This is a genomic window from Evansella clarkii, assembly GCF_002019695.1.
GTDB lineage: Bacteria > Bacillota > Bacilli > Bacillales > Salisediminibacteriaceae > Evansella > Evansella clarkii.
Genome location: NZ_MTIV01000022.1, coordinates 165,155 through 222,825, shown reverse-complemented (window position 1 = coordinate 222,825; position 57,671 = coordinate 165,155). Strand labels below are relative to the sequence as shown.

The following is a 57,671-nucleotide window of genomic DNA, read 5'->3' as shown; positions in this document are numbered from 1 at the left end:
GTTTGAAGCAACAGGTATTTACTCAAAACCACTGGAAAAGTTCCTGGCGACTAAAGGCCATACATACTGCCGTATGAATCCATTGGAAGCGAATTTACAAATGGCTAAGATGCGTCGTCATAAAACAGATATTAGCGATGCCCACGAGCTTGCGAAAACACACTTTAGTATGGCTCGCGAAGCGACATACCAACAAGATGACTACTTTGAACAAATGCGGGCGATTACACGTTACTATGATGAAATTGATGAAGAGATGATCCTCTTACGCAGTAGAATGCATGCGATTTTACATCTATCATTTCCGGAATTGGAACAGCTCATTACACCAAGTTCCGCGTTATTTTTAAATCTCGTACAGCTCTATCCCCATTCGGCACAATTACGAGCACTTTCAAAAACGATTATTAAAAACCGTTTGAAAGAGAACACCCGAAAGAATTTATCTTTAAAACGCGCAGAGGAGAAAGCCATTGTATTATTGAAAGCTGCCGAAAATTCGTATCCAGCTATTGATCCGTCGGACATTCGTTGTGATCAAGCAAGGGATTATGCTCGACGTATTGCGGATTTGATGGAGAAAAAGGTTCAGCTCGTCAAACAAATGGTAACTATCTCAGAAGGGAGAAAAGAATATAAGGTCTTGCGTTCATTTCCAGGAATCGGAGATTCAACAGCGTGTCGACTGATTGGCGAACTAGGGGATATCCGCCGTTTTAAAAACGCCAAACAGTTAAACGCTTACGCGGGCATTGATATCATGCGCTATCAATCCGGTAATATGCAATATCGTGATCGAATAAATAAAAGAGGTAATAAGAAGCTGCGGAAAATTTTATTTTTTATGATTTGTTCAATGCTTATGGCAAAAGGAAAACCTAATCACTTCGTGGACTATTATTACAAATTAAAAAAGCAACCTCAGAGTAAGCCTCATAAGGTCGCTGTTGTGGCGTGTATGAATAAGTTCCTGAAAGTGACGTTTCAACTTATCACACACGGCATATTGTACGATTATGAGTCCGCACTACCAGCTCAAAGATCGTAACGAAGTTTGATTCAACTATAGCACATTGACCTTTCGAAAAACAGGAAAGCGTAAGGTCTTTTTGTGATACAAAAACTTGGGTGTAGGAGGACGGGGTCCCCCTTCCTCCTACACCCAAAAATGAAATGTAAAAGAAATTAACAAAAATGCGTTGACTAAAGGTAAGAAAAGAGAGGGTGTCTTCACACCTTCTTTTTTTTTGTGGCACAAATGTTCCGTACAACAGGAAGGAACTTCAATTATTTCCTATATATTCCAGTAAATTTATGCTATAATTGGTCTTAGTTATCTGTGAAAACATTGACAGCACAGTGTTATAAACAAATTTTAATTGGAAGAGGGAGGGGGAATTCACATATGGCTAGACATGACATGAAGGGTCTGAAAAATAACAAAGAGACCAAGGAGAAGGATGATGGGTTGAACGAGCCGGAAAAGTCATCGTTTAACAAACGGTTCGAAGGACTGAGAGATAAGTTGAAACTCGGTTCCCATCATAAAATGGAGCGATTCACGGCAATGCTCGGAGTGACCCTGTCGTTCCTACTTATGTTTTCAATCTTTTCTTTTGCGAACCACCGGACCGATGTGGCCCAGAGCGTGTCTGCACAAGCCGTTTACACCAAGGACTTTAACTTTTCGTTGTCCAATGAAAGGGTGCACGTAGAAGGGGTGTTTGGAAATGAAGACAAAACGGATGTGATGATTCTTTTACGCATGCAGAACCCGAGAAATATGAGCATGAATGCGAACAATTATGAGTTGTTTATTACGGGGGCGAGAAGTTCGCTATCGTATGAACCGGATGTAACGTTTTCTTTATTTGGCTCCACCGGGTACGGCATCATCCGTTTCCAGGACGAAGGATCGATCCCGCAAGAAGTGGTCGATATTACGATCCGCTCAAATACGGAACTGTCAGCACAGACAGGTTCTGGTTCTTCCGGAGATAGCGACTCAACAGATGGTTCCTTCGCGGAATATGACCAGGGAAAATTGTTTGTCAATCCCGGCGCGGAAGACGTAGAGACACTTGATTGGCTGAAAACCGGGGAGGAAGATCCGATTACACTATATACGGCATTGATTGCTGAGCCGCTGGATGAAGAAATTCGTGAAAATATCGCTAAAGAGACCGAGGGGCTCGCACAATTACTTAACCGTGGGCAGGAATATACGAACCGCCTGATTGCCGGTGGTTATGAACCTCCGGAAACGCCGTGGTTCGTCGGTGGAGATTACATCGATGACGAAGGTGTATTTGTAGCCGCTCAGAACGTGGCTGGTGCGCACGTCCTTGATTATTCGACTACATCCATTCGGGATGGTTACATCAACCAGGTTATGAGTGATTTGTCATCCTTTGACACCTATATGAAGGAAGCCGCAGAAGACACGAAGGACAGGGATGGCAGGTCCGAGCAGGTGGATCGCGTTCAAACACTGAATCATGAGGATGGCTCCGTGCTGGATTTAACAACAGTGTCAACCGGTTCAAGCCCGTCTGCTCAGGTAGCTGCGAAGGATTCCGTGGAGTCTTTACAAGCGACATGGCGCACGTATCTCAATACCAAGTCGAAATTACAGCGGGATCTGATGCGTCAATTACTCGTTCTGGATGCCGATATCCAGTCTCAGGCGTCCTCATATTCCATTCAATCGGATGAAGACGCTGTGATATTCTATTAATCTTGCGAAGCAGGGTCCCTTCCACTATTAGCTGTGACGGGACCCTTTTGTCTTTCTTTCATGTAGATTTCAAGATTCAAAGTTTCACTACTTCATACATTCCAGTTTCACAGGTAAATGCAAAGGAGGAATGCAATATGATTGATGGGAAAAACGGCAATAATATACCGCCGCTAGAAGGGGTAGACCTTGGCCGCAGGCGTTCTACAAGGGGATCGAAACCAGATGTTTCGCCCGATACCCCGTCGGGAGATTCGGGTGGAGCCGGCGGGGATAGCGGTTCGAAATCCCGCCTGGCGGACGGGGTGAGAAGCGGGCCAGGATCGTCGAATTCATCACCACCAAATGGTTCACAAAAAACATCTGGAAAAGATGCTTCCGATGATGGGGTCGCCCCATCATCCGGATTGTCGGATGCCAGCAATAAAGAAAACAAAAATGCCGGAAACAGTACGGACGGCAAAGATAGTAAAGGTAACAGCAAGGATAAGGAAAATAACGGGAAAAGTAAGGATAGCGGAAGTAAAGAGAATAAAGACGATAAAGAGAACAAAGGTGATAGTAAAAATAAAGATGATAAAGACGATAACGGGAAAAAGGATGATGCAGACAACAAAGATAAAGGGGATTCCGGAAAGGATTCCAAGGAGGCTGGCGGAGATTCACAAGGAAGTTCCAAAAAACTGGGGGATCAGGCGAAAGATGCTTCTTCCAATGCTACGGGAATAGATTATAGTGACAAAGGGTTGAAAGATCAACTTGAACACCAGGCGGCGGATGCTGCGATGGATGCAACTCCAGGGCTCAATGCATTCAACAGTGCCCGCAGAGCATTAAAAGATTTCAACAAAGCTAAAAAGAACGCGGGTAGAGATAAAGAGGACATCACAGACAAAGCAGAACAAGCGATGGACAAGGGTGTCGACGCGGGAATCAAGGGGACAAAAATAATTGCGGGTGCCAGTATTGCCAGTGGTGCAGCTAAGCTCGGACTAATGGGTATGCTTGCGATACAAGCACTTAAAATGATTAAAGGGGTTGCGCTTGCCGTCCTTGGGAAAATCGCCGGGCTCTTTAGTTCGATATTTGGAGCCGTCGGTTCTCTCTTTTCAGGTCTTCTTGGCGTGGGGTTAGGTATCGGACAAGGCATAGCCATAGGTGCCGCGATGATGTTCATTATCGGCTTTGGTACAGTTATGTACGGAATCAACCAGGAGTTGAAGAAAATTGACGAGGCTATGGCTGACTGCCAACCAGAATGGACGGCCGTATCGGAAGCATCTCAAGAATATCTCGAATCGGGGGATATTGACGCCATCAGGGAGGATAACGCCGTGAAACTCTGGTCGGTGTATTCAGAGCTTGGCGGTTCGAAAGAGCAGACGGCAGCGGTACTCGGAAACTTGAAATACGAGAGTTCCCTCGACCCGACAGCTGTCGAGACGATTACGAATGAGGAGTTCATCATTGGGGAGCGCAAGCAGGCCGCTATCCAAAACGATTTCAAGATTTCAGCGATAAATTCGTCCTACGCTGCCGATTTTCCAGCGATTGAGTATGCTGGAATTGGGCTTGCGCAGTGGACGAACGGCCGGAACCGCCTCCTCATTGAATATGCGGAAGATCACGATGTTAACTGGTACGAATTTGATACACAAGTACGCTTTATGTTAGATGGGGATGAGTCGTACCGCCAGAATCAATTAACAGACTTCTTAACTGATGATGGCGGGACCGTGGATAGTGAAACAGAACGATTTATGAACTCCTGGATCGGCCTTTCATCACCGAACGCGTCTCTTAGTAACCGCCAGGGTAGTGCCATCGATTTCCTGTTTGTATTAGAGCGCGCAACAGCAGATACAGACTATGCGGAGAGTATTCTAAGCGGGATAAACGTCAACCGCTCTCAAGGTAATAATGCCGCAGCGGCATACCATCAAGATGATGGGTGTGGCGATCCAATCTTAGCTCACTACCGAAACCAGGCCGCAGATGGAACGGGAGAGGTACCATCTGATCTTACACTCGTTCCGTGGTCAAGGGAAACTCTGCCGTCTTCGTTAGAGGAGTTCGCAAAGAATCCGGAAGATGCAGGGCTTGCATGGGGGAATGAGTCCGGATGGGCGAACGGTATTATTGCCGATCAATGTGCGGCGCTTGCTCACAGTTATTTCATGCAGCTGTATCCCGATTGGAATAAAAACGGCCGGGGTACTACACGACCATTTGGAGACGGGGGAGTCCTCGCCGAGTTATGGGCTAATCATTACGGGGAACAAACGGTGAGTTATCCGACAGCCGGCGCGGTATTTAGTGATGCGACGACCAGTGTATATGGTCACGCCGGAATCGTTCAGCATGTATTTGCCAATGGAGATATTTTGATAAATGAGCAGAATATCCGCGGTGTTTCCGGTAGAAATGGCGGTATGAGCTATTCCTGGAGCTGGCGTGTCATAACGAAAGATCGCTATGAGGACAACAACTGGGAGTTCTTCAAACCAATAGATGCTGAACCGCGTTGGGTGCAGGAAAGACTTTAATAAAAACTTGTCAAAACGCTGAGCGTACAGTATAATGGACATAGCGGAAGAGAAAGGTGTCGCTTCTGGTGACACCTTCTTTTTTTTTTGCTCACCACTGGAAAATATAGGCATTTTTGTAATTAATAACAATAAATGGACAGGAGGCCAATTGATGCTTTTAAAATGTCTGCATATATTAAAGACGTATTGGATTGCCGTTATCCTGGGAATAGCGGTGGTCATCATGTTATCGTTCATACCAGGTCATAAGGAAGATATTGCGGAATTAGAAGCGGCTATTGAGAGAACGAAGGAGCTGATTGCGGATTCGGAAAAGATCAGCTCGGATCTCGAAAAAGAATTCGATGCAGATGAATTCATGGAGGAAATGGAACAACGCACCGTTTCTGCCACACAGATCGGTAAAGAGATGGTCAAAGTCGATGATGTATTAACCGCCTTTTATAAGACGCATGAATCACTTCCTGAAGACGAAGACGAAAGGGATGCGCTTTTTGCAGAGCTGGAGGAAGCTCAAGCGAAAAATACGGAGCTTACCGGTGCCGGGGAGGCTGACCACATCAAGACATGGCAATTGAATCCGGAATGGTCACTTGAACTGGAGTCGGTTATTACGTACCAGGATACGGAGCGTTTTCCTGTCGTGTTTAAGATGAAAACAAAGGATGGAAAACTTGCTGGTTTAGTACATGCTATTTATAACGTGAGCGACCACAGATTGAGTAGCATTAACCGCCATTACACAATAGACGGGTTGCGGGACGAAGCCGATGTGGGGGGAATATAGATATGATTGAATACATGAAAAATAACCGCTCGCTTTTGATTTCGGTGGTTGGAGGAGCCGTTATGTTTGTCCTGGTTGGATTTTCTCTGTGGAGTCAGATTTCAGAAAAAAAAGAACTGGAAGAAAAACAGGCTTCCTTAGCAAACGAACTACATGCCGTAGAGATGAATATCGCAGAACGGCAGGCGGATCTTGATGTGGAGAAAAAATCCACGATCAAAAAGGCGACAGGCCTTGATCCCGACCTGATACAAATAGATACCGAAGCAGCCAAAGCCTATTTCGAACCGGCATTTAACTGGAAATCCGGAAGCGATTACGATGAGGCCAGAAAACGGTATATAGAATCACTCGGAGAGGATAATTTGTTCACAGAAACATACCTGCCACCTGATACGAAGGTAGAGACAGAAGACGATCTAATCTCTTATATTGATTTTAAAAATATTAAAGCATCAATGGGTGACATATTTGTCGTACCGATGACTGCAGAGGGTGATCGTATTCGTTATGTGGCTTTTGTCCACTATTTTATGCACCAGACAAATAATGACCTGGTAAACACGGAGGCGCTTGAAAGAAGCCAGGCGATTATTGAGTTTACAGCAGCGGGTAGTGAAGGTGAGCGCTGGGTCACAGAAGTAACCGCTCGGGCAGGGTTTCATTCAAACTCGGAGTAAAACAATTACGTGTTACGTAATAGAAGTATGCAATCACATGACTATTAACTATTAAAGGAGTTGGATAATATATGATGACGGCAAAGAAAGTACAAACCCTTAAACCCGCTGAAACTACAGCTCTACCAAAACCAAAGAAGCACCTTCTAACACGAATGTTCGGTGCGCTCCTCTTATTGGTGAGCGGGTCGATGTTCATGCAGGGAATTCCACTCATGTTCGTATTTATCGCTGCGTATTTGGGTATTCCGGCGGATGCCACGGTCGGGGGGATAGATACTATGGTGTGGCTTCTTACCAGTGTCACGATGATGGTGCTTGCTATATATGTATTTATTGTTTGGATAAAATTCATTTGGGGTCGGTTTATCACGAACCCGAAGCCGTTATTTTCGCTATTCAAGAACAAAGAGAAACACGCTCATTGATGTAGTCAATGGCGTGTTTTTTTTCGTCCATTTATTCTGCTAGTCCTACCTTTTCACTTAATTCCTTTAATAGCAATTCCTTTCCTTTTGGGCTTAATACGAGATTCCCGTTTAGAAATGATTCGTTCTCATCGCTAATTTCTCCTGTCACACTGCATTCCATGTTTGCTTTATATTTTTTTAAGATGATCTTTTCATCTTCTACAAAGATTTCTAACGCGTCTTTGATTTTAATATCTAGTACAGTACGCAACTCTTTTGGAATAACGATCCTTCCTAAATCATCGACTTTTCGTATGATCCCTGTACTTTTCATGACAACCTCTCCTTTTTATATCTTAATTTTTTTCCATTTATGGAATTACTTTGCATAATTTCCTTGCATAAAGTTTAACACCACTTAGAAATCCCCTCAAACAATAAACCTTTTGTCTTGCCAGTGATTGCGCCCGATTCCCTTAATTCCATCTTATTCGTTATCGCATTTTTAGCTTGTTTGTCCGTCGTTATTTTGCACGATTGTTTAACAACAGACGATCATTGTTACATGAAACCGCTTGTCGCTCAAGGGATTTCACGTATAATGGACTTATAAGATAAATTAACAAAAAATGGTAATTTAAAGGAGATGGATGCGAAATGGCTACATTCAAAAAAGGGCAAAGCTTTAAAGGACAGCGCGTACATGTGAGCGGAGTTTTCGATCAAAAGGGTCCAGGGATGACAGGAAAAAACGTGGCATTCAGTATTTCGAATGACACACGCGAACCGGAGGATGTTATCACGAACCCAATGCTTGTGTACGATAAGTATACAGATAAAGAAGGAAAAGAAAAGGACACCTATACGGCGAGCTATTCAGCGAAGCAGTGGGAGGCTATCGAACAGGCCGCAAACAAGGACGGCGATGCGATGGTGGTGGAAGCGGACTTGTTCCCAAACACCCGAGGCAAAGGGTTGATCGTGAATACGAATTCCCTTAAAACGCCGGAGAATGCGTTCGATATGACCAAACACCGTGAAAACACGGTTGCAGTCCGTGATGCGAAGAAAGCAGCTCGCCAGGAACAGCAAGCTCAACCTGAAGCGGCTCTTGAAGCCTGATAGAAAGTGATTACCCATACGAAAAGGTGCTGATGATTCAGCACCTTTTTTTGATTGTATATGTGACTGTGTACCGTCTTTAAAGATAATTAGATCAAAGTAAAACCCCTAATACTTTAAAGCATTAGGGGTAATTAAAACGATTTAAAATTCGTAGTCGCTTTCTTTCTCAATAATTATGGAATATTCCTCTAAATCATTTGATTTAAGGTTTAATTCTACAAAATTTCTAACATCAGTTCTATCTTCTTCTTCCCCAATTACAAAATACAGTGTTGCGTCCTCTGTTTGAACCATATGAGCTTCAACATCATATTGTTCCCTAGTGGTCTCTAAAATTTCAAGTAATGGGTCATTTTCATCTTGTTGATTTGCAAAGGAGATAGAGAAAACCAAAGCCGAAGAGAGTAAGAGAAAAGCAAATAGTGAGAACAGCAATTTTTTCATGGAAATCACCCCTTGAATAAAGCATACCACACAATTAGAAAATATTTCAAGAAACCAAAAAGTTAGAAAATTTTAAAAATAGTTGAACTAGATAACAATTTATATTAGGATGTAATAGAATAACAAATATAGAATAATAAGGAAAAGGAGAGGTAGTTAGTATGAAAATCAAATTTTGGGTAACTGGTTTTGTTATGCTTTTAGGGTTAGGTTTCTTATTTACACCAGGAATGGCTAATGCGGAAGAGAATGGAACAATATCTATTGAAGAGGCAGCAACCATGATCGAATTTTATGATGAAAATGGGGAGCGTTATTACCCTTATACAGATGAAGAATTAATAGCTTTTCAAAAGAGGGATTATTCAGATATTAGTTACGCCACTGACAGTTTAAATGATAGTGTTATCGCATCGAGTTTACGTACTTATCCTTTTACAAGAATGTGGTTTACTAACAATATGTACCTTAAAAGCGGAGATTATTTTTACAATCCGAGGACCTTGGTATTAAATACGGATTTACAGGCAGCTAATGATATAAGGGTAAATCTCAGAGTCGGTGTTGGTGGTAGGACAACGCATAGCATATATGTTCCTGGCGGATGGTATGGGGGGTTAAGTATTCCTTTGCAGTCCGGTTGTAATTGTATGCGCTCCGTTCAACTAGTAAATATGGGTAGTGGTGCCGCCGATTTTAGAAGTGGAACCTTATATTATGAACGTCCATAATCAAAGTGTATCTAGCAATCCCCCCTATACGAAAAGATGCTGATGTTTCAGCATCTTTTTTTGTGCCTGTGAACGTGTACCGTGTAACAAAATTCTTTTAAATGGCTACCAGTACAGTTGTTTTATCTCAATTTCACTTGTACTCTTTGAAACAGGCGTGCTATAATAAAGGAAGAATTTTCCATTTTGAGAGAATCAGAGAATTATAGAAACCGAGAAGGGATGATAGCGCTATGAAGACCTACCCGTATAACCGGGCGAGTACTGAAGGGCGACGACTGTTCCGATTGTTGGATGCACAGTTCAACAAAGGAAAGCTCGATGCTTCAAACCCACCCAAATCATTTCAATCTTACGAGGTCCCGGCTGTGACGCAGTGCCGTGTAAACAAGATCGGCTTTCTGTTTTCAAGCAATCTGTCCGGTTTAAAACGCCCGCAAATCAGCGTAGAAGCCGATGTGGAAATGGCGTGGGGTGAATTTGCCGAGGGGATATCCACTCTTGATTTCACGCATGACGATCAAGAGCTCCCACTTTCGTATGTGCAGCCATTAGAAGATGAGACGGTCAAGTTGCTTATTGATGCTGGTCTGTACAGGGAGGAGCGGTTCGAGGAGCTGATGAATAAACTCATGTCCGGCGAGGTTTTCGATGCCGAAGCGGACATGAACCTGACATACCTGAATGTGGCGGATGCTCATTCCCAACAAAATATACCAGTACTCCTGGCGGACCCAGTTACAGTTGTTCATGAAGGACATGATCCGTCGGAGCAGACAAACATAGCGAATCTGGTAAGACGTTCGGCCCGTCTTGCGATTGAACTGCAAAAAGAAGGTGTAAGAACAGAGGAGCTGGTACACACACCGGAACCGGAACAGGATCGGGAAGTGTTTCTGACGGAAACGTTCCGTGATGTGATTGCCCAAAAAGAAGAGGAAGAACAAAAGAAGGCGGTCGATGAGTCGTTTACTGCTTCTTCTGAGCTTTTGGATGAAGAGATCGATGTGACCGACGAGCTAAAAGGAAGTCTTACGTTTGATTACACGAACGAAGATGATCGCATTCGTGATTTAAAAGAACGCGATCACTACGATTCAGAGTATGATGGTGACCCTGAACCTGAACCTGAACCTGAATTGGATAAGGCATCCGGAAACGATCCTCTCCATATGAAGGGAAAACAAAAATCTTCTGCTAAAACAAAAGAGGCATCGAAGGTATTGGATGCAGATATTTTCGATAAGGATTTGGGTGACTTCACCCATGAATCAGAGGATGACGGTCCAGAACTATAAGGCATGCGTGAGCGATAAGGGTTTAGCCCCTTATCGCTTTTCTGTAAAAAGGAGTGAGCGGTATGGGGTTAAAGCAGGACATCGTAGTCAAGAGCGAATATACCAACAATGCCCGGAGTGCTCCAGGCAGGGGATCTCGCGGGGCGTCACCGGGTCAGTATGTTATGCGTTACATGGCGAGAGAAGACGCTACGGAAGTATTGGCTCCGGTAAAACTGGACGTAGGTTCAAGCGGATATGACAGTGCGGGATTTATGCGTTATATGGCGAGGAGCGAAGCCACAGAGCAATTAAAGTCCAAACAGGATGAGGATCTGCAGGAGGCGGATGCGTACGGGTCCCCGCTGGTACTTAAACATAAGTTTAGGAAACTGGATAAACAGTCTGGCCGTGCCTTCGGGACCCGTGGAATCAGTTTGTCACACCAACAGCTGGAAGACGCGTCCAAGGAGATTCAGCAGGCATTTGATGCCGGACATTCCGTACAGAAAATCGTTGTTAGCTTCACCGAAGATTACCTGCGAGAAACAGGTGTATTAGACCCGGCATTTAAACATAAAGGTCGTGGATCGTATAAAGGTCACATCGATCAATTAAAGCTGCGCCAGGCAATCACGGACGGGGTGAATCGCATGACGAAAACGGGTCGTTTTTCTGATCCCGAATGGGTCGGAACCATTCAGCTCGATACGAGCCATGTTCATGCACATCTTGCCCTTGTCGATAAAGAATTCTCGGCCTCCCGTATGAGGGATGACGGAGCGGACAGAGGTAAAATCAATGAGCGTGAGAAGACGATGTTTCGTAAAGGGGTTCATTTTAGCCTGGAGGATATGAAATCATTGAAATCATTCCATAGGCAGACATCTTTGGAAAGACAGAATGTCGTGGCCTTCGTTAAAGATTATGCGTACAGCACATTGAGTGAAAACACCCCCATGCAGCTGCTCGTTGCTGCTCTACCGAAAGAGCGCCGATATTGGCGGTATGGGACAAATCGTACGTCCATGAAGCATCCGAACATGATTGCCAAAGGGATCGTGGAGCGTGTATTTGAAACAGAACCGGAACAAAGCGGGTTTAGAGAAGCTATGCAAGCGGTACATACCTATGCCGATGAATCCGCAGCTAAAAATAAGCTCACCAGAGAAGAACGCCAGGTATTAGTATCCGAAGGACGAGAACGCATTGTGGAGCGGAGTGTGAACGGGCTGTATACCTCACTCAAAAGGTTCGACCCGGCGTCACTCCGTGTGCGGACAACCATGACTGACATCCAGTCGAGCTCCGATGAGGAGCTGGCGAATGCACTAAAGGCAAAATCATCTGAGAAAGGTGGTTTTGATCCTGCTGCGTTCACCCTGCGTGTGCGCGGGTACAGTAAGCGCCAGGAAGTTCATATAAAAAGCGCCCGGGATCATTACGAAATGGCTACGGAATACGATGCAGCAAAAGAGCAAGGATTGGTAGATGATACCGCTCATGTGATGCGTCTCTACTATGAAGAAGAACAGCGGTACCACATGGGGCTCACCGACAAGTATCGTAAGTTTTTAGCTTTCCACTATCCGAAAGATCGTGAAAGTGTAAACGCCATGCACCCCCTGTACCAAGACCTGGTGACTCGATTCCAGACGATTCAAAGCGATGAAGCCGAGACGGGGCTCACGCTTTATGAGGACAGGAAGGCATACATGCAGGATCTCCGCGCATACACCTTTGAGTGTTTCGATAAAGGGGTCGCTTCCCTGAAAGAATGGGATGCCATCACGGATTACAATACGGAGGCAGGAACTATCGACACCCGATTTGTCCTGCCGGTACGTCCGAAAACCCGGGAGGAAAACTTAAACGATGTACATTTCATTCAGGTTAAGGCACTGGATGTCCATCATTTGGGCCTTGATTATTACAATCACCCTGATGCGAGAATCGATGCAGCCAATGCCCGCCGGTTTGCCGATGCGTGGCAGGGGCGCAAGCAACGGGCCGACGCTGCCCGAATGTATGTCAAAGCCACCGGTCAGGAATTTCCGACGCTGGACCGTTCGGAAGCGGATATTGACTCGATGGAATCTGTCGTAGAGAAAGCAGTAGAAGAAGGACTAATTCATACTGTCACCATTGATGATCTGACATATCTGGATGAAGGGGATCGTCGTCAGCTTTATACCATACCTCTCGATCGTTCGGTCGATGTGACAAAGCAGGTCAGAACGACGCTCGAACATATTGAAACCGTCCAGCAGATGGATGAGGAAGAAGAACTGGAGTAAACACCACGTTCTGCATTTATCGTTAAAAATAATTAAAATAAAATACCATTAATGTAAAATTATGGTATAATAAAAGCGGAATATCGTTGAGTGGTGAGCGTTTTAGAGAAAACCTCCGCCGTTGTTTCACACCAATTGAAAAGAGAAAGGATGACATGCCGTATGTCCAAACATTTTGCCATGCTGAATGCTGCGCGACGACTGGAAAACCATTTATCCCGGGAAAATTATAATTTGAATAGGATGGCTGAGAATGAGCGAATTTCACTTTCACTGTTTAAAAAGAAAGTAGATCACCATAATGAATTAGTTGACGCCTTGAATGACTTGTTTGCAAGTCTTGCTGACAGCCCTTCCTCCAAGCTGTTTAATCGTTACGTCATACACGACCCGGAAACGGAGCTGCTTACGATCGAGGAGGAGCCGGAAGTATCCTTTATACCTGAAGTGACGGAAGACGAAGAAGAAACTGTAACGGATGAACAGCCGCCATTCGATGAACGTGTCACGACTATAGCTGAACCTGAACCTGAATCAAAAGAAGCGGACGATCCGGATGAGCCGGTATGGCAATCCGAAGGGTACGATTCGTACGAGGCGTGGCTCGCGGATAAAGATACGGAATCTGTTCAGTACTCTGATGATTTATCATTGAGCGTGAACGATGTGATGTCGAGATACCGCGCCGAGCAGGCCCTGAGTGAGTACAGTGAGACATCTGAACGGGATATTGCTTCGTACCTTCCAGAAGAAGAAGTTCCTGCAAATGTACTCCCACATGAGGGGGAGCAGACATACGAGGAAGACGAAGATCAAAACGAAGCCGCTGACGGGGAGTTTTCCGCAACGAACTATAATTACCTGGATCACACGGTGGATAATGTTCGGGTGGATAATGATCCGACACAGATTGCCGGAGTAGAGACAGCTGTGGAACGATACGGAGAGAATGCCCGCCAAGGGACGGACATTGATGTGTCTACCTTCCTTTATCAATCAGAGCCGGCTGTCGTCGATGATTTAATTCGCGACGATATCGAACAGCTTCACGCTCCACAGGAAGCCGAAACCGTGAATGAAGGATAGGGTTTTCAACATGACACATAACTAGCGAAGGGTTTTGATAGCCATGGGTTTTTCGAACAAAAAAGAACCATCCATCCACATCGATGAAAACCCCACACAAATAGCCGATGTCAAAACAGTAGTGGAGCGGGAAGGGGCACTCTCCCAACGCGGAACAGATATTGACGTGACTGATTTTCTGTACCGGTCGGGGACATCGATTGAAGTTAGTGACCTGGGAGATATTGATGACATCTCCAGTCTGATTGACAAGGAAATCGAGCGGGTGTCATTGAATGAGATTCATAAAGTAAGTAAAGTCACAGAAACAGAGAAGGAGGATGTTGACGATGAGTAGTGCAACAATGGAGCGACCGAAACCCCATACAGAATCAGAGACAAAGATAAAAACGTGGACATTCGATAAAGATAAATATCCGTATTTGGCAGAGTACGCCGTATTCATGCCACCGCCAAGCCGTCCGGTTATCGGCAGAGATCGGGAAATGCGCCGACTGCTCGCTTCCCTGAACAGGGCAGAATTATCGAACGCCTTTCTATTAGGAGATGCCGGTTCTGGTAAGACGATGCTCGTACAAGGAACGTCTGAGAAGGATACGGGGCGCATTTATGTCGAGGTGGATCTTGCGAAGATGGCGGCCAGTGAAAACGGAGAGGATGGCGCCGTACAGATGGCTTCCCGCGTGAAAGCTCTCTTTGATGATGCACTCCAATTTAAGCAGGATATGCAGATGATTCAGGAAGAAGAAGCGGCAACGAAAGGGAACGGTCGCCAAAAACAACAAGTAAAAGCCCCGGAACTGGTGATGTTTATCGATGAGTTCCATTTACTCGTCCAGTTGTCTTCGGCGGCAGCGCAGGCGATCAAGCCGATTCTCGCGGAGAGTGGACGCCGCGGGATTAAGATCATTGCAGCTACCACATTTGCCGAGTTTCATGAATTCGTAGAGAAAGATCAGGCGCTCATGCAGCGTCTTCAGCGTATTAACATTCGGGAGCCTGAAAAAGCAACGGTTGTATCAATCCTAAAATCGATTGCAAAATCTCACGGCGTCCTTAATGACGTCTATGACCATCAACTGTTTGATTTGATTTACGAATACAGTAACCGTTATGTGCCGGCAGACTCTCAGCCGCGTAAAAGCATACTCATGCTCGATTCCATGATCGGCTGGTATCGCACATACCCACAAGAATACAAGATGGATCGGCATTTGCTTGCCGAAGTGATCTTTGACAGTACAGGCGTGCAAGTCACCTTTGAAATCGACGGGCGGTACATCGAGCGCAAGATGAACGAGCGGGTATTCTCCCAGACGTTCGCCATGAAAACCCTGGAGCAGCGCTTACAGATTGCCGTGGCGGATTTACATGATAAATCCCGTCCCATATCGAGCTTTTTATTCACAGGCCCGACAGGTACTGGTAAAACGGAAACGGTGAAAGGGTTGGCTGCGCTGTTATTCGGAGATGAGCGGGCGATGATCCGCTTTGATATGTCTGAATACGCATTGGAATCTTCCCTCGACCGCTTCCGGGAAGAACTGACGATGAAAGTGTGGAACAAATCCCACAGCATCCTGCTGTTTGACGAGATTGAAAAAGCGAACCCTGCGATCACACGATTATTATTACAGGTGCTGGATGACGGTCGTCTATCTAATGCCCAGGGGCGTGAGGTGAGCTTCCTGAACACGTACATCGTTCTGACAACGAATGCCGGTTCCGAGGTTTATGAGAATATCGCCCACTATTCCCAGGACGAGGAAGGAGCGAATGGGCTGGCGGAATACCAGAAAGTTATCCGCCGATCGTTGATTAATAGCGATTCCTTTGCTCCGGAGATCATTAACCGGATGAACGCCATCATTCCGTTTCAGCCGCTTGGGGTTAAAACCTATGAGAAAATCATCTTTAACAAGTTGTTACGTTTACAACAGGATGTGTACCAGATTCACGGGGTGCAGGTGATGATCCATCCGGACGTGGTGGTTTATCTGGTTCATGAGAACAATGATGTCGACACAAACACTGGTGGCGCCCGTGGTCTTGTGGCCCGTATGGACACGGAGGTTCTCTCCCCGCTTTCTCGGTATATTAATAAATATCCGGAAGTAAAACATGTCGGGATTCACGTCAATGGAGAAATGGCGTGCAGGAATAAAGACATCCGTAAATCCGACGCGTACATCGAAGTGGGAACAGTGGATAAAAAACGGGCCCGCAGATCGAAATAAACGAAATACTATTACGTAATACGTAATTAAAAATATATTACGTAAATATATAGAAAAGAAATGGGACGGCGCTTTAATTGCCGTCCTATTTTACTGGTTAAACAACTTTGAAAAATTGTTAAAAATGCTGTCCGTACAGCGAAATAAATATTGTATATGGAAAATTTATGTGATAGAATGATCTTAGGTTAAAAAATGGAAAATATTGGATAACAAAGCCCACAGCTTATCACTTTAGCTTTAATAGGTAGAGGAAAGGGAGGATTCCATTCATGGGATTTTTAAGCAAAATTACCGGTGGTAAATCAAAAGAAAACAAGCAGTCAGAGGTGAAACCTAAGAAGAGAGGGAAAGAGAAAAAATCCCTGTTCGGCGGTAAGAAAAAAGAAGTAACACTGTTAGAACGTATGCAGCTCGAAGAGTCGGTCGCAGCGGCTTCCTTGGATGTCGTCCAGGAATTAGCAGAGTTCGGTGATTCAGCGGTAAGAGAACTGGATGAGGGACTCCTAATTGTCGCTGTCACTAACGAAATGCTCGAAGAAGCGGGGCTGGACCCGGCCGGTGAGGAATTTGGCTCTTTCGCCCAGGCGTTACGCTCAGAAACAATCGAGTCGATTGCGCTTGCGGATGATTTAGCTGCAGGTGTGATTGGGATTATCCCATCACAGGAGACATTAGTTTCATTAGATGAATTTGATTTTGCGCATGATATGGCTTTTCGATGGGCACTCGTTCCGTTTGATCTGAGCGATGACGACAGACTGACAGTCCTGGATTCAGACATACACATCGAGCGCTTAGTCGAAATTGCGAATAATCAAAACATCCAGCTCAGCATTAAGAATGGTGAGGTCATCGAAACAGAGGGAGACGGTTATCAGGCGTCACACGTTCCGGTTGAAGCGGACGGTGTAGAAGACGACGGGTTTGACCACGGGTTCGATGAAGAAGAATCATTTGATGATGAGGAGCTTGATGCCGGCGGGGTAGAGGAGCCGGACGAATTGGAAGACGCAGACGGCCCGGATGCTGAATTTGATGACGCACCGGACGAGGCGTTCGATGAAGATTTTGACAATAATTTTGAAGATCCTTCTTATGAGGAAGAAGCGTTTGAAGATAACGGCGTGGATGAGGAGCTTGCATCCGATCCTGAGTTTGAAGACATGGATGATGATATGGACCTCGAATACGAAGAAGAAGAAGGTCTCACTGCTGAAGAGTCTAAAGAAGCGATCTCCCGGGTAGTTTCTCACGGGTTTAATAACACGGAATTGGATCTTAGCATTGACATGACGAAATTTGATGATTATTTCAATTCTGTGTCTATCGCTCAATTCGATACAACGCGTGCGGATGACAGCGAACTGCAAAACGTTCTGTCAAAACTGCGCCAGGATGCAAATGTGGAGCTGGAGCGATTTCATCAGGATAACGTCCAGTCGCTCCGAAACAAGTTCACAACGAGCATGCGGAACATTCACAATAAGCTGGTAGAGTCACTTGACCACAAAGACGAAAATACTACCTATGGTCGTCGCCATCATGAAATAGAAGCGAATTACGAAGACGCGATGGATGATCTGGATCGTCAGGTTGCCGGGGAAATCCAACAAATCAATACCCAGTACAACGAAGCCCGTGAAGAATATGCGGAAAATGCGAAGCGAGAAGCGATGGCTACTTATGACAGCCGTTACCGTGATGAGCGCAACCGTAAGATCGAAAACGTTAAGGATAATGTCCAGTCTGAACTGAAAACAAACCGTGACACAGAGCTTGGCGAATTATACAGCGATCGACGCACCGTGGCTCAGCGCCTGTTTGATAAGGCAATGACAGCTCTCTTACAGCATTTGCAGGAAGAGTACCAGACTATTTCACAAAAAGAATTGCAAATGTATGATGCGTTCCGTAAAAGTATGGATGTGTATCTGCGTAAACACTTCGCTGACGAAGTACTGAGAGCGAAAGCCGAAGCGGAAAAGCTGAAACAATCCCACGAAGCAGAACGTGTGCGTAGGGATTACGAGCAGATGCTTCTAACGAAAGCGCGCCAGATCGAAGAAACGGATAAACAGTCCAGGGAAGCGATCCGTCAGCTGGAAGATAACCATAAAGAGCAAATCAATCACGTCCAAAAAGATTATGAGCGTCGTATCGAGCGTGAACAACGAGAGAATCAGAATCTCCGCGAAATGCTCCAGGATGCGAATGCAAGTAACAGTAAGATTGGTGAGCAGAAAGATAAGGAGGTGGAACATCGCATGAATATGTATAAAGATGCTCTTGAAGCGAAAGAAAAAGAACTTGAGTATGCCAACGAACGTGCGAACAAAGCCCAAAAGCCAATGCGTTTCGTACTTGGAGCGGTAGCCACGGTAACACTTGCGTTCGGTATTATTGCCGGATTCCTGTTCGGCGCCAATACCGTACAGCTGGCACCAGGCGAAGCACAGTCGGTCCCACAAGAAGACGTGGTTTCATTCCTTGATGAATCATCAGCAGAAATCGTGAAGGTATTCGACGTAGATATCGCCGCCTAGCGGTAAAACCACCAGATAAAGAGATGGAATCTCCTTTAAAAAGGGATTTTCCGTCTCTTTTATTTTGGTAAAATATTCCAGTATTCCAGGAAGTGTGCTATAATAAAATTAATTCAAAACGTTGTGCATTCAGCGTTTTTAATATAACTTTAAATGATAATTAAAGAGAAAGGGTGGTTCGGTGGGTTTATTGAAAAAGAAAGCGAAGAACTGGGAGATGCTCAAGAACCAGGACTATAAAGAGCGGGTGAAAAACCGGGAAGTTCACTCCAATCAGATGATGGAACGCGGAGAGCGCGGTGAGGTGGATAAACCGATCAAAGAACGGATAGTCGCCGTGTTCATTGCAGCTATATTCGCCTTTTTAGGTTTTTTACTTGGCGCTTTTGTCACCATCGTCTTAGGTTTTTTCCAGTTCGTATCGAACTCAGAAGGTTCGTCGTTCCTGGAATTTGACATGAGCCAAATTGAAGTGACTTCCGGATGGCAGATTTACGCCTGGACAGGCTTCGTATTCCTGATGGCGTGGCTGATCGCCAATGAAAGAATGATGGCGAGCTGGCGTTCGAAAAACAGTATGGTTGATTCCACAGATATCAACACATACGAAAACGACCAGCACATCATGCTCCCGGAAGAAATGCAGCGCATGTATGATTGGTTCCCGGATACCGGAGCTCATTCCAGTGTGCAGGTGTCCAGTATGCTTTCTCACATGATGCTTGATAAAAAGGGCTTAAAACGGGTGGATGTGACCGAGCGGCACAAAAAAGATGTGAAAGAGAATGGCGAGGTTGTTACCTACAAAGGCGAGGTCGTCTATAACGATAAAGGGGAGGCTGTTCGCTCGAAAAAGCCTTTAATCGATGAAAAGTTCGGTCAGGAATTGTTCACAGCAAGTGGGATTCCCGTCAGTGAAAAAGACATTCGTACCCCGATTGATGTACGGGGAATCGAGTATAATCCGGTCGATGATACAGGGAATCGCAAAGACCGTGACAAACTCCCGTATGACACCGTTGCCGAGTTAATTAATAAAGATTGGGAGTTTCCAGAATACGAAGTGCAACGACCGGCGGGGGCGTATCTCGTAGATACCGCACCGGTTAACACCATGGTGTTGGCTATTACCAGAGCCGGGAAAGGCCAGACTGTGATTGAGCCTACCCTAGACATGTGGACGCGCGAAAAGCGTAAAAACAACATGGTAGTCAATGACCCAAAGGGGGAGTTGCTCGTTAAGTTTTTTGTTCCCGCCACGATCCGGGGGTACGAAATCGTGCAGTTCAACCTGATTAATCCATTAAATACAGATATTTATAATCGTGCGACACGTTCGATAGTGAAAAGCTATCGCCATGATTTAGTAGCATAAATTATGAGAACTGATGATACGAAGCAAGGAATGACGGAGTAACGCCCTGAAACTTGCTCACTGATACTCCGAATAGCATACGTCTTAAATCCAAAGATGTATGTTATAAGCTCGGTGAAGTCGGCTGAATATCGCTAAGTCTTGTTCACAAGATATGTGAATAGATAGGTCGGGTGTCCAAAAGCGTAATATGGTGAGAATGACATAGATGTCTGACGAACTTTCGAATGTACGGACCTAGAATGATGAACGACGTGAAAACGTCGGGCGCGGAATCGCGTGTTACTGTGGGTGAGTAAGATTGGTTGTTATGAAAGCCCATATACTGTTACAGGCAGTATCAAGGTGACAGGTTCAGAGAAAGCACCTAAGTTACGTCTAAATGGATAGTATCATTGGAACGTGTGAAGCCCTTAACGTCAAGGTGGGAACCGTTTGAGATGTTGTTGCGAAATTCATAACGTGACTTAATAAGGGTGGCAGTAGAGGTGTAGTACCAGTGAAGCAGTGATAATAAGCTGTGGAGGGAAGACCTCAAGTCAGAATGTATTGTTTATATTAGGTGAAATCATGCTAATTCGATTAAGAACATTAGATGTATCAAATTCCTACTAGGAAGGGGATGCAGATAGCATGAGTGATAAATTAAGAGATTTCGAAATGTATGAGATGCAAGAAACATTTGATACGCTATATGCGAACAGTAAAAACGGTGATAACTTCAAAAAGTTATATCCTATTATAAAGTCCCGTAACAATATACTGTTAGCGTATCGAAGAATTAGGAATAACAGCGGGCGAGATACAGTGGGTGTTGATGGTAAAAACATTAACGAACTCAATGAGCTGACTGACGATGAATTAGTCGAAATGGTTCAAGGGAAATTAGCGAAATATCAACCACAGGCTGTGCGTAGGGTCTATATACCAAAAGGTAATGGTAAATTAAGACCGCTAGGTATACCGACCATTAGTGATAGATTGGTGCAACAATGTATTATGCAAGTATTGTCACCCATATATGAAGCCAAATTCTATGAGCATAGTTATGGTTTCAGAGATAATCGCAATGCAAGTCACGCATTATCGAGGTTGGTATCATTGATAAACGTGGGTAAACAATACTTCTGTGTGAGCATTGACATTAAAGGATTTTTCGATAATGTGAACCATGATAAATTAAAACGCCAACTGTGGTCAAGTGGTATTAGGGATAAACAAGTTCTATCCCTTATCTCTAAAATGCTAGATGCTCCTGTTGAGGGTGAAGGGGTACAAAATAAAGGTGTTCCGCAAGGTGGTATCTTATCACCACTACTAGCAAACATCTATTTGGATGAACTAGATAAATGGGTCGCTAGTCAATGGGTGGACTTCCCTTCAAGTTATAAATCAACAGTTAATTTCTTGAACTTGAAAGCGCGAAATACAAACCTAAAGAGTGGTTACATTGTGAGATACGCTGATGATTTTAAAATCATGTGTCGAACATACGACCACGCAATAAGGTTTTATCACGCAATATGTGATTTCCTAAAACATCGTCTAAAGTTAGATGTAAGTGAAGAAAAGTGCAGCGTCGTAGACATGCGTGAGAAAAGTGTAGAATTCTTAGGTTTCAAGATTAAAGTGATACCAAAAGGTGGTACACGATACGGATATGTCGCTAAGACTGACATATCTGATGGTGCGATAACAAGAATCAAAAAGGAAAGTCGTGACATCATAAAGCGTATTAGATACAGTTCGGATTCACCCGAAAGTGCTATACATTATAACTCGTATGTGCAAGGTGTTAAGTCGTATTATCAGTACGCGACGAATGTTGCGAGCAACCTTTCAAGTATATTAATCTATCGAACAATCAAAAGCAGACTGTCCGATAGAGGTGAATGGGGGACATATCAAACATTAGACGCGGATTATAAAAAGCGAAACGTAGGCATGAAGCCTAATACGCAGATATTGAAAATTACCGACACTCCTTTGGAAACACTATATGCAATTCGCACAAAGAAACCGATGAACTTTTCACAGGGTATCAACTTATATACTAAAAGCGGTAGGGAATTACTGAATAAGAAAAGTAAAACCGAAGCGATACCAAGTGCGTATATCACTTATATTCACAGAAATAGAAGTCGTTCTAACAATAGAGTGGATTTCCGAGATAATCGGATTTCTAAATACGTAGCACAGCGTGGTAAATGTGGCGTGTTGGGTGTTCGATTCCACCCCGCAGAAATGGACTGCCATCACAGAATACAACGCATTGATGGTGGTACAGATGAATTTAAGAACTTAGTATGGGTGTCACATGACATACACATACTTATACACGCTACGGATTCAACGACAATTAACGCATATAAATTGAAGTTGAATATGACTAAGAAACAAATAGATACATTGAACAAACTTCGAAATCTAGTTAGTAATTCACCAATAATGTAAACAATGTGTTTTGATGGAACGCCGTGTGAGGGGAAACTCTCACGCACGGTGTGGGTCGGGGGAAAAGTTGGAGATAACATCAAAGACTTACCTATCGACATCGTTAGGATTTGCGGCGGAGTCCGCACGTGAAGGGGATTTCACTAAAGCCGCTTCGTATATCGAAAACATCGGGGATATCTTCTTCCCGAAAGAAGGTGCTGATGATCCCATGTGGCCTAACGCCGCGAACAACGCCTTTAAGCGTTCCGCTTTCGGCTTGATTGATTTCTATCTGGAAGAAGAAAAACGCGTGCGTAAGCAGGCGGAGATCGATGGGAAACCGGAGAAGGTACTCATGCAGGAACTGGATGACATGTGGGGGAAAGTCACGCTGTATAATGCCTACCAGTTATTCGTTGTCCTGTCGGCCAAGAAATCGACCGATCCGTCTGTCATCAAAATCGACGAAGATGAAAACGTGAAAGAAAAAGACTTTCTGACACTGTTCTTTGATGCTACGGCGAAGCTGCCACAAAATGAAATGAGAAAGCTCGTTCAAAACACGGATAATGCATTACGGGCTATGGCTGGCTCGGATAAAACAATTGCGTCGTGCGAGTTGTTGTCTATTGAAAAGATAGGCTACCAAGCGGCTTGATTTGCTTGGTAAACTGTATAATCGAAGCGCAGAATGATAGGGTAACGTCTTGAAATGCGCTCTCTAATCTCCGACGTGCATACATGGCGGAAACGTAGTATGTGCGAAGCTCGGTGAAGTCGGCTTTTTTATAAGTCGGGAGTCTATAAAATAGCTATGGTTAGAATGTTTGTTAAATCAAACTGACGAACCTGCGAATGAACGACTATTGGAATTGTGGGGTAGTAATGTGGCGTAAATGAACTCCCATAGTATATTACAGGTATACTTGTGGTTTTAATAGTCAAAGTGGGAACCTACGGCTATATATGTACAGATAGATTATACGGAACAGCGAAAGGTACTCACCGTTTAGGAATCTGACGAAGAATGATAAGCAGATGAATGGGTGCTGAAAAGTAGTGGTCGAAGCGTTGATAATCCTTGTAATGAGGGTGGGAGCAATGGCCACAAGTCAAAATAGCAAACTGTTCAGATAAACAAGGGTTAAAACCTTTGTTTATAATGCAAAACGTTGGGCTGTCAGTGTTTTCATGTTATAATTAATGTATAACATGAAAACATAGCAGGTGGTAAAATGGCGATTAAGTTGTCAACAGATGAATGGATTAAGCGCGCGAAAGCAAATCATGGTGAGAGATATGATTATAGTTTAGTTGATTATAAAAATAGAGATTCTAAAGTAAAAATCATTTGTGCGGTTCATGGTGTTTTTGAACAAATTGCAGGAAACCACACCAAAGGTAAAGGTTGCCCGAAATGCGCACCTAATGCACGAATGACACTGTCATCGTTTATTAAAAAAGCAAATGAGAAACATAATAATAAATATGATTATAGTGAAACAAAGTTTACCAGAAATCGCGACAAAGTGATTATTAAATGTGGAGAGCATGGAGCGTTTGAACAAGAAGCTAATTCACACATTCAAGGTTCTGGTTGTCCAGAATGTGCCAATGCCATACGCTCTATTGCTGTAACTAATCACCCAACGAGGGTGGATGGTATTAAAAAGACGGTACGTGAGCGATATGGTGTGGATAATGTTATGTACGTAGATGCGTTTAAAGATAAATTGGTAAATACGGTGCGTGACCGATATGGCGTTGATAACTATACGCAGACGGATGAATACCGAGATAAATATAAAACATCAATGTTAGCGAAATACGGTGTGAGTCATTATAGTCAAACAGATGAATTTAGGGATAAAAATGAAATAACTTTATTAAAACGATACGGTGTACCGAATTATGCACAATCGGAAGAATACCAAAGTCGTTTGCCCGAAATTTTGAAGAAAAGTGAGATCACACAACTAAAGAAATACGGTGCGAAACATTATTCCCAGAGTGAGAGTTTTCGTGAGGCATTACCTGTAATGATAGAGCGAAATAATGAAACAAAACGGAAGAATAACACATTTAATACGTCGAAGCCCGAAGAATTCATGTATCAATCGCTATATAATACTTTTGGAGCAGATGTCGTTAGACAATATAAAGACAGTCGCTATCCATTCATGTGTGACTTTTATATTAAAAGTCGTGATTTATTTATTGAGTTAAATGCCGCATGGACACACGGTAAACATTGGTATGGTTCAGATGGGATGATGGACGAGGATTTAGTGGAATCTTGGCAAAATAAGAATTCTCCTTATTACGATAATGCCATTCAAACATGGACAGTTCGTGATGTGCGCAAACGCGAAATGGCTAGAGATAATAAATTGAACTATGTCGTGTTTTGGGATGCAGATTTGCTTGATTTTTATATGTGGGTGGATGAAGGAATGCCCGATGCTAAAGACTATGATAAAGAGTATTCCTGGATAATAGATTGATAATGTGTCCAACTTACAACGTAAAGGTGGCGGTGCTACGAAATGATGCAAGCATTTGAAGCAGATTCGGTTGAACTAGGTGCTATGTGGAAGTTGTCATAAGGTTATCGCTACCAGCCATTAGCGTTAGTTTTTATGAGCGGTCTATTTCAAAATAATAAATCTGAACAGTTTGCTATTTTGATGGAACGCCGTGTGCGATGAAAGTCGCATGCACGGTGTGGAGTGGGGGAAAAGATGGAGATCGCATCAAAATCTTACCTATCACTATTGTATATGGCATCGCCTTATTGATTAGGGCTTTTATGTGGAGACACATAATCGAAACCCCTCTAATTGCTGGGAAACCCTAAAGCTGTTTCAACCACAACGTAATCGGTGACGATAAGCGTGACGGTTTGAAAATGAAACAGATACCACAATGGGTAATCAGCAGGCAAGTTATCTTATTCTATAAGATAAAGGCTTCAACGACTAATAAGTCCTATGTATGATAGGCGTACTCCACAAGCGATTGGTGGGGGAAACGGGGGGACACTCTCTGAGTGTTTGATATAGTCTATTCTTGTGTGAAAGCACAAGCGGCTTGATTTTTAAGCGGTATAGAGTGTAGCGACTCTGTATGAATGCAAAAGTGACAGCCATGTCATTCTTTACAGACCCAACAATATCTACATTAACATCCGGGAAACCGTCACAGAATTTCGATGCGAAAGGCCTGTCGTTCCCACGAAGGATCGGGGTGAGATTTGCGTCCGAGTATCTTGAGAAATATAAATTGGTCGGTTTGCAGTCTGTCTGGACCGCTTATGAAGACCCGGCATTTGAAAATCAGCTCGATAAAAAAACATTCGGCCACACACAAACGATTGACCGGGAAGGATGGGCCCGCTACTTCTTTGATGGGAAGTTCAAAAAGCGTAAGAGTTATATCAAGCTGCAGATCAAGAATCCGAAGACAGGATTGCTCGTCAAGACGTTTTATTTTGAATTGGAGCTTACCTTTAAAACAGACCTGTCCGGACGCCGGTACGTGAAAGACCCTGTGCTCAACAAGAAAATCATAAAAGACGGGGCGCTCCGGGAGCTTCGGTTTAACAAAAAGAAGAACAAGTTCGAGTACCGCGACACGGTCGTAAAGCGCCGGTATTACGACTTACTTGATGAAAACAGGAAACAAGAAATCGTCGAGATTCCGGCGTTCAGCCAGAAGACTGTGAAGTATACGGAACGTCCGAAAGCAATATTTTTTATCACGCCACCTCACCTTATGAGTTATGCGAAATTGATCTTGATTTTAATTAAACAGATGGTAGATGTGAATTTCGAGAGCTCGTATCTCACAAAAGAAAACCAGAAACCGCTGTATAAAACAAGGTATATGCTGGACGAAGTGGGCAATTTGCAGTCGGAAGGAAACGGCATACCTGCATTGCAGACGATGCTGAGTATAGGCCTTGGCCAGGAACAGCAATTTACGCTTATTCTCCAAACTTTACAGCAGCTCAGAGAAGACGTTGTCGTCGCCTGACAATATCTCTGCGTATCCGTAATGGGTGCGTACCATTACATCAGTTAAATACCTTGAACGACCTAAAGAGCCCGCACGCCACAACGTAGCTTGAAAAGGCAAGCGTGAAGGAGCGAGAGCAGAAAGAAGTTAAGAGTGCGATCATCGCATGGCGGGATGGCGAAAGGATGAAACAAAAGCCGTCAGATACGGTTCCTAATCGCTGACAACAAGGGTCTGTTTGGTTACGAATCTCCGCAGTCACACATACGTGTGATGGAGAACGTTCATCGACTAGGGGATGGTGTCCCCGTAGGGGTGTAAGCGAATGACACCTCGAAAAATAGATGGTCTGCCTTTACGGGCAGATTGACATATAGTCAGGTCACGCCTTGTAATGAGGGTGCTATGAATTGACATAGAGTTTAGGGTTGCGCCTAAATAAAACATCCGATGTTTACGGCGAATCAGTAGATAAGATAATCCAAGGTAACACCGAGAATATCGTGTTCTTAAAGTCCACGGATGATTCCATGATCGACACCCTGGTGAAAATGTCAGGTACCACGCACGAAGCGCGTGTGGATCAGAAGACCGTCACGCGTGACAATGAACGGCTTTGGTATAAAAACGAAGGAAAAATCAGCTATACGATGGCGACAAAAGAGCGCCCGGTTATCCAGTTCAATGACTTCATGTTTATTGAGCAGCGTAATTCCATCGTGATTAAAGCAGGTGTAAGCCCGATTTGGAATCGTAATGAAACAGCATATCCGATGAGTTGGAGATTATTTCAGAATCAAATTAATCTGCCAGGTAAGAAATTTAGCTTGCAGACGATTCCGACAAACTCCAGCGCGAAGGATTTCGACGTACGTAAAAACCAGCCGGACTTCTTTAATATGCTGGAGCGCCGTCTGGAACAGGCGAAGATGGCAGGTATGATGAAACAGGCGTACCTGGATGCGTATGAGCTTTCAGAGACGGATCTAATCCGTCTTGACCAAAACGTTGTCGCAGATGATATTATGCATGCAATAAACTCACAGATGTACAATATCAAACACCGCCCGGCCGGGGAAAACCTCGCGGAAGATATGGAAGGCGTACCGGACATGGATGAATTCGGCAATATCCTGGATGCTGCCGAGGAAAACACCGAGGTGGTTCAGGAAGCGGCAAAAGCACAGAGCCAGCAGGAGACGCATCAGCAAAAACGGTATGCGGGTGGTCTTATCAGCCGGGAGGACTTAGTTGCGATTGGCGGACAGGTGAACCGTCAGCTCGATAAGGTCTTGGCTGAGGCATATGCCGAATCACAGAAATACTTCGAAGACGCCCCGGGGTTCCGTGTCAATGACAACGGAGAGCTCACCAGCGATACCGGTGTGATGTACGTGCGGACAAGTAAGGGCGCTGACCGGGAAGACATCCAGTCACTGGAAAACGCCGAGATGGACGCCGAGACGCGCGTGTACGGCGAAGGAGACACCAATGAAGTATTCTATGAAGTCACGGATGAATTCATCAAGTTTCTGGCGGAGTTGGAATCGTGGCGGGACCTTGCCGGTGGCCGATTTGAACAGGGAGCGAAACGGGCGTATCAGCTGAAAATGCAAAACTAACACACAAAAGAAAATATACAAGGGGTAAAACTGCTGTTTTGTTTCAGGAATATGCTGGAATGTTTAACAAATCACCCCACCAAAGAGGCTTCGGCCTCTTTTTTCTATGGTATAATTAAGCTATGTAAATTGTTTTTAAAACGATATGAAAACGCTGTGTACAGAGCAAAATGAAAGGGGTTTTGACGACATGTTGGGGACAATAGAAAAACAGACGACGGATACCCGATACCAGGACATCGCTGAGTATGCCACGATGGTTATGCTCTCACAGACGATGGGTGATTTGAAAAAGCAAGGAATAAGAGTAACACCTTCTCTCATGCAGGAATTCCGTGACAAATGGGAACGCGATGGGCAGCCGATGGACTTTGCCACAATGAAGGCCAAGCCGAGCGATTTCGTTCGATTGCTTCGTTCTACCGGGGCGACCTCGTTCGGGAAGCTGGATGAATACGAGTCTTTAGATAAAGGGGTCGCAGAAATGTGGGCGCTCTCCCGGAGCGAATACGATAAACATGCGCAAGAAGGAAATTACCTGCATGTTGTCACTGATCCGGTCATCCGGGATAACATCTTAAATCAGGCCGACGAACCAATGCGAAAAGCGTTTTTCGTCCATAAAGAAAAGTCGGCGCGTGAGTTAAATCCTGGAGATGCGGTGACTTTTCATGATCGTACGGATGCGGATTTCACGTTCAAATCTACGGTTGCTGCAGCAGGTGTAGCAGGTGTAGCACAAAACGAGCGGGCAGGGTTCAACCAGGCAGCTGTTTCCACTCCGGCTGGGGCGAATGGGCCAGAAAATCAGAATGAGCCTGCGGAATCCGAAGATGCCGTTATTATATCCAACGAACAGCTGCTCGGCTGGAACGGAGGTAAATACGATGGGAAGGAATATCGAGGTCTTTCTCATGTGATGGGTGCTTACCTCACAAAAGCCGACGCGGAGGCTGTAGCGAAAAATATCGGGGAAGATCAGCTTTTCGATTACGAACTTGCAGAAAACAGCGTCGAGCTGCTCAAGCATATGCGCTCAAACGGCTATGACTTCAACGTTCGTGAAAACGGGAATCCAAATCAGATCGAAGTTCGCATGAATGCCGGGGAGAACATTAATGTCCGCGTTTTCGATTCCGAGGCTAACGGTAGCTACATCGGTCGTGTATACGATGCGTATAATGCGTATTACTTTAACGTAATGGGTTCTAAATCCGTAAAAGAAAATACGAAGTTCGAAGCTAGTGACTCCATTGCGCTCTTGGATTACGTGACAGGAAACAAGACAGGAAAAGTCGTGAAATCCGTCAGCCGTGAATCCAGCCGTGTTCAGCTGGATGGGGTGGATCGTCAGAAATCCCTCCAGGTACAGCCTATAAAAGGCCGTTATCGCTCTCTTGTTTTTGCCGGCGAAGCAGAAGCAAAAGAGTACATCGAAACAGCGATCGGGGATGCTCAGGCGGTTGTAACGGACCAATTCAAGGCCGAAGAACTGCAAGCCTTAATCGACTCAGGACTGGATAACGAAGACGTGCTGATTACCGGTCCGGAATTCCAGGCGGAGCTGGAGAAGTTATATTCCAATGATGATATTATCCGTGAAGCGCAAGAGCGTGCTGCACAAATGGCCATTCACAGCGAGGATGGCGGAATGGGTTACCTGAATACCGTACAGAATTCCATCACAGGGGATTACGAGAGAGGGTTCAATCCGGCATTTGTTATCGATCATATGCAGCAAACCGGTAGAGGTAACGAACGGGATGCGATGATGGCGGCTCTAAAAACCGTCAAATATGATCTGGACAAAATCAAAGGAAATGACTTTGCAGTCAATGCCATGAGAGAACGCCTGATTGCATTTGATCCGAAAACGGCAAAGTCTATCGACGAGATAGAACATCCAATGCTGAAGCAGGCTCTAACAACTGTGCAGGACACGCTGAAATCCGGCGGGTTTGTCGGGGAAGATGGGTTCGGCTCCAATCCGGACGTAAAAATCGATGAGAACGGCGTTATTCGCTGGGAAGGAAACCGCCGAACTGGTTCCAAGAAAAAAGACCAGATGTGGCAAAAAGTAAACGGAGAAATCGGACAGGTTATGGTACCGGATGAAAACGGAATTATCGCCACGCAGTTCCAGGGTGGTAACAACTACGGGATCGTTCCGGGATATACTGGCTACTTCTCGTTTGAAGGGGATTACGACGATCGTATGAATCGTTTTCGTGCCAAAGGGTTTGAACAGCACTTAACGGAGCAGCTGCGTGCGAAAGTGACGCACCAGATGACTCGCCCGCTCGACCCTGCGATCGGTACAATACCGACAGTGCTTGATGCGAGCGGTATTAATGGTCTGTATCACGGGGATGTATACGGCAAGCGTATTGAATTGGATTTCATGGAAACAAACCAGTTAGATACTGCTACAAAAAGTGCGATACTACAGACACTTTCCAACCGTGTGCGTTTCGATAACCAGTTCTCTGATTATGCGACAACCAGTGCGGAAACAGCAGCAAACCGGGAGTATGGCAACCAAGATGACACATCCGCATTCAGCTACTGGAAAGTGGCCGGAGAGACGAATATGCGGGTGCTGGATAAAGATATTGAGAACTATGCGGACACAACCATGACAGGGACCGGTAAGACACAAGGGTTGATCTGGTACTTAACAGATGGCGCCGAGGTCCACAAAGACGGAAGCGTGACCCCATCTAAGGGGATTTTACAGGAAGACGGAACGTACGCACCGGATAAAACGGCGCTTCAAAAACTTCCGTACTTTGATAAAAAGTCATTCAACGCGTGGGATCGTAACCAAATGTCATCTAACCAGTTGATGACCGCTCTAAAAGTCGATGAAAACGTCAATACAGCACTGATGGCATTTGGCGGCTGGACATTCGATGACAGCTACGCCGTTTCAAAAGAATTTGCTGAGCGTAACAAAGTCTTTGGCCACAAACCAAACGAAGAATCCATGGCTGTACTGGACAGCACGATTAAGAAGCTGGCGGTCGACCCAGACCAAGACCCGGCAATGCTCTTAAAAGGTAGTGGAATGTTGTGGTCCCGGGAACTATTGGACAAAGGTGTTGATTTATATAACGCGTGGACAGGTGTGACAGACAGTAGCAGCCGTGCAAGAGCGGGCGAAGCCATGGAGTCGTTCCTGGAAGAACACGGTCGCTTCCGCCCGCTGCAGCGTGGAGATAAGCTCTCTGACTTCGGTGGTAACAAAGGAACAATCGGGATTGTCATTGACCGTGACATGGACCCTGCTGAAGCGAAAAAGCAGGGGCTTGATAAAGAAGTACGCTTCATGAAAGCGAATCCTGAGCTTGATGTGGTGAGTGCGCCGTATTCCATGCTCTCCCGCCACAATGCCGGAGTGGTAAAAGAGCTCATGGACGGTGAAGTGAAAGACCTTGTCGATCCGGATACCGGGGAGACATTCGAAGGAGCCATGGGTCAGCTGAACATCATCGTCACTGATATGAAAGTGGATGACAAGACCCACGCGTATACCCGAGAGGACGTTCTTGAAGGAAAAGGTCGTAAAGCAAGCGGTCAGCTTGCCTGGGCGCTGCAATCTAAGCAAGCGAACGGCATCCTGGATGAAATTTATGGCCGAAACGATTCTGCTTGGAGTACGTACCGTGAATACCTGATCGCAACTGGTCTGGATATGAAAGCGGATGGCACCATCATGAATGAGTATACCCCTCATGCCGATGAGGAGAGACACCACTTTACGTATGATCCGGACGTGGACTCTGGTGAGTTTTTAGATCAAATTAAAGACCAGGGCGGCTTCCTGGACGTGCCATTTGAAGTAGAGTTTAAAAATGGTAGAACAACCAATGAAATTCCGGTTTTATCGGCGTCACTTCGCCAGAACGTAGAATTGGTGGACGGCTCCATGAGACGATCGGATTTCACGAACCATTACGCGAACATCTACGATGCCGTCTATGACTATACAACAGCCGACACGGACGAAGCCAAGGAGAAAGCGCAGGCGAAAGCGCAAGACCATTTCGATAAGATCCAGTCCACCATCATTGATCGGCAATTTGACGGCGGCCATAACGGTAAACACAGCTTTATCCGTGACAAGATCATGGGGAAACGTATGAATCATTCTGCTACAGGAGTAGCGGTTGTAGACCCGAGACTGAACATCGGGGAAGCGGGGATGAATCAGGACATGATGGATGCGCTGGATGCTAAAGAAGGCGACGTTGTCATGGCGTTCCGTGATCCGGTATGGCGAGATGGGGCGATCCGTGCTATGACAGTCGTGAAAGACGATTCGGTTCACGGGATTGCAATTAACCCGATTGCGGATAAGTCACACGATATGGATTTCGATGGAGACACCATGGGTATCATGAAGTTCGATTCGAAAGCAGCCAATAAAGACCTGGTCGAGAAATTCTCTCACTGGGCGAACATGATCGATAAAGGTTCAGGAAAAGACGAGCTGTACTTCCAGACAGGAATGGACTTAGCGAGTGCCGAAGCGAGAGCGGAGAAGCTCGGGGATGACAGCCCGAAAAAGCTGTATGAAAAAGCCGAGAAGAACGCAAAGAGCTCGAATCCAAAACTCTTAAAGCAGTCTCAGCGTGATTTAAACGCATACAGCCACAAGCTGTTCCGAGAGCACGGTTTTGGCGGAGATTTCGTTTCGTTCAAAAATGACGAGGCGGTATTCAATTCATTTAAGCAAATGGTGGATAACGGGGCGAAAGGTAGTCCGAAAAAGCTAGACGACTACAAAGAGTATCATACAGGCAAGAAGACCGAGCATGACGCCCGGGAAATTCAGTACGCCACAGGCGTTAAGTCCGATGATACTGGTCTTGCAGGAGCGTTCAGCCAGAAGCTCGTCTCGACGATGCGTAACCAGGATATCACAGCGGCACTGGAATCGATGTATCCGCTCACGCAGGGTACGCTCCAGATTAAGCACGACGCGGATCATGCTCGTACAGTGAATGAAATCCTAACGGATGATATGAACAAAACGTTCCGCGGGAAAGACGTGAATAACCCGAAGCGCTCGCTCACACCGCATACGTTCAAAACACAGCTCTCCGACATCATGGAGAACAAGATGCGGGTCGATGTCAATGAGAAATTCATTGATTCGGTAACCGAGACGCTGACCCATAACGGGCAGATCCTCCCGCTGAAAGATGCGATGGCGATCAAAGGATCTCCGATGGACCGCGTGGCCTACGGGGGCGGTTATGATGAACTTACGAAACTCGCGATTAACGGGGAGTCTCTTCTGGAAGGGGAGCAGAACAAACGATTTGCTCCGTTTACCATGCGCCAAGCGACAGAGCAGACCAAGCTCGCGAAGAAAGATACGCAGCGTATCATAGAACCTGTAAAAGCGTCACCTGAGAAAACAGAAGGTCTGGCCCAACCAGTTCCAGCCTCTGTAGAAGAAGATGCGGGGATCGCTCTTTAATCCAACTAAAAAGAAGGTGGGGGGACCGACCTTCTTTTTTTTACCTAACCACTGGTAAAATTATACATTAAAGGAAATGAGACGGATTTCAAAACCAGTAAAACAAATAGAAAAAGTTATCAAAAAAATTGGCAAATTGCTGTGTATGTAAGTGTTTGTTCGTGATATACTGAATGGGAGGTGTTTTTTTCGACTCTTCCCATTTGGCACACGAACAATAGCTTATTTCTTTAATATACCTCATACTAAAGGAGTGGCGTGTCTTATGGTGAAGATGATGCGAAAAGAACAAATTGAACAGTTGTCAGCGGAAGGTCGTATTAAAAACAGTTACGAGTCTATGTATTACCGGGCACAGTCAGGCGATCCTGAATCCGACGGAATCCTAAAAGATGAGATCCAGCATTCGTTCCGGCGCAGAGGAGTCATCCTCGCGGACAATCCGGATCATACCGTCCTTCGTGATATTATGCTGGACGCATACAAACAATCGACGAAAGAACTGGGCGGGGAAAGCCTTTCTCCGGATAGGGAGAAAAACCTTGTTCGCAATTTCGATGCGTTTACCGCCAATCATCCTTCGTTTTATACAAAAACGTTTGATTCGTTTGAAAGTAAGTATGAAGGGGAAACGGTCGATTTTCACGCCGATTATGACCGTATGGTACAGGACAATGATGGAGTGAATCCACTTCAGACAGAGCCTACCGAGGCAGACCTGAATGTGATGCAGCGTGACCTCTTAAAGCAATTCAGTCGGGAAGGGGAAATGAAAGCCGCTGGATTGTCCTACGCAGGACACGCACCGGTGACAACGCCTACTCGCCGCTCGTATCAGCAAGTGAAGCAAGAAGAATTGGCAGCGCAAGAAATGAAAGGTAACAACTACGACAAGTCCTATGATACGTACATCCGAGGTCGAGGTCAGTCGTATCAAAAGACAACTGCCGGGGATGATTACGGGTTCGATGAGCGGGATGTCGAACTGGAAGACGATGGTCCGGAACTATGATATAGCTGAAAGGAGGGTGGTGCACATGAGTGCAGAAGAGAGAGAGAACACCCAAAAGAGTGATGAAAAACCATTCGTAGATGATGGCGGCCATGTGCGCAATCAAAATTACATCGAAGAACGGGCCTCAGAGCGCTCAGGTATTCATAAAGATACGATCAAGGTCGCGTTCGATGCCATGTGGGACAGCATATGTGAGGAACTTGAAAACGGGAATGAGGTAAAAATGCACGGGAAGGGTAGTTGGTACTTATCAAGGAGATCCCCCCGTGTCGGCAGAAACCCCGTTACCGGAGAGGAATACGACGTGCCGGAGCGAGAAGCGATGGCGTTTCGAACAAGTCCTGCGTATGCAAAACGGCTGCGCGAGCGTCGTAAGGAAATAGCCAAACAGCGAATGAATAGAGAAGCACCATCTGAATAAACAAACTCATGGCACCGCTCCTTTTTAAAAGGGGCGGTGTTTTTCGTTTAGGTCTGGAACTTAAAATGTAAGGGTCTGAAATGTTCTACCTCGTACGTTTCGAGAGGTATAAGGCGAAGGAGGGGTATTTCGCTCCTCCTACCCTATAACATATATGGTTTTATTTTGCATTATTTGCATAAACGACATTTATATAGAAACATTTAACATTTGTGAGAATATGGTATTTATTTGTATTCTATACCATTTATTGCTAAATTAATTTGAAATTTACAGGAAAATCATATTTTCATTTTTTTTCCTTTTAATATAGTCTAAGATTGCAAGTTTAGTAATCTTAATTTTTAATATTTTCTCACAAAATGGTGGTGATGCTCAGACAAGCGGTTGTCATGTTGTATGCATTTAAAAAGATTGATAGCAAAAAATTGAATATTTGGGAGGTTTATTGATGAAGAAACTAATACCTTTTGTTCTTTTAGTCTTACTTTCTGCTATATTTACCAATCAGACTTTAGCTTCAGATGCAGATACGTTAATAATTCCAATGGACCATGTGGATGGGGAGATCATTCAGAATGACGCTGCTGACAATACATACTCCCTAAGTCAATTTGTCATTCAAGAGGAGAACGGGGAAGTTAATGGTGATGGATTAATTTCTATCAATGGTCAAAACTTTGATCTGGCCTTTGCTGGTGAAATCTATCCGATTGATAACGGGCACTATGCTGAAAATTTAGTTGTAGGTGACATTGACTCTGACGATTTTAACGTATTACAGTTCAGAGTAGAGAATATGGATAATACTACTCTCTCATTTGTGTTAGAACATAAAGATAATGGGGAGTGGATTAGTTTTGAACAAGAAATTGATGAAAATACGTTTGAGAGATTATATCAATCCTCAGTGAATTTTATAGAGGTAGAAGGGTATGACCATTTTGAACTAGCTGATAAGATTATCCCGTTGCTAAACATTAATAATAAATCTCAATTCAAAGATGAAGTTGAGATTACTAATGAAACGACTTCACCAGAGACAATCATTGACGATGAAGGTAATAATGTAGTTAAGGAGCCTGAGTTCTCTATATACGGGACTAACCCTTCCGAGAGTGATAATTGGGAAGATATTAATATAAGGTATGATCGTTTAGACCAACTGTTTCGTGACCTAAAAGAGTCTCCAACGAATAGCATCAACTTGGAAGAGAAGAACTTTTACGGTGGAATTTACGTGGAGGATCTTTTTAAAGGAGAAGGATGGAAGCGGTGGCGAGCTCAGTCTGGTACAAGCTATGATTATTATGCCTATAGTAGTGAGCAAGGATATAATACACTAACACAACTATCGATGATAATTCCAACAGGTTACCATACTGGTATTGATGGTGAAGGTATTTATCACCAACACGCTGTCTACGAAGTCCTCCATGGTGCATTGGTTGAATATAACGAGTTAACAAAAGATTTAAGTGTTGTGTACTATAACGGAGGTATAAGTTTTGAAAACTTTGAAATAGGAATATCTCAATTTAGTCATACGAGCAGGAATGTCTTTATATCAAGTATATTGGATGGGCAAGATTTAGAGCAGACAAATCAGCCGATAAGATACTTTGTTTCTCGCCTTCCACACGGGGAAAGAGTAATAGATTTATGGGAAGCACTTACACCATACGAGGTAAAAGAATTAAGAACTGAATCCTTTTTTGGTCCCAATTATGATGACCAAATAGACTATAATGGAACTGTAGTAAGAGCTGTATCCGGAAACCTGGGAAACAATATCCTAAGAGCAGAAAACGCACATGCTAAATTAACAGGTATTGCTCATATACCTACAGGTAATCTATTTTTCAGACCTAGCAATTACTATAAAACGGATGTAAGAACAAACTTATTTGTTCCAGAATAAAAGAGTAACATTGTATGAAACTCTTTTATAAAGATGTACCTGAGTTATAATAAACTCAGGTGCATTCTGAAAGATAAGGTGGTTAGTATGAATAAAAATCTTGTAATAACATTAAGCATTTTACTATTAATCAGCACGGTGTTTAATTACCAATATCTGCGAACATATCAGGAAGAAAAAAGACACTTTGAGATTTTTAGCGACAGATTTGTCCAACAATTACATAAAACGATCACACGTACTCAGGGCTTCATTCATAATGATCCAGTTGGTGAAGAATTCGTAAATGCTCTCATGAATCTAAAGTCGGACCTCGATGCTTTGGATAATCTTCTGGCAGAGACTTCTATGTATATCAAAGATGTTTCAGGTGGTTCATCCTATTTTTTTAGAGTGTCACATATACTGAGTAACGGGCTTATTGATCCTGATATTAACCCATTTTACGAAGAGCTTGAACTAACCCCCTCTGAGAAAGAATTCCTAAGTGAATTTTTGAAGATGATGGAAGATACCCACGATCTGCTGGCAGACCCAGATAACCCCTCTTCCTTTAATCCTGAGCTTAATCATTACAACTTCAACAACATTATTAATGAAAATATATATAATTATTTAGCGTATAATAGATTTAACACCATGATCGAAAATTTTTAAATATATTAGAAAGCCAATAGTTGTTTCAATAATTGAATGTAACTATATAACTGTCGGTCCCGTTGAAGTTTAAAAAGGGAAAATGGATACAGAGAAAATGAACAACTTCACGACACCACTCCTTTATAAAAGGGGTGGTGTTTTTCGTTTCACGTGTTGGTCTGAAAAGATCGATAGGAGGGGTTTGGATATTTATGTTAAACTATAAGCAAAATCTGGTTAGACATCTTGGTAAGACTTCTCACACCATCAAATCAAAGAGGAGGAGTACTAATGGGGCTGTTGGGCAAACTTTTTGGAAAGAAAAAAGAGAAAGAAAAGAAACAATCTATGGATATGTCTGTGGGGATTTCATTTGATGAAAATCATAACGTCTCTATTTCTTCATCAGATGTAGGTGTTTCAACTGGAAGCACCGCGAAAGATTTCTATGTGTATGCGTGGTTTATTAAAGAGACGGGTGAAACCTTCTATGTGGGAAAAGGGCGAAAAGACCGCTATAAAGAGTTTCACGAACGGGCCTATGAGGCTGAAAAAATCCGCAACATGTACGACACCGGTGTTCGTTTTGTCGGGGAGGGGTTGACCGAAGACGAGGCGATCGCGTTAGAAACGCAAGAAATGACCAGAATACTAAATGAAACAAATGATAGGTTAACAAATCGAATCATCCCATTGTTGACTAACAGAGATAACGGATATGATCGAAGCCCTGGCACACCTGCACTCCAGTTTGAAAAAGCTCCTTGTCTATACCCAAGTGAAATAGAAGAACATTACTTTGGGATAAAGCATCGCTCCTTTGATGGCGTGGTATATGAAAATCTAAAAAACGTCGTCTTCATTGATCGGAATATGCGGGATGAGATCGATGTCATCTACGGTGGGAATTTGGACAAATATATCAGTGAAACAAAAACGTTATTGCTGTCTAATAAAAGCAAAATCATGAAAAGCAAATATGCAAAATCAATTACTGCGTGGATATACATCGGGGATGATTACGTCACTAATTATGAGTCGGATCAAGACCAAGCATTAGAGAAACTCGGTCGGAATATACCGACCTACCATTTAATAGATGTTTGGTTGCTGTTAAAAGAAAAGTATGGCGAAGTAGAGGTGGCTGTTACAGAAGAACTATCGATCAACCCTGTCCATAACCGAGTCGCGCTAAATAAAATTAAGAATTCGAATGACTCCCATAAAGGCTTCGCCGAAGGGATGCCGTACTGGGAAAAAGGCGACAGGGAACGAAAAGATGGTAATATTGAGCGAGCCATTGAATTATTCGATAAGGCCCGTTACAACGGCTACGACGCACCCGTCTTATATGATTCATATGCCATGGCTTATCGAAAACTTAAAGATTACGACAATGAAATCGCTATTCTTGATGAGGCTATTGATCGTTTAAACATTGACGGGGCGAAATTAATTAAATTCAAAGAGCGCCGTGAAAAAGCACTCGCATTAAAAGCCAAAAAATAAAGGGTCCGGGGATAACCCCCGGACCCTTTTTCCCGTTCAGCTGTGCGATTTACGCATCCAGAATATATCGGACAAGATCCAGCACCTTCTGTGGATCTTTCGCAGTTTCCCTTGTGACCACGGAGTCCGGACGCTCTACCTGGCGCATGATGTCATAAATGACAGATGCTTTGGTCTGCGCACTGGAATGGACATCGTGATATGCCGGGTTGTTAAACAGGTACTCTATAAAACGCGGGAACGATTCTTTGAAAATCGTTTTATACTGCCCGCCGAAGTTGGCGTATTCCGCTTTCCGCTGGCGTTCCTGTTCCGCCATCAGACGAGAGCGTTCTTCGAGCGCCTGCCGTTCTTGCTCCGCTCTCCTTTGCGCTTCAGCGTCCTGTTTTAACTTAGCCTGACGCTCCTGCTCCTGAATGCGTGCCAGTTCTTCCTGGCGTTGCTGCTCAGCGATTTTGGCCTGACGCTCTTGTGCGATACGGCGGGCTTCTGCTTCTTGGCGAGCTTTCTCTCGGGCTTCGGCGTTAATTCTAAGCTGTCGGCCTTCCCGCTGAACCAGTTCTACGGAAGGATTTTGTTTGAACATCGTAAGCAGCTGGTTCAAATCCTGCGGCGACAATCCCCATTCGTTTTCTTTTATGAGTTCCACCGCGGTATTCCACGCATAGAGTGTCTCGTTTACGGTTGTGTGATCCGCCTCTTTCACTTTACGTGTTTTCGCCCCAGAGATCAGTTTCGGAAACAAGAGCTTGAACCGGCTGAAGTCCGCAAGTTCCGGGGTGAATTCTCCGAGCAACGGATAACGGTTCACATTCGCTTCAAACGTCACTCTGATTTCCTCCCAGCGCTTTGCGCGTCGGTCAGCGTCCACATCTTTCTTTAATTGTTTAATATCCGATTGGGCCCGCTCCAACTCGCGAAACGACGCTCCTTCCAGGCGCTTATCGAGCGTGTTGAGCAGCTGATCCCGGACGCCATTCATATATGCCTTAATGTCCTTACGTGATTTCTCCACGTCTCTGACAAACCCTGACACCTGCGCCATTTCTTTTAATTGGCCATCCAGGGTAGCATCGTCGATGGTTTCAAGAAACGCGTCGGGATTTTCGCGGTAATCTTCAAGCAGTTTGTTTGCTTCCTGCACCCGGAGCGGGATTTCCTGCAGCACAATTTGAAAATTGGATGTTTCCGTGATAGCCGGTACGATATTCACTTCGGCGATAGCTGTCTGGATCGGTTGAATGCCTGTCTGATTGTCTTGCTCAGCCTGGCCGTTTATCTTTTTCATTTCCTCGATCATCAATAAAACCTCCTGTTTTTTAGTCCCTTTTTTTCATGGTGGGGTGCAAAATAAGCATAATTTATAACTAAAACGTTGGACGTACAGTGTTTTCCATCTATTTCCATTATAGCATATGCCTATTTGTTTAACAATGAAATAATTTATCTATTCCACTGTATGCAGAGCGTTTTCACTTTTATTTCCTCTCATTCCGCCTACCACAACACTCAGGGTTTTGTTCATCGGCGAAAACGGACGCTTCGGTCCGTAAGTCACAGAAAAAAGAGGGGCGGGATACTGCTAAATGCCCCCGAAAAGGTGTCCCTATATTTGTTCCTGCTTTGTTCCTTTTTAGGGTCAAAATGTTCCTTTTTCGCTCTAAATGTTCCTTTTTTTGAGTGAAAATTGCGTACATGCAAGTAGATTTATAAATGTAAGCGGTTCCAACATTAAACGAACAAACACCTCATTTTGCATACATGCAAGTAATTTCGGCAGTTTTGTTCCTTTTTCTCTTGAAATGTCCCTCCAATGTCCCTGGAGTCACAGGCAAAAAAGGAACAGCTAAATCCTTTCATACCAAGGGGTCACGCGATTATGTTCCTTTGTTCCTCTTTTTATTAAGTAAAGACTTATAAAAAAAAATAATATATACATACGTGTTACGTATATAAAGTTTTCTCAAATAAACCAGGAACGAAGGAACATTTTTGATTTTTAAGCGGTTTTTGCTTTGTGATCTCGGGGTGAGGTGTTAAATACTCCCGTAATGGCGATATCTACCCCTGAGAGATTGTCTGTGAGCCATTATCCAGTAAATTGGTACTTTTACACCCCGATAGGTCCTAAAACGTCTCTACGGCCCATTACTCGCCTTAAATAAAGCATTTTAATAACTGGGTGTGACCTGGCATCGTGCAAGAAAAAAAAAGACCTCCGAAACCCCATGAGGGTCCAGAGGTCGGATAGATGTTAAGGTGTGGCCGTCGCAGGCTGAGCCTGCTGGAGCTTCGCCGCGTCGTTCATCGTGCGGAGAAAGGCACTGCTGACCGGTGTTTGGAACATCCCGGCATGGGAATCTGACACGGTACGCATTTTCGATGCGCGATGAGAGTTGATAATAAACTCGGACTTCTTCGCGCGTGATAAAGCCACAAACATCATTCTCATGGATTCTTGTGAGGTCGCACCGCGTTTTGTTTCGTTAAACAAGACAACAGTGTGGTCGAATTCCAGACCCTTTGTACCGTGAATCGTCGATAGGATGATTGGACATTTATCGTAGTTCGGCACATCTTTTTGTTTACGCAGGAATTGATCCATCGCGTTCTTGCGTGTTTCCAGGCGAAGGAGCTGCTGAATCAGGAAACTGCCGATTTGGTGTCTATTGATTTTCCCTTGGCGGTAGTCCGCTACCCAGGCGTTCCATTCATGGCTTTGCGTTACGGATTTTACGTTTCTCATGATGAAGTTGTAATAAAACGCACTCTGTTTGCTGGATGCCCGCTTGAATTCCCTGTTCAGGAACTCATCGACATGACGTTCGATCTCTTTCAGGTAGTGCGGATGAGTCGGATCGAAAGATCGGAGGCTTTCGGCTTTCGCCCGTGCAAAACGAGACAATAGTGTCATCGGACGCTCGTTGTTAGACATGATGTTTGTGACTTCGATGTGAGCAAGCTGGTGGTCTTTCAGCATAGCCTCAATCACTTCACCCGCTTCGATAACTTCTTTTCTCGTCCAGCCCATAATAGCAACCTGTTCGCCCTTTTTGACGCGGTCGATAAACCATTTCTCGAACTGCTTGTCGTTTTGTAAATACTCTTTCAGGCCTTCCGTGTAGTCCTTCAGCGTACCGCCAGAGATTTCATTATCGCCGATCGTGATGGCATCTTTCACGGACTGTTCCGTTGGAGAGCTGAAGTTAGAAGATTTAAGTTGAATACCTGCGTATTTATTTGCGTCAATGACCTGCAGGAACTGGTTAGCATACATTAGAATTTCTTCGTTAGAACGGTAATTCGTCTCCAGTTTGTGGCTGGTAAACACGTTCGATGCTTCCAGTGCGTTCATATAACGTGGATCGGAGTTACGGAACTCGTACAATGTCTGGGAACCGTCACCGATAATCAACAGCTGGGAGCGATAGTGAAGCGTCAACTCTAACAGCAGGATGTACTCAAATGTCGAGATGTCCTGTGATTCATCCGTAATAATATAATTCAGGTTCTGGTAAGCGTCCGGAATGTTCAGGTCGTCTCCGCCGTGAAGGAGCTTATGGTGAATGATGATCGGTTCCAGCTCCAGCGTCGTCTGTTCCACAGCGTTTAAGACATAGCTGCACATATCAAGATTTCCTTCGATAAGGTTAGACAGGCGTTTTAATTCTTGCTGCAGGTTCACACGCTTAAATCCTGTCTGGTCGAACTGCTCAAGCCTCATGGCGAAATCTTCGATAAATTCTCGTAGTTCATCTGCGTCAAGGCCCATGTCCTGGAAATACTGGCTTGCTGGGTTCAAGAGGCGGATCGAGTTAGCCACGGTAGACGGCTGAGACAGTTTTTGTGCAGGATGCGTCGCGGAATAAATCGTATGAAACATATTCGCAAGCGTCTCGGAGCGTACTCCTGGAAAACGGTTGTTGATGTTAATAGCGGCGACGTTTGTAAAACTTAATACCAGCACTTTGCTCAAATCTTCACCCTGGTCTTTCAGGAAGTTGATTCGTCCGATAAGTGTATGGGATTTCCCGGAACCGGCACCTGCCTGACCGATAACAAGCGGATCAGTCGTGGTAACGATGCGCTTTTGCTGCATCGAATAGTTCGGGTTTTGTTGCATAGCCTGGTTAACGATCTGGTCGTTCGGCTCAAAGCGATACAGCCCATCGTTGTCACGGATCTCCTCCAGTTCGTGCAGTCGCTGAGACAATAAGAGGCGCAGACTGTGGCGTGCGATGTCATTAATCGTGCGCTGGTCACCCAGGTTCTCTTTCAGCTTCTGATAGATCGACGCCAGGAGGTCGGTTGTAATCAGGTTATCCTCTATATCATTCAGTAAATCAATATGCTGAACGAACGTGATAAGCGCATTATCAAGATGTTTTTGTGCGCTCGGATAGTGGTAATTCTTCGCTTTGAGTTCCTTCATGCGTGCGCTGAATACCTCAACGAATTTTAGCAGAGTTTCCTCGGCCTGGTGTGTGATCGTTGTCGCCTGCGATTCGAGCAGGTCACTCATGGATTCGTCACCAATCGTAAGAGACAGCTGATGAGCTGTAATTCCCGGGATGTTCACCTGTGTGTTGCCGATAACTTCGATCAGGTGGTTATCCAGCTGCTCGTTTAATTTGTTGTAGTCGTACTCGGTTCTGGATTTCTCTTCCAGACTTGCGAGCGTGACAACCCCTTGGTTTTCCGTAACACGGCGTCCGCCATTGATGCGGGAGTTCGCAAAAATCATGTCTCCGTCTTTATCCATATCGTCAAGCACCGTTGCAAACAGCACATAGATGTCCGGCTGTCCGGTAACTTGGGATTCCGTAGAAACATGGCCGGATTTTGATTGGTGTTTTTTCTCCCTGGAATACAGTCTCATAGATTGTACGACTGGTCGTGCATAAGTCGTCGCGGGTTTTCCGTCGATGGTACCGTTGGTCACTTTTGTCCAGATCGTCTCCAGCGCATTAAGATTATACATCCCGATATCTTTTGGGAAAGATAGTGCCGCAGGAGATGCTGACGATAAAATCGGGAGAAGCATGACCGGTGGAATCATAGAGGTCAGGTTGTTTTCAAATTTCTTGAACTCCTGGTCTTTTTCTTTCGTGCTCTGATGAAAGAAGTTACCGAACGTTTGCTGGCTGTGGCGTTCCAGATTCTTGTGAGCGGCTTCGTTTAGGTTAACGCGGTCTAAAAGCCGGCGACTCTCTTTGATGAACGTATTGATTGTGTCGTTATCTACGGAGAATAGCCCGGTTTTACGTTTGCCGTTTCCGGTCATGTTTTTCGAGAAATATTTGGCGTCTACTTGTTTGTTCAAAGCGATCGTGTTGTTCACTTGAGTGATCTGTTCATTCAGATTATCAGAAGACGTATCGATTGTAATTGGCATGCTTATACCCTCTTTCATTCAATGGATTTTTGATTCTATATAATTAATTGGCCATGTGTACGACAATTGGGTACACATGGCCGTGTGCCTTCTGATAACGCTTTTTAGCTCTCGTCAGAAGACAGTTTTTTAAGTTTTACAAAAGGTCGAACTGCGTAGCGTTCGGGTTATCGAGAATGGTGTTCTCGATGTATTCCCGGATCGTCCTCTCAGCCGGACGACCGTTAGAGGCCGGTGTATAAGACTGTTCTGCCAGCTCACACAACTTATCGTTTGAAACTGCCTGATCGATATCGATATGGCTTGGTGCAAACAGCAGGTCTTTGCGGTTTGCCTGAGCTTCTTCAATCAACTGGTTATACTTCACGGCAAGGATCTTCGTGTAGTCTTCTTTTTGTATTGGCGTGAAGGCGATCAGTTTCTCAAAACGGTTCAAGAGCTCTGTATCAAACGACGATTGCAGAATGCGAATAATGTCCTCGTTCGATCGTTTTGGCGCTTCCTCCTGAACAAATCCCAGGGAACGCTTAGACATGTCAATCACGCCGGCGTTTGTCGTAGCGATAATAATCGTACGGGAGAAGTCGATCTCCTTGTTGCGGTTCGTCTTCACAACCCCTTCATCGAGAGCCTGCATGAAGAAGCGCTGGACCTCCGTGTGCGCCTTTTCGAATTCATCCAGTAATACGACCTGATACGGATTGTTCTCCAGTGTGTCAAACGGAAGCTCCTGTTTGGAGTCACTGCCAACATACCCAGCAGAGGAACCGATGATTCGTGTCATGGATGCTGGATTCGAGAATTCACTCATGTTGATATAGACCATGCGTTCTTTGGAGCCGAAGACCGCCTCGGTAATTTGCTTGGCGATTTCCGTTTTCCCGGTTCCGGAGGGTCCGGCAAATAAGAAACTCACAGGACGTTTCCGTTTTGTCAGGCGAAGACCGAGACGTTTAACCGCATCTATGACGGCTGTTTTCGCCGTTTCCTGCCCGATGATCCGGTCATCAAGCGCATTTTCAAGCAGATCCGCGTTTTGTTCGAACATTTTCTCGTCTCCGGTTAATAGAGAAAGCGCCGATTGTTTGAGCTGTTTCACACCAACGATAGGGCGGGGCTGCGCTGCGATGATGTGCTGCAGATGAGGATTAACTTTCGCCTCTTCTTTGAGCTTGACGCGCTTGATGCGGGCGTCTGCCATCGCTTTATCGATCAGCGTAATCGTGGAGTCTGGTCGGTGGGAGCCGTATTGCTTGAATTCATCTCCAATAGCGACTGCATGCTCAATCACGTTGTCCGGCAGGATCACATTATGGTGCTTTTGGAAGGCGTCCCGGATGTTCAGGACGATCTCAGCCGTCTGTTCCGGACTCAATTCAGGAACTTGTACATCTGACCAACGGCGCGAGAATGCCGGGTCACTAAGGAATGTGACGGCTTCCTGGGTGGTTGTTGCTCCGATGACGCGCAGGTGTCCTCTGCCAAGGGCCGGTTTTAAAATCTGAGCGAGCTTATTGTACGTCGGGTTCGATTCCGATCCCATAATCTGGTGGATCTCATCGATAAAGATAATTGCTTTGTTCTTCGGGTTTTGTGCGAAGTCGATGACTTGATAGATTTTCTCTTCCAGCTGTCCTACAAAACTAGAACCACTCACGATTTTCCCTAGCGGAAGCTCATACAGGGTAATCCCTTTTAACATGCTGTTTACGATCGGGTCGTCATTGACGAGCCTGCGGGCGATTTCCTCTACGATTTGCGTTTTACCAACACCGGAATCCCCTGTTAAAATGGCATTCGGCTTCTTTTTGGAAGCGAGCACGCTTAACACCTGCATAATTTGGGCATCACGAAATAAGGCCTCGGAGAAGTGCCCTTTTTTAGCAAGTTCGTTGTAATTGACGAGAAGGTCTATCTCCCCGTCATCTTGTCCTTGCCCGTTTGATTTAGACGGGGCCTGCGTAACACTTACAACGGCACTTGAACCTGCGCCGGCACCAGTACCAGAGCCATTACCATTTTGATCGTTCTTTCCGAAATCATGAATCGATGCCATGCGCAGCGTGTCGTGTTTCCCCATTTTGATATTTGTTGTCTTTTCCATTTTTCAACACTCCTCTTTTCATTTTGTACCGCCTGGTCATTCAGCGATTTCTTCCCAGATTTGATTGCGGACCGACCAGGCGGGCCGTGCTTTTAGGGTTTAGGCGTACAGGGCGTCTTCGACGTCACGTTTACTTACGATGACCTGCTGATAACTTTCTGTATATTCATTTATAAATTGTTCGACCGACCCGTCATTTGCGGTTCTGCACACCGTATCAATCAGTTCCTCTTCGGTATGTCGCGGTCCGGCCTTGCAGAGCATGATGTTATTGATTCGTTTCATGACATATGCGGTTGGCTGCGCAAGCTGAGATTCAGGCAATTCCCGCAGCTTGTGCAAACTGATGTTTTGGAGCATGAAACTTTCTCGTCTGGCTGTAATCCCAAGAATGTCTGTCACTTTGTAGTACGATTCGATGGACGCTGTGAAATAATAACGCGTATAAAGGGTTAATTGAGCCCTCTTGAAATCTGCCACGCTCATCTGGATAACTACGTGGTCCAGCTCAATTCTTTCATTTGGAGCATATACGCTCGCAAATACGAGCCCGTAGCTGAACCCGTTTCGTTTGTTCGGTTCAAATATGTCGATCAGTACCCCTTCAAACCCTAATCGCTGTCTTTTAAATGGTCGTAACACCTCTCTTGTATCCATCTCATAAGTTACCTCCTGTTGTTAGTAGTTTTAGTTTCTTAGATTTTCAACTTCACAGATTTTATAGTGAAAGGGGAGCGGTGACAGGTCCGCTCCCCTTTTATGTGTCTGAAAGATTTACAGAAGCATGCGCTTTCTGATGCCGTAATCTCCCGCTTTAATCATTTGCTCTCTAAACTCTTTTGCCCATTGGCGCAGGTGCTGCCATCCATTTGGGTTCATGGACATCGGTACGTAATACGTGTTCTTCACACTCGCCCGTGATTGATCCCAGCGGTGGCCGGAAGAAAGGTGGTAGCCAAAGTCGGTAATCATGAAGTTGATTTGGTGCGAGTAATTGTTCTTTTTGTTGAACTCATCAATCATGTCGATCTTGCGCCATACCTGTTCAAAGTCCGTTCCGCCAGTCACTTTCGGAATCCGCAGAAACTGCTGGTAAATCTGAGACGTGGAGCGGTCTTTCGTTTTGAGAAGGGACGTCTGGCTGATGTAGTGACTGAAACTAGTGATGTATAAGTTACAGTTAATCCGTTTCGTCAACATAATCAGGTTTGTCACAGCGTCTCTGTACTGGGATTCAGAAATCGATCCAGATGTATCGAGATATACATGAATGTCGGGGCGGTACATCGTCGTAGTCAGCTTACCCGGCAAGTTAATGTCATCTGGTTTACGTCTGTTTGGTCGCATGTACGAGATGGATTGGCTCTTGTACGTGTTTTGCGTCACTTGTTTTGTGACCTGCGATTCGATTACGCGCTTCATCATCGTAAGCATTTGCTGTGCCGGGATTGGTTTTCCGCTGAATGGCTGCACTTTCGCCCGTTCAAGACCTCGACCTTTCCCAGAGGAGCTTGATGATTTACTGCCTCCGCCGATACTTCGGTTGACCGCTTTGGCTGTCATCAGCTTTTTGTTTGAAATAAAGCGCAGATTCTTTTTGGCGTTGAGCGCCTTTTCAAACTGATCCCAGTCACTCTTAATATCCGCAGGTTTTGCGTGCGCGTAGTTTTCCAGGTTCAGAATAATAAGGTTTTCCGGGAAGTATACTTGCTGCAGATTCGACGGCTGGATCGTAAACGCCCCGGGATTGTTTGTGTTTTTCTCGAATTGGCTCATGACATAAAGCACAATGCGGGTAAACGATAAGGCGTCCTGCTCCGCTGGGGAAGCTCCGCCGCCGTTTGGTAGAAACAATCCGGCAGATAAGTCGTTTGTCAGATCGATTTTATCGAAGTCAGCAAGCAGTTTGTTCACGTCTTTGCTGATCGGCTGCTTCGTCTGCCACGCCTGGACGTAGTTCTTCACCTGCTGTTTGAGATCGTTGAACACGTCGGCTGTCTGCACCGTCATGAGTAAGTAATTATTAAACGGACGCTCATGCGTATAGGCCGCGATGTTCGCAAACCAGTTAATGGCGTTCGTCGCGTCTGGCTGTGCCAGGAACGCTTTTGCTGTCGGAATCACATCCACTGAAGCGGAGTACTTCACGATCTTTCCAGCCCTTTGGGACGGAACCGGCAGTTTCATGCGTGTAAGCGCCTCGATACCGAGCTGTTCTTCGAAATACCAGTCGTTCGGAGCAAGGTATTGAATACCCTGACGATAGATTTCGCTGATCTGGTCTTGAAGGGTCACATCGAGCGTGTCACTCGTCCATAGGTGCATCACACCGTTGAAGAGTGTATCCTCGTCGATTTGTTGTGTATTTCCACCAGCATTATCTTCAATGACCACTGGATGGTTGCTGTTAATGGGCGTGTACATCGGTTTGATATAGCGGTCTTTGATGTGGTCCGTGATTTTGTCCCCATACTCGTTTATGTCCTTGTCGGCGTTGATATTCGGCAGAACATTGAACGGATCTTGATATAAAACGGCCGGTTTTTGATTTCGAATTTTAATTGACATGTGTAATTCCCCTTTCGGAATAGGTTAATAAATCGATTTTCGCTTGCTTTATCGGAAGCGGGTCGCGTTACCGCCCGCTTCGGATAAGAAGGTCTGGGTTTTTCGTTGATTAAAAAATAACCCTCTGAGCGCTATCCTCAGAGGGTTATTACGTATTACTTTTTTAATAAATGCATTCTAACGTTAGAGCCTGTTCCTCCGTGAGCAACCCTTGCTTCACTGCCAGCTCCTTCACAGCCTCTTCTGCACTGACACTGAGGATTTCTTTGGATGTGATAATCACAGATGTACTGTGAAGATAGCGCATTTTTTCGTAGCCAATGCTGTTGATAAGTACGGTTTCCCCATCCTTCAGGTGAGATTGTATAATATCTAAAACGTCTATTTCTTTTTCTCCAATATAATCACCATTATCGGCCAGGATCTCTTGGGTCGTATACGTGAAATCCGATCCATAAATCACGATACCTTTGTCTTCTGTGACGATCTTGATATCGAGATTGAGATTATTCATTGTTTCGAGGAACTCTTCCTCATTTTTCACCTGGAAATAGGAAGTGCGCATACGAGATTCATAATTTGCCATAAGGGCAGTCTCCTTTCTGAATAAAGCCGTGTAAAATACGGACAATAAAAAACCACCCTCTGAGCGCTATCCTCAGAGGGTCTTTGTACAGGTTTAAAGTTATGCGATTAATCCTGCTCCATCACGGACTGAATCATGCCTTTCCACTGGTTCATCACCGGTGCGGTGCTGCCGAGCATGGCTTGTACAGCGCTTTCTGCCACCTTCGTTGAATCAGGAAGGACCTTCATCAAGTTCTGAATGGCTTTGTTGTCAAACTGCGTGATGTGATGCGGAGCGTTAGACATAAATGCAGTCACAGCCTGATTGTTGTTAATTTCTTTCGTACTGGATTGCTCTGTCAGCCATACGAGGGTGTTCAGGCGGTCTTTCTCGCTCATATTGGTGATAAGCTGCTCGACAGCCTGTACGTCCTGTGAACGACTTAGCGCATTGATGATATCCTGTTTCGGTCGCAGATCGTTAAGAACCGGCTGGTTAGAAACGTGCGTAGCGCTTAGCATCGCATTGAAATGCGTATTGATTTCATCGAACAGGTGGTGTGCAAACGTCGTACTTCCAACGTGGGCTTCGATACCAGCAAGAAGGATATTGGAATCATCTGCTTCTGTCATGTCTGCAAACAGCTGACCGAGCAATGCGCGCTCTGTGTCACTTCCAGATTTATCGATTCCCATGTTGTTCAGCCACTCACTCACATACGTAATCGTCCTTGGACGTGTTACTTGCGTGAACGTATCTTCAGACATGAACTCCAATTGGGAGAATGCGTATTCTTCACTTTCTTTATCCTCATCCTCATCGTCGTCACCGTCATCCTTGCTGCTGTTTTCAACCGCTTCCATGGCCATTAAATCCTCTGGATGTTTGGTCAGCACATCTGTGACAAACGGGTTAAGCGTTTGGATACTCAGGAACGTATCAAGATCCGGGCGGACATGGTACACAGAGAAACGAGAGATACTAGCTTCGTCCAGGCTGGTCACATTCCCTTTATCATTTCCAGCAACGAGCATGCGAAGGTTGTCCGGGAAGTCAATCGTACCGATTCGACGTAACGTCTGGAACGACAAGATAGAAGACGTGATGTCAGAAGAAGCTCGGTTAAATTCGTCCAAGAACAGGATCGGATTTTCGTCCGGGTGATTCTCTGCGTATTCGATAGCCTCCATGATAATAGAATGCGGGAAAGCCTCCTGGCGCCATTTTCCGTTCTCGGACTGAGTCATACGAACACCGGTCAGATCGGCACGGTCCGCTAACTGGTTAACAGGCAGCGTGAATACCATCGTCTTGAATGTACGAGCTAACCCTTCTGTCAGACTGGATTTACCAATACCTGCTGGTCCCATAAGGGCCGGTGTCTGCCCTGCTCTTAGGTCCGCCTCAATAAACGGTTGTACTTGTGAGAATGTTAATGCTGATTTCATAATAGATTCCTCGCTTTCGGATAATTAGTTTTTTATGAATTTGACCGGTTCTGCTATGAGGGGTCACATAGAACCTGGGGTCTTCCTTCTTTTGATTTATTGGTGATTCCGCTCGCAATACCAGCGGAATCACAGGGGTTTCAAGTGTGACGTAAGACCTTTTAGACTGTTAATTTCTCGGCCTGATCGAGCAGGAACCGGTAGGTCTTCTGCTCGATTGCAGACAGCCCGTCTGGGAACCACTTACCGTTAAAGTCCGCGAGCGCTTTGATTTTCTCCTCGGCTGTTGCAGCATTGTCATTCGAGAGTTTCTGGACCTGACGGATGTCGTCTGCCGTATCTTCATCTTCCTCCAAGTACTCCTCATCAGGCTGCACCTCGTAGAACATATCTGTCAGCCCGTTTAGAACGTTATCTTTTTCACTGACCATCCTTACATCATTCCTTCTTCATGGATTTAGACTCATAGGTTTGATCGATTGTTTTCGGCTGATTTCCCGGCGAAAACAATAGGTATTTTGACCCAATACTATTTCTCTAACAATTCGACAAAAAATGTCGTAATTTGGAAACTCGATTTTGTGTAAAAAACGCTGTGTGTATAGCGTTTTTACTTGCATTTCACTTATTACGTTTGTACAAAAGTCCTATTTATACGAAAGGTTAATCCTCTGTACAGACAGTGTTTTCAACTTTTATTACTTGTTATCCATATCTTGCCTTTTTCCAAATATAGGTGTAAACTATTATGTGTAAAGTAAATCGCTGTACGGACAGCGTTTTGCTGTTAAACAATTAACAAATATGATAGAATAGTAATAGGTAAACATACCCGTAAAGCTGACGGGTTGTAGAAAAGCAGAGAGGTGTGAAGTGAAAATGTGCGATGATAACAAGGTGAGGTCATTCTCTATGTACGAGGTACTGGAGAAACCCTTGATGGAATTTCTGGAAGGTGGAGACGGGGTGAACGCCTTACCGGTGTTTGAAGAAGAATACTATCCGGATTCTCATATGATTGATAGTTCCCTGATTAATTTAATTAAGTTTATAAGTACATCATTTGGCCGTAGTAGAATCCCGGCGGCTTACAAGATTGTAGAGCGCATACACATTGATTGCTCGAAGAAAAAGACATTCCGTTTTCGCTCTCGCCATCCGCTATTTGTGGACGGGTCACCGAAGTATCAAAACATCTGCCTGGTGAGTGGGATGGTGCATCTCGGAATACCAATTTTGCCGTATTTTGATGGACAGAACGTACTGGAGGTTAACGAAGATCCGAACGATTACCTGGCCATACTGCGCGGAGAGAACTCAGATTTATTCTAAACTGACTGTTTCAAGCTGTAGTCTTCTAGTCTTTAAGTCTAATAAAATAAGGAAATGAGGAGATGCGTCGTGCACAATGTTGCCGAAATAAAAAAACGATTTACCCCGGCACCGAAACCGCCGGGGGAGGTTTCGGTGTTGATAAAAGGAATACAGAAGCAAGTATCTCTTGCGAAAGAGCAGGTAGCGTCGTCCCAGAAGCAATTAGAGGCGTCCAAGGCCCAGCTTCAATGGCTGGAATTGATTCATGATCGACTGGACACCGTGGCGACGGAGAGTCGTGTGACGAACATGCTTTTAGCCGAACTCGTTGCCTTACACCAGTCCATCGTAAAAGATGACACCAATGAGGCGAGGGACGCGATACGAAATGATGCGTACCACCGGGTGAGAAATGGGGAGTAATTTTTAAAAAAATACTTTATATTACGTAATATGTAATATATTTATGTAATATTAATTATTAGTTGTCGTTTTGATCTGATGTTGCTCGGGAAGACGCGCCGAAGTTATGACTCCATAGGGGAGGGGCGAAGACCGAGTATATTTTTTTATCAAAAAATAGTATTACGTAACATGTAATATATTTATGTAATAGTACAGAAAAATAATACCAAGAAAGCGGGGAGAGGCCTATGCTTGGACGAACACATGCTGTCGGTTCGCTTGCTTTGGCGCATGCTGCCTTAATAGGGTACACGGCGTATGCGAACCGGAATGACGTTGCTGTAGAGGGAGGAAATTATTTAGAGGTATTTGGTCTATCAATCGGAGAACCGCTGTCATTTACCGAATACGGTTTGATGGTAGGGGTGGTCAGCTGTTTTATATTGATACTGTTTAATATAGGGAGCGGGCGTTTACGTCTCTTACAGCTGGTCACGATGATAGGGGGTATGGGGACCCTTTATCTCGTAGCGGAAGGAACATATCCGCTTACGATCACACTCATGTTGTTGTTTTTTGCGCTCGGAACGATCCTGCCGGACATTGATTCGGAAACCTCCACACTGGGGAGGTATGTCACACCAATAAGCCGGGCGATCCCGCACCGGACGATTACCCATACCATTTGGATCGTCTTGTTGGCGGCAGGGGTTGCGTGGTATACCGAATCAGTATACTTGCTTGCTCTGGCGCTCGGATATACGCTTCATATTGTCGAGGATTCATTTAGTAAGCAGGGTATTCGCTGGTTTTATCCTGTACCTAAATGGCGCCGGAAGCGGGGGAGTTATCGTTCGTTTGTATACGAGACAGGTGGTTTTGGGGAAAATGTGGTATTCCAGGCGGCTGTTGTGCTTCATGTGGTATGTGCCGGGTATATTATTTGGTCGAGCTTTGGACTTCGAACCATGGCATTGATGTGAGAAAGTACCGTATCGCAAATAAAAAACCTTACGAGGGGTTATCCCTGTAAGGTTTTTTTTGTTCTTAAAGTCTCGTTTCGATAACTGTTTCTTTGGCGATCTCATACAGACTCATCGTGCGGAGTTCGTCTTTCATACTCCAGTGACCGTAAGTTTCATTTTCTTCCAACCACATGCTGAGTCTGTTCATATGGATGACGCCGTACGGTTTCAAGAAAACCCCACAGGAAGAATCGCCGTTTTCCAGCATTTCTTCTATGGAGTGGTGAATTCCCTTTATGGCGAAGGTTAGCTTGTTGGCATCGTTATTTTCAGTGTCAATATCCGCTTGCGGTTGGATAATTACATGGATCGGCAGATGGACCCTCGATTTCACTTCGATATTGTCTTTTTTGACGTGTTCACTTCTCCATTCACCTCTCGTTTTGAACAGATGGCTGATTCGTTTGGCCATTGGTCGCTTCATCACGTACTTATGTAATACGAGCGCCTCATTGATCCACCAGCGTTCTTCTCCGTAGGTCAGTGTGATAATCTCCATGGATTCGAGTTCGTTTTTAATGCCCTGGACATCTTTCTCACTTGGGTTATTGGTCAATACCTCCATGTATCCGTCCAGTTTTTCCAGGAGATGGATCGGGTCTATACCAGTATTAAATGCTTTGGATGTTTTCGTCGTATGTTTGATAATTTCCATATCTTTGTTTTCCTCTGTTGTTCTTTCGCGGTTCATGTATGAGCGCTCCTTTTAGTAGATACTAGTTTGTTTGTATGATTAAGTTTTAGGGTTATGTTTTCGATATATCTTAGCGTGTTTATTCAGCCGTAACCTTCCACGTATGATGCTTGGGAGGAGTATAGGGAAAATGATGATGCATATAAACCACATGAGTAAAGGGTTCCCAAACCCGCCGGATAATGACCAATCAACTTGCTCTGAAATCGGGTCATAAGCGCCCCAAATAATTACAATCGTTCCTATACAAAGATAACCAATTAGACAGATTACAAGCATGGGTCCCCCTCCTTAATTGATTATGTAGATTAGGTGTGTGATATTGGTGCGGGATAAGCGTATATAATATCCGCACCGGAATTTTAATTTACCACACATTTCCATTTGTTGGTATATCTAAATGATTAGCGTCAATGCATTCCATATCATATGGACAGCGATCGCTGTGTAAACATTATTGTCTTTCAGTCGGGCGTATAGAAACCCGGCTGCCAGGATGGCGTAGCTCGTCCAGCCCATGATCCCGTATGGGGCGTGCAATGCAATAAAGATAATACTTGCGATAACAAAACTCAGATAACTCGGACCGGTCGCATACGGCAGCAGCTCGCGGAATACCAGTTCCTCTGTGACAGGGGAGACGACCACCATAGTAAAGATCATTACTACCGGAAACACGACCAGTAAAGAATTTAGTGATGACTGATTCGGCTGCTCCGGCATAGTGATCCCGATAAGGTTATAAATAAACGTGGTTGCAAACAGCGCTAAAAGCATTACTGTGACGATGAGTAGGACGCGGGAGAGCCTGAATCTCCTTCTTGTGGGGTCCAGTCGCTGTCGTTTGTTAATTGTTCGGATCGATAATGTGACAATGGTGACACCTAGAACCAGGGCGAGTAAGTTCAAGGCCCCTGCGAATTCCGGATATCTCAACCCTGCAGCAATCGTGGCGATAATGATTTGAATGCTGAAAAAGAAACCAATAGCTTTGTATAAGTCCGGTGTACGGAAAAAATCTTTGATGAGGATAAGCCGTGTCAGCGGGTAACTGTTTGGCTCCTCCTGATGTTCCTGTTTTTGTTTTAAATAACTCTTCGAATACTCTTTTTCTTTCATCCGCTCAATCTGGCGGACTTTCAGTGGTTTTCTTGCCGCAGGCATGAACAACACCCCATTTCCATTATTTGGTAATACTTAGTTCTATTATGACACTAAATGACAAGAAAAACTATACGGGTAGAGCGTTTTTAAAGACATTTTGTTCGCTTTTTGGTCATGGAGAGAAAGGTGGTTGTCCATTAAAAAAACGTGCCGGTAGTTGCCGGCACGCCTGGCGTCACGGAGTGTCACCCTGGACGCTTTCGAATAGCTGACTTTCAATGCGCTTCGGTATCTTTATCACAGCCACGCGAGGTTCTTCTTCCGTAAAGGAGACGACCCCTAAGAAAAGGTTCGGATCGTCCCAGAGGACCTCTGGGATGTTTTTAATCGATTCTTCGGTAACATCTTTTGAGAACACCGGGAAGCCGGACGAATCATACAGCTGGGCGACGACAATCGAAAGCGGTAATTGGCTGCGTTTATCGCGTTCTCGAAGGACGGTGTTTTTGTCTTCCGAGGGACAGCACATGTCGAGCGTTAACAGCTCGCCAAATGGTTCCACCTGAATTAAATTATTTTGATTCAACGTATCCATCGGTTTATTCTTCCGTGACTGTTCAAACAGTGCTTTACACTGTTCTGTCGTGACATCGAGATGATCCCGCAGGATGAATGCCGGGTTGAGAAGCGTGAAGGCTTTCAGGTTTTCGCTCAACTCGTTATAAAATTCGAAGGGAAACATGCGGTTGACATGTTCGGTTTTGATAAATTCAGGCATGATTTAGCCTCCTTATTAAGTAATATAATTACGTAAGATGTAATAACATAATGTAATATTTTTTATACAAATCACATGATTTTCACTTCACCGAGTCTGACTATAATAACCACAAAAATAACCAGCGGTAGCCAAAATATATGAGCGAGGACTTTCTGTATCATGTTCCAGTTATCCGGTTTTGAGAAGAAAAATCCTATTAGCAGGTAAATCAGGGATGCAAGGATAATCCACAACATTTTACCACCACCAATTTTAAAAAGTATTTCGTCTTAGATTTCCCCTTGTTGGCTGTAAATCATTTGTTTCTGGCTCTATACGCCACCAGGGCTTCTTTTCTGTTCCTTTTAAAATCATTTATCAGCGAAGTATTTCTTTCAATTTTTGCCGATAAAATTATTAATGTCATTCCAGCATAATAGAGGGTTATTTGTAGAAAATTTTTCATCATTCCACCTCAATTAATTGAGCTACATATTCGTATTTCGCAACTATCATTATAGTTTTATCAAATATTTTCTAATGTTTTGATAGTGTCATCACTAACCTTTTTAGTTACTATTTGCGCTGCAGAAACGTAATCAACTTCATTATTATCCAGATATTTGACCTTATATTCGATTATGCTACGGCAGATATGTTTTTCTTCAATGACGGCTGTTAATAACGCCCCGTTCTTTAAAACTACTACTTTTTTTCCTACCTTCATACCGACACCCTCCTTTAGTTTGTAGTTATTTTCTACTTTGTTACGTACTATGTGTCTGGACTGTTCGATTGACTAAAATACAGTCCAGGTCACATTTGTCACTAACCAAGCGAGTAACACCCCTAATCCGAATGACTTAAAATGAAAATCTTTCATCACACATTTTCCTCTATCGCGCTTAGTAGCTTTTGCAGGTCATAAATAAACGAC

At 44.6% G+C, this 57,671-nt stretch carries 45 protein-coding genes (2 of these 45 running past the window's edge); 29 read left to right on the top strand and 16 right to left on the bottom strand.

The features are described 5' to 3' along the window. From BK582_RS26230 to BK582_RS26205, 6 genes are all read left to right on the top strand, one after another. A protein-coding gene (locus BK582_RS26230) for an IS110 family RNA-guided transposase (protein ID WP_078593298.1) crosses the window boundary here: on the top strand, positions 1-1,048 show its 3' portion. It extends 176 nt beyond the left edge of the window; 1,048 of the gene's 1,224 nt are visible here — the last part of the coding sequence; the start codon falls outside the window, past its left edge; the stop codon is at positions 1,046-1,048. A 357-nt stretch (positions 1,049-1,405) separates the two neighbouring features. Further along, positions 1,406-2,737, top strand: coding sequence for a hypothetical protein (locus BK582_RS26225; protein ID WP_078598692.1), 1,332 nt, complete (start codon positions 1,406-1,408; stop codon positions 2,735-2,737). Between the two features lie 2 nt (positions 2,738-2,739). Next, positions 2,740-5,283, top strand: a complete 2,544-nt coding sequence (locus tag BK582_RS26220) for a phage tail tip lysozyme (protein ID WP_139368372.1) — start codon at positions 2,740-2,742, stop codon at positions 5,281-5,283. A gap of 154 nt (positions 5,284-5,437) precedes the next feature. Beyond that, positions 5,438-6,073: a hypothetical protein gene (locus tag BK582_RS26215; protein ID WP_078598690.1), complete on the top strand. Its 636-nt coding sequence runs from the start codon at positions 5,438-5,440 to the stop codon at positions 6,071-6,073. Positions 6,074-6,075: 2 nt separating this feature from the next. After that, positions 6,076-6,753, top strand: coding sequence for a hypothetical protein (locus BK582_RS26210; protein ID WP_078598689.1), 678 nt, complete (start codon positions 6,076-6,078; stop codon positions 6,751-6,753). Positions 6,754-6,824: 71 nt separating this feature from the next. Next, a complete protein-coding gene (locus BK582_RS26205) occupies positions 6,825-7,181 on the top strand; it encodes a hypothetical protein (protein WP_078598688.1) in 357 nt (118 codons plus the stop codon). Between the two features lie 31 nt (positions 7,182-7,212). Here the strand turns inward: BK582_RS26205 and BK582_RS26200 are convergent, their stop codons facing one another. Beyond that, on the bottom strand, positions 7,213-7,497 hold the full coding sequence (locus BK582_RS26200; RefSeq protein WP_078598687.1) for an AbrB/MazE/SpoVT family DNA-binding domain-containing protein: 285 nt from the start codon (positions 7,495-7,497) through the stop codon (positions 7,213-7,215). Between the two features lie 323 nt (positions 7,498-7,820). Between BK582_RS26200 and BK582_RS26195 the strand changes: the two genes are divergently transcribed. After that, positions 7,821-8,285 carry a hypothetical protein gene (locus BK582_RS26195; protein ID WP_078598686.1) on the top strand — a complete coding sequence of 155 codons (465 nt, stop codon included), beginning with the start codon at positions 7,821-7,823 and terminating at the stop codon, positions 8,283-8,285. Positions 8,286-8,429: 144 nt separating this feature from the next. Here the strand turns inward: BK582_RS26195 and BK582_RS26190 are convergent, their stop codons facing one another. Continuing rightward, complete coding sequence (locus BK582_RS26190; RefSeq protein ID WP_078598685.1) at positions 8,430-8,732, bottom strand: YolC/YozM family protein; 303 nt, start codon at positions 8,730-8,732, stop codon at positions 8,430-8,432. 161 nt (positions 8,733-8,893) lie between these two features. Here BK582_RS26190 and BK582_RS26185 point away from each other — a divergent pair, with 161 nt between their 5' ends. The 19 genes from BK582_RS26185 to BK582_RS26665 all read left to right on the top strand — a co-directional run bounded on the left by BK582_RS26185 (position 8,894) and on the right by BK582_RS26665 (position 39,349). Then, positions 8,894-9,463 (top strand): hypothetical protein, encoded by a 570-nt coding sequence (locus tag BK582_RS26185; RefSeq protein WP_078598684.1) that lies wholly within the window; start codon positions 8,894-8,896, stop codon positions 9,461-9,463. A gap of 368 nt (positions 9,464-9,831) precedes the next feature. Next, positions 9,832-10,761: a hypothetical protein gene (locus BK582_RS26180; RefSeq protein ID WP_078598683.1), complete on the top strand. Its 930-nt coding sequence runs from the start codon at positions 9,832-9,834 to the stop codon at positions 10,759-10,761. 62 nt (positions 10,762-10,823) lie between these two features. Beyond that, on the top strand, positions 10,824-13,037 hold the full coding sequence (mobL, locus tag BK582_RS26175; RefSeq protein WP_078598682.1) for a relaxase MobL: 2,214 nt from the start codon (positions 10,824-10,826) through the stop codon (positions 13,035-13,037). A gap of 93 nt (positions 13,038-13,130) precedes the next feature. Continuing rightward, positions 13,131-14,123, top strand: coding sequence for a hypothetical protein (locus BK582_RS26170; protein WP_218190789.1), 993 nt, complete (start codon positions 13,131-13,133; stop codon positions 14,121-14,123). A gap of 43 nt (positions 14,124-14,166) precedes the next feature. Next, entirely contained in the window at positions 14,167-14,460 is a 294-nt protein-coding gene (locus BK582_RS26165; protein WP_078598680.1) for a hypothetical protein, read from the top strand. Next, complete coding sequence (locus tag BK582_RS26160; protein WP_218190788.1) at positions 14,453-16,360, top strand: AAA family ATPase; 1,908 nt, start codon at positions 14,453-14,455, stop codon at positions 16,358-16,360. Before BK582_RS26165 ends, BK582_RS26160 begins: the two co-directional genes overlap by 8 nt. A 272-nt stretch (positions 16,361-16,632) precedes the next feature. Beyond that, the gene (locus BK582_RS26155) at positions 16,633-18,906 is read left to right on the top strand and encodes a hypothetical protein (protein WP_078598679.1); all 2,274 of its coding nucleotides are present in this window, start codon (positions 16,633-16,635) and stop codon (positions 18,904-18,906) included. A 190-nt stretch (positions 18,907-19,096) separates the two neighbouring features. Beyond that, positions 19,097-20,281 (top strand): type IV secretory system conjugative DNA transfer family protein, encoded by a 1,185-nt coding sequence (locus BK582_RS26150; RefSeq protein WP_169911360.1) that lies wholly within the window; start codon positions 19,097-19,099, stop codon positions 20,279-20,281. Positions 20,282-20,914: 633 nt separating this feature from the next. Beyond that, positions 20,915-22,735, top strand: coding sequence for a group II intron reverse transcriptase/maturase (gene ltrA, locus BK582_RS26145; RefSeq protein ID WP_078598677.1), 1,821 nt, complete (start codon positions 20,915-20,917; stop codon positions 22,733-22,735). A 67-nt stretch (positions 22,736-22,802) separates the two neighbouring features. Then, entirely contained in the window at positions 22,803-23,375 is a 573-nt protein-coding gene (locus tag BK582_RS27965) for a hypothetical protein (protein ID WP_244895517.1), read from the top strand. Between the two features lie 577 nt (positions 23,376-23,952). Next, positions 23,953-25,221 carry a DUF7487 domain-containing protein gene (locus BK582_RS26135; protein WP_078598676.1) on the top strand — a complete coding sequence of 423 codons (1,269 nt, stop codon included), beginning with the start codon at positions 23,953-23,955 and terminating at the stop codon, positions 25,219-25,221. A 643-nt stretch (positions 25,222-25,864) separates the two neighbouring features. Continuing rightward, on the top strand, positions 25,865-26,752 hold the full coding sequence (locus tag BK582_RS26130; RefSeq protein WP_218190787.1) for a type IV secretory system conjugative DNA transfer family protein: 888 nt from the start codon (positions 25,865-25,867) through the stop codon (positions 26,750-26,752). Between the two features lie 410 nt (positions 26,753-27,162). Next, a complete protein-coding gene (locus BK582_RS26125) occupies positions 27,163-28,356 on the top strand; it encodes a type IV secretory system conjugative DNA transfer family protein (RefSeq protein ID WP_078598674.1) in 1,194 nt (397 codons plus the stop codon). Positions 28,357-28,546: 190 nt separating this feature from the next. Beyond that, complete coding sequence (locus BK582_RS26120; RefSeq protein ID WP_078598673.1) at positions 28,547-33,844, top strand: hypothetical protein; 5,298 nt, start codon at positions 28,547-28,549, stop codon at positions 33,842-33,844. A gap of 253 nt (positions 33,845-34,097) precedes the next feature. Then, on the top strand, positions 34,098-34,856 hold the full coding sequence (locus tag BK582_RS26115; RefSeq protein ID WP_218190786.1) for a hypothetical protein: 759 nt from the start codon (positions 34,098-34,100) through the stop codon (positions 34,854-34,856). Between the two features lie 25 nt (positions 34,857-34,881). Further along, positions 34,882-35,280 (top strand): HU family DNA-binding protein, encoded by a 399-nt coding sequence (locus BK582_RS26110; protein ID WP_169910860.1) that lies wholly within the window; start codon positions 34,882-34,884, stop codon positions 35,278-35,280. Positions 35,281-35,731: 451 nt separating this feature from the next. After that, on the top strand, positions 35,732-37,201 hold the full coding sequence (locus tag BK582_RS26105; protein ID WP_078598670.1) for a hypothetical protein: 1,470 nt from the start codon (positions 35,732-35,734) through the stop codon (positions 37,199-37,201). 87 nt (positions 37,202-37,288) lie between these two features. Beyond that, positions 37,289-37,858 (top strand): hypothetical protein, encoded by a 570-nt coding sequence (locus BK582_RS26100; protein WP_078598669.1) that lies wholly within the window; start codon positions 37,289-37,291, stop codon positions 37,856-37,858. 273 nt (positions 37,859-38,131) lie between these two features. Next, positions 38,132-39,349, top strand: coding sequence for a GIY-YIG nuclease family protein (locus BK582_RS26665; RefSeq protein WP_139368369.1), 1,218 nt, complete (start codon positions 38,132-38,134; stop codon positions 39,347-39,349). A 49-nt stretch (positions 39,350-39,398) separates the two neighbouring features. On the opposite strand, the gene BK582_RS26090 is transcribed toward BK582_RS26665, so the two are convergent. The 8 genes from BK582_RS26090 to BK582_RS26055 all read right to left on the bottom strand — a co-directional run bounded on the left by BK582_RS26090 (position 39,399) and on the right by BK582_RS26055 (position 51,863). Beyond that, positions 39,399-40,649: a cell envelope integrity TolA family protein gene (locus BK582_RS26090; RefSeq protein ID WP_078598668.1), complete on the bottom strand. Its 1,251-nt coding sequence runs from the start codon at positions 40,647-40,649 to the stop codon at positions 39,399-39,401. A 954-nt stretch (positions 40,650-41,603) separates the two neighbouring features. Beyond that, on the bottom strand, positions 41,604-44,744 hold the full coding sequence (locus BK582_RS26085) for a UvrD-helicase domain-containing protein (RefSeq protein ID WP_169911358.1): 3,141 nt from the start codon (positions 44,742-44,744) through the stop codon (positions 41,604-41,606). A gap of 136 nt (positions 44,745-44,880) precedes the next feature. Continuing rightward, positions 44,881-46,848 carry an AAA family ATPase gene (locus BK582_RS26080; protein ID WP_078598666.1) on the bottom strand — a complete coding sequence of 656 codons (1,968 nt, stop codon included), beginning with the start codon at positions 46,846-46,848 and terminating at the stop codon, positions 44,881-44,883. Positions 46,849-46,947: 99 nt separating this feature from the next. Continuing rightward, a complete protein-coding gene (locus BK582_RS26075; RefSeq protein ID WP_078598665.1) occupies positions 46,948-47,505 on the bottom strand; it encodes a hypothetical protein in 558 nt (185 codons plus the stop codon). A 117-nt stretch (positions 47,506-47,622) separates the two neighbouring features. Continuing rightward, positions 47,623-49,416: a hypothetical protein gene (locus tag BK582_RS26070; RefSeq protein ID WP_078598664.1), complete on the bottom strand. Its 1,794-nt coding sequence runs from the start codon at positions 49,414-49,416 to the stop codon at positions 47,623-47,625. 163 nt (positions 49,417-49,579) lie between these two features. Next, on the bottom strand, positions 49,580-50,002 hold the full coding sequence (locus BK582_RS26065) for a hypothetical protein (protein WP_139368368.1): 423 nt from the start codon (positions 50,000-50,002) through the stop codon (positions 49,580-49,582). A gap of 107 nt (positions 50,003-50,109) precedes the next feature. Then, a complete protein-coding gene (locus BK582_RS26060) occupies positions 50,110-51,432 on the bottom strand; it encodes an AAA family ATPase (RefSeq protein ID WP_078598662.1) in 1,323 nt (440 codons plus the stop codon). Positions 51,433-51,593: 161 nt separating this feature from the next. Further along, positions 51,594-51,863, bottom strand: coding sequence for a hypothetical protein (locus tag BK582_RS26055; RefSeq protein WP_078598661.1), 270 nt, complete (start codon positions 51,861-51,863; stop codon positions 51,594-51,596). A 508-nt stretch (positions 51,864-52,371) separates the two neighbouring features. Here BK582_RS26055 and BK582_RS26050 point away from each other — a divergent pair. The 3 genes from BK582_RS26050 (at position 52,372) to BK582_RS26040 (ending at position 54,134) form a co-directional block, all read left to right on the top strand. Next, the gene (locus BK582_RS26050) at positions 52,372-52,764 is read left to right on the top strand and encodes a hypothetical protein (protein ID WP_139368367.1); all 393 of its coding nucleotides are present in this window, start codon (positions 52,372-52,374) and stop codon (positions 52,762-52,764) included. 69 nt (positions 52,765-52,833) lie between these two features. Next, entirely contained in the window at positions 52,834-53,169 is a 336-nt protein-coding gene (locus tag BK582_RS26045; RefSeq protein WP_078598659.1) for a hypothetical protein, read from the top strand. Positions 53,170-53,399: 230 nt separating this feature from the next. After that, entirely contained in the window at positions 53,400-54,134 is a 735-nt protein-coding gene (locus BK582_RS26040; RefSeq protein WP_078598658.1) for a metal-dependent hydrolase, read from the top strand. A 64-nt stretch (positions 54,135-54,198) separates the two neighbouring features. Here the strand turns inward: BK582_RS26040 and BK582_RS26035 are convergent, their stop codons facing one another. The 6 genes from BK582_RS26035 to BK582_RS26010 all read right to left on the bottom strand — a co-directional run. Further along, entirely contained in the window at positions 54,199-54,867 is a 669-nt protein-coding gene (locus BK582_RS26035; RefSeq protein ID WP_078598657.1) for a hypothetical protein, read from the bottom strand. Positions 54,868-55,266: 399 nt separating this feature from the next. Further along, positions 55,267-56,034 carry a CPBP family intramembrane glutamic endopeptidase gene (locus BK582_RS26025; protein WP_078598655.1) on the bottom strand — a complete coding sequence of 256 codons (768 nt, stop codon included), beginning with the start codon at positions 56,032-56,034 and terminating at the stop codon, positions 55,267-55,269. 175 nt (positions 56,035-56,209) lie between these two features. Next, positions 56,210-56,752, bottom strand: a complete 543-nt coding sequence (locus BK582_RS26020) for a hypothetical protein (RefSeq protein ID WP_078598654.1) — start codon at positions 56,750-56,752, stop codon at positions 56,210-56,212. Between the two features lie 71 nt (positions 56,753-56,823). After that, a complete protein-coding gene (locus BK582_RS27525; protein ID WP_169911356.1) occupies positions 56,824-56,991 on the bottom strand; it encodes a hypothetical protein in 168 nt (55 codons plus the stop codon). Positions 56,992-57,260: 269 nt separating this feature from the next. Further along, entirely contained in the window at positions 57,261-57,461 is a 201-nt protein-coding gene (locus BK582_RS26015) for a hypothetical protein (RefSeq protein WP_078598653.1), read from the bottom strand. A 155-nt stretch (positions 57,462-57,616) separates the two neighbouring features. Continuing rightward, on the bottom strand, positions 57,617-57,671 hold the 3' end of the coding sequence (locus tag BK582_RS26010) for a hypothetical protein (protein WP_078598652.1). Its footprint extends 344 nt past the window's final position; only the last 55 of its 399 coding nucleotides appear in the window; its start codon lies beyond the right edge, outside the window; it ends in the stop codon at positions 57,617-57,619.

Excerpts from the sequence above, each read along its gene's own strand:
- BK582_RS26225 (WP_078598692.1), top strand. The coding sequence starts at position 1,406 with ATGGCTAGACATGACATGAAGGGTCTGAAAAATAACAAAGAGACCAAG.
- BK582_RS26215 (WP_078598690.1), top strand. The coding sequence starts at position 5,438 with ATGCTTTTAAAATGTCTGCATATATTAAAGACGTATTGGATTGCCGTT.
- BK582_RS26210 (WP_078598689.1), top strand. The coding sequence starts at position 6,076 with ATGATTGAATACATGAAAAATAACCGCTCGCTTTTGATTTCGGTGGTT.
- BK582_RS26205 (WP_078598688.1), top strand. The coding sequence starts at position 6,825 with ATGATGACGGCAAAGAAAGTACAAACCCTTAAACCCGCTGAAACTACA.
- BK582_RS26200 (WP_078598687.1), bottom strand. The coding sequence starts at position 7,497 with ATGAAAAGTACAGGGATCATACGAAAAGTCGATGATTTAGGAAGGATC.
- BK582_RS26195 (WP_078598686.1), top strand. The coding sequence starts at position 7,821 with ATGGCTACATTCAAAAAAGGGCAAAGCTTTAAAGGACAGCGCGTACAT.
- BK582_RS26190 (WP_078598685.1), bottom strand. The coding sequence starts at position 8,732 with ATGAAAAAATTGCTGTTCTCACTATTTGCTTTTCTCTTACTCTCTTCG.
- BK582_RS26185 (WP_078598684.1), top strand. The coding sequence starts at position 8,894 with ATGAAAATCAAATTTTGGGTAACTGGTTTTGTTATGCTTTTAGGGTTA.
- mobL (WP_078598682.1), top strand. The coding sequence starts at position 10,824 with ATGGGGTTAAAGCAGGACATCGTAGTCAAGAGCGAATATACCAACAAT.
- BK582_RS26165 (WP_078598680.1), top strand. The coding sequence starts at position 14,167 with ATGGGTTTTTCGAACAAAAAAGAACCATCCATCCACATCGATGAAAAC.
- BK582_RS26160 (WP_218190788.1), top strand. The coding sequence starts at position 14,453 with ATGAGTAGTGCAACAATGGAGCGACCGAAACCCCATACAGAATCAGAG.
- BK582_RS26155 (WP_078598679.1), top strand. The coding sequence starts at position 16,633 with ATGGGATTTTTAAGCAAAATTACCGGTGGTAAATCAAAAGAAAACAAG.
- ltrA (WP_078598677.1), top strand. The coding sequence starts at position 20,915 with ATGAGTGATAAATTAAGAGATTTCGAAATGTATGAGATGCAAGAAACA.
- BK582_RS26135 (WP_078598676.1), top strand. The coding sequence starts at position 23,953 with ATGGCGATTAAGTTGTCAACAGATGAATGGATTAAGCGCGCGAAAGCA.
- BK582_RS26130 (WP_218190787.1), top strand. The coding sequence starts at position 25,865 with ATGTCATTCTTTACAGACCCAACAATATCTACATTAACATCCGGGAAA.
- BK582_RS26120 (WP_078598673.1), top strand. The coding sequence starts at position 28,547 with ATGTTGGGGACAATAGAAAAACAGACGACGGATACCCGATACCAGGAC.
- BK582_RS26110 (WP_169910860.1), top strand. The coding sequence starts at position 34,882 with ATGAGTGCAGAAGAGAGAGAGAACACCCAAAAGAGTGATGAAAAACCA.
- BK582_RS26105 (WP_078598670.1), top strand. The coding sequence starts at position 35,732 with ATGAAGAAACTAATACCTTTTGTTCTTTTAGTCTTACTTTCTGCTATA.
- BK582_RS26100 (WP_078598669.1), top strand. The coding sequence starts at position 37,289 with ATGAATAAAAATCTTGTAATAACATTAAGCATTTTACTATTAATCAGC.
- BK582_RS26665 (WP_139368369.1), top strand. The coding sequence starts at position 38,132 with ATGGGGCTGTTGGGCAAACTTTTTGGAAAGAAAAAAGAGAAAGAAAAG.
- BK582_RS26090 (WP_078598668.1), bottom strand. The coding sequence starts at position 40,649 with ATGATCGAGGAAATGAAAAAGATAAACGGCCAGGCTGAGCAAGACAAT.
- BK582_RS26085 (WP_169911358.1), bottom strand. The coding sequence starts at position 44,744 with ATGCCAATTACAATCGATACGTCTTCTGATAATCTGAATGAACAGATC.
- BK582_RS26080 (WP_078598666.1), bottom strand. The coding sequence starts at position 46,848 with ATGGAAAAGACAACAAATATCAAAATGGGGAAACACGACACGCTGCGC.
- BK582_RS26075 (WP_078598665.1), bottom strand. The coding sequence starts at position 47,505 with ATGGATACAAGAGAGGTGTTACGACCATTTAAAAGACAGCGATTAGGG.
- BK582_RS26070 (WP_078598664.1), bottom strand. The coding sequence starts at position 49,416 with ATGTCAATTAAAATTCGAAATCAAAAACCGGCCGTTTTATATCAAGAT.
- BK582_RS26065 (WP_139368368.1), bottom strand. The coding sequence starts at position 50,002 with ATGGCAAATTATGAATCTCGTATGCGCACTTCCTATTTCCAGGTGAAA.
- BK582_RS26060 (WP_078598662.1), bottom strand. The coding sequence starts at position 51,432 with ATGAAATCAGCATTAACATTCTCACAAGTACAACCGTTTATTGAGGCG.
- BK582_RS26055 (WP_078598661.1), bottom strand. The coding sequence starts at position 51,863 with ATGGTCAGTGAAAAAGATAACGTTCTAAACGGGCTGACAGATATGTTC.
- BK582_RS26050 (WP_139368367.1), top strand. The coding sequence starts at position 52,372 with ATGGAATTTCTGGAAGGTGGAGACGGGGTGAACGCCTTACCGGTGTTT.
- BK582_RS26040 (WP_078598658.1), top strand. The coding sequence starts at position 53,400 with ATGCTTGGACGAACACATGCTGTCGGTTCGCTTGCTTTGGCGCATGCT.
- BK582_RS26035 (WP_078598657.1), bottom strand. The coding sequence starts at position 54,867 with ATGAACCGCGAAAGAACAACAGAGGAAAACAAAGATATGGAAATTATC.
- BK582_RS26025 (WP_078598655.1), bottom strand. The coding sequence starts at position 56,034 with ATGCCTGCGGCAAGAAAACCACTGAAAGTCCGCCAGATTGAGCGGATG.
- BK582_RS26020 (WP_078598654.1), bottom strand. The coding sequence starts at position 56,752 with ATGCCTGAATTTATCAAAACCGAACATGTCAACCGCATGTTTCCCTTC.
- BK582_RS27525 (WP_169911356.1), bottom strand. The coding sequence starts at position 56,991 with ATGTTGTGGATTATCCTTGCATCCCTGATTTACCTGCTAATAGGATTT.
- BK582_RS26015 (WP_078598653.1), bottom strand. The coding sequence starts at position 57,461 with ATGAAGGTAGGAAAAAAAGTAGTAGTTTTAAAGAACGGGGCGTTATTA.